The sequence below is a fragment of the Orrella marina genome (assembly GCF_003058465.1).
GTDB lineage: Bacteria > Pseudomonadota > Gammaproteobacteria > Burkholderiales > Burkholderiaceae_B > Algicoccus > Algicoccus marinus.
Genome location: NZ_CP028901.1, coordinates 1,786,352 through 1,844,022, shown reverse-complemented (window position 1 = coordinate 1,844,022; position 57,671 = coordinate 1,786,352). Strand labels below are relative to the sequence as shown.

45 protein-coding genes and 3 pseudogenes (2 of these 48 running past the window's edge) are annotated in these 57,671 nt (G+C 55.9%); 21 read left to right on the top strand and 27 right to left on the bottom strand.

The window, feature by feature from the left end; all coding sequences use genetic code 11:
- On the top strand, window positions 1-3,155 hold the 3' portion of the coding sequence (locus DBV39_RS08255; protein WP_108621123.1) for an indolepyruvate ferredoxin oxidoreductase family protein. Its footprint begins 490 nt before the window's first position; the window shows 3,155 of its 3,645 coding nt (coding positions 491-3,645); its start codon lies beyond the left edge, outside the window; it ends in the stop codon at window positions 3,153-3,155.
- A 118-nt stretch (window positions 3,156-3,273) separates the two neighbouring features.
- Here DBV39_RS08255 and DBV39_RS08250 read toward each other — a convergent pair whose 3' ends face one another.
- The 12 genes from DBV39_RS08250 to queA form a co-directional block, all read right to left on the bottom strand.
- On the bottom strand, window positions 3,274-3,930 hold the full coding sequence (locus tag DBV39_RS08250) for a hypothetical protein (RefSeq protein ID WP_108621122.1): 657 nt from the start codon (window positions 3,928-3,930) through the stop codon (window positions 3,274-3,276).
- Between the two features lie 223 nt (window positions 3,931-4,153).
- Window positions 4,154-5,356 (bottom strand): isovaleryl-CoA dehydrogenase, encoded by a 1,203-nt coding sequence (locus DBV39_RS08245; protein WP_108623179.1) that lies wholly within the window; start codon window positions 5,354-5,356, stop codon window positions 4,154-4,156.
- Between the two features lie 241 nt (window positions 5,357-5,597).
- Window positions 5,598-7,190, bottom strand: a complete 1,593-nt coding sequence (gene lnt / locus DBV39_RS08240; RefSeq protein ID WP_108621121.1) for an apolipoprotein N-acyltransferase — start codon at window positions 7,188-7,190, stop codon at window positions 5,598-5,600.
- 9 nt (window positions 7,191-7,199) lie between these two features.
- Complete coding sequence (locus tag DBV39_RS08235) at window positions 7,200-8,081, bottom strand: HlyC/CorC family transporter (RefSeq protein ID WP_108621120.1); 882 nt, start codon at window positions 8,079-8,081, stop codon at window positions 7,200-7,202.
- Between the two features lie 74 nt (window positions 8,082-8,155).
- On the bottom strand, window positions 8,156-8,641 hold the full coding sequence (gene ybeY / locus DBV39_RS08230; RefSeq protein WP_108621119.1) for an rRNA maturation RNase YbeY: 486 nt from the start codon (window positions 8,639-8,641) through the stop codon (window positions 8,156-8,158).
- The gene (locus DBV39_RS08225) at window positions 8,634-9,581 is read right to left on the bottom strand and encodes a PhoH family protein (protein ID WP_108621118.1); all 948 of its coding nucleotides are present in this window, start codon (window positions 9,579-9,581) and stop codon (window positions 8,634-8,636) included. The genes ybeY and DBV39_RS08225 overlap by 8 nt, the downstream gene beginning before the upstream one ends.
- A complete protein-coding gene (miaB, locus tag DBV39_RS08220) occupies window positions 9,578-10,936 on the bottom strand; it encodes a tRNA (N6-isopentenyl adenosine(37)-C2)-methylthiotransferase MiaB (RefSeq protein ID WP_108621117.1) in 1,359 nt (452 codons plus the stop codon). The genes DBV39_RS08225 and miaB overlap by 4 nt, the downstream gene beginning before the upstream one ends.
- 391 nt (window positions 10,937-11,327) lie before the next feature.
- Window positions 11,328-12,275 carry a protein translocase subunit SecF gene (gene secF, locus DBV39_RS08215; RefSeq protein ID WP_108621116.1) on the bottom strand — a complete coding sequence of 316 codons (948 nt, stop codon included), beginning with the start codon at window positions 12,273-12,275 and terminating at the stop codon, window positions 11,328-11,330.
- A 4-nt stretch (window positions 12,276-12,279) separates the two neighbouring features.
- Window positions 12,280-14,160 (bottom strand): protein translocase subunit SecD, encoded by a 1,881-nt coding sequence (gene secD / locus DBV39_RS08210; RefSeq protein ID WP_108621115.1) that lies wholly within the window; start codon window positions 14,158-14,160, stop codon window positions 12,280-12,282.
- A gap of 68 nt (window positions 14,161-14,228) precedes the next feature.
- Complete coding sequence (yajC, locus tag DBV39_RS08205) at window positions 14,229-14,567, bottom strand: preprotein translocase subunit YajC (RefSeq protein ID WP_108621114.1); 339 nt, start codon at window positions 14,565-14,567, stop codon at window positions 14,229-14,231.
- 91 nt (window positions 14,568-14,658) lie between these two features.
- Window positions 14,659-15,789: a tRNA guanosine(34) transglycosylase Tgt gene (gene tgt, locus DBV39_RS08200; RefSeq protein ID WP_108621113.1), complete on the bottom strand. Its 1,131-nt coding sequence runs from the start codon at window positions 15,787-15,789 to the stop codon at window positions 14,659-14,661.
- Entirely contained in the window at window positions 15,779-16,879 is a 1,101-nt protein-coding gene (gene queA / locus DBV39_RS08195; RefSeq protein ID WP_108621112.1) for a tRNA preQ1(34) S-adenosylmethionine ribosyltransferase-isomerase QueA, read from the bottom strand. The genes tgt and queA overlap by 11 nt, the downstream gene beginning before the upstream one ends.
- A 517-nt stretch (window positions 16,880-17,396) precedes the next feature.
- On the opposite strand from queA, the gene dacB reads away from it, so the two are divergent.
- From dacB to DBV39_RS08165, 5 genes are all read left to right on the top strand, one after another.
- Window positions 17,397-18,836, top strand: a complete 1,440-nt coding sequence (dacB, locus tag DBV39_RS08190) for a D-alanyl-D-alanine carboxypeptidase/D-alanyl-D-alanine endopeptidase (protein WP_108621111.1) — start codon at window positions 17,397-17,399, stop codon at window positions 18,834-18,836.
- 345 nt (window positions 18,837-19,181) lie between these two features.
- Window positions 19,182-19,832: a uracil phosphoribosyltransferase gene (gene upp / locus DBV39_RS08180; protein ID WP_108623178.1), complete on the top strand. Its 651-nt coding sequence runs from the start codon at window positions 19,182-19,184 to the stop codon at window positions 19,830-19,832.
- 250 nt (window positions 19,833-20,082) lie between these two features.
- Window positions 20,083-20,400 carry a DUF883 family protein gene (locus DBV39_RS08175; RefSeq protein WP_108621109.1) on the top strand — a complete coding sequence of 106 codons (318 nt, stop codon included), beginning with the start codon at window positions 20,083-20,085 and terminating at the stop codon, window positions 20,398-20,400.
- Between the two features lie 14 nt (window positions 20,401-20,414).
- A complete protein-coding gene (locus DBV39_RS08170) occupies window positions 20,415-20,876 on the top strand; it encodes a phage holin family protein (protein ID WP_108621108.1) in 462 nt (153 codons plus the stop codon).
- Window positions 20,873-21,202, top strand: coding sequence for a hypothetical protein (locus DBV39_RS08165; RefSeq protein ID WP_108621107.1), 330 nt, complete (start codon window positions 20,873-20,875; stop codon window positions 21,200-21,202). The genes DBV39_RS08170 and DBV39_RS08165 overlap by 4 nt, the downstream gene beginning before the upstream one ends.
- Window positions 21,203-21,599: 397 nt before the next feature.
- On the opposite strand, the gene ubiD is transcribed toward DBV39_RS08165, so the two are convergent.
- Window positions 21,600-23,144: a 4-hydroxy-3-polyprenylbenzoate decarboxylase gene (ubiD, locus tag DBV39_RS08155; protein ID WP_108623177.1), complete on the bottom strand. Its 1,545-nt coding sequence runs from the start codon at window positions 23,142-23,144 to the stop codon at window positions 21,600-21,602.
- Between the two features lie 36 nt (window positions 23,145-23,180).
- On the opposite strand from ubiD, the gene DBV39_RS08150 reads away from it, so the two are divergent.
- Together DBV39_RS08150 and DBV39_RS20715 are read left to right on the top strand one after the other, a co-directional pair.
- Window positions 23,181-23,525, top strand: coding sequence for a hypothetical protein (locus DBV39_RS08150; RefSeq protein ID WP_108621106.1), 345 nt, complete (start codon window positions 23,181-23,183; stop codon window positions 23,523-23,525).
- An 8-nt stretch (window positions 23,526-23,533) separates the two neighbouring features.
- Complete coding sequence (locus tag DBV39_RS20715; RefSeq protein WP_108621105.1) at window positions 23,534-24,055, top strand: lytic transglycosylase domain-containing protein; 522 nt, start codon at window positions 23,534-23,536, stop codon at window positions 24,053-24,055.
- A 45-nt stretch (window positions 24,056-24,100) separates the two neighbouring features.
- On the opposite strand, the gene DBV39_RS08140 is transcribed toward DBV39_RS20715, so the two are convergent.
- The gene (locus tag DBV39_RS08140; protein WP_108621104.1) at window positions 24,101-25,285 is read right to left on the bottom strand and encodes a pyridoxal phosphate-dependent aminotransferase; all 1,185 of its coding nucleotides are present in this window, start codon (window positions 25,283-25,285) and stop codon (window positions 24,101-24,103) included.
- Window positions 25,286-25,321: 36 nt separating this feature from the next.
- On the opposite strand from DBV39_RS08140, the gene DBV39_RS08135 reads away from it, so the two are divergent.
- The 3 genes from DBV39_RS08135 (at window position 25,322) to DBV39_RS08125 (ending at window position 29,302) form a co-directional block, all read left to right on the top strand.
- Window positions 25,322-26,272, top strand: a complete 951-nt coding sequence (locus tag DBV39_RS08135) for a hypothetical protein (RefSeq protein ID WP_108621103.1) — start codon at window positions 25,322-25,324, stop codon at window positions 26,270-26,272.
- Window positions 26,273-26,322: 50 nt separating this feature from the next.
- Window positions 26,323-28,614 carry an NADP-dependent malic enzyme gene (locus tag DBV39_RS08130; RefSeq protein ID WP_108621102.1) on the top strand — a complete coding sequence of 764 codons (2,292 nt, stop codon included), beginning with the start codon at window positions 26,323-26,325 and terminating at the stop codon, window positions 28,612-28,614.
- A gap of 223 nt (window positions 28,615-28,837) precedes the next feature.
- Complete coding sequence (locus tag DBV39_RS08125; protein ID WP_108621101.1) at window positions 28,838-29,302, top strand: barstar family protein; 465 nt, start codon at window positions 28,838-28,840, stop codon at window positions 29,300-29,302.
- A 114-nt stretch (window positions 29,303-29,416) separates the two neighbouring features.
- Here the strand turns inward: DBV39_RS08125 and DBV39_RS08120 are convergent, their stop codons facing one another.
- Window positions 29,417-30,178 carry a 16S rRNA (uracil(1498)-N(3))-methyltransferase gene (locus DBV39_RS08120; RefSeq protein WP_159078875.1) on the bottom strand — a complete coding sequence of 254 codons (762 nt, stop codon included), beginning with the start codon at window positions 30,176-30,178 and terminating at the stop codon, window positions 29,417-29,419.
- A 291-nt stretch (window positions 30,179-30,469) separates the two neighbouring features.
- Here DBV39_RS08120 and tkt point away from each other — a divergent pair, with 291 nt between their 5' ends.
- The 3 genes from tkt to DBV39_RS08105 are packed head-to-tail and all read left to right on the top strand — an operon-like array spanning window position 30,470 to window position 34,746.
- Window positions 30,470-32,515 carry a transketolase gene (gene tkt, locus DBV39_RS08115; protein ID WP_227870868.1) on the top strand — a complete coding sequence of 682 codons (2,046 nt, stop codon included), beginning with the start codon at window positions 30,470-30,472 and terminating at the stop codon, window positions 32,513-32,515.
- An 18-nt stretch (window positions 32,516-32,533) separates the two neighbouring features.
- Window positions 32,534-33,544: a type I glyceraldehyde-3-phosphate dehydrogenase gene (gene gap, locus DBV39_RS08110; RefSeq protein ID WP_108621098.1), complete on the top strand. Its 1,011-nt coding sequence runs from the start codon at window positions 32,534-32,536 to the stop codon at window positions 33,542-33,544.
- A 5-nt stretch (window positions 33,545-33,549) separates the two neighbouring features.
- Window positions 33,550-34,746 (top strand): phosphoglycerate kinase, encoded by a 1,197-nt coding sequence (locus DBV39_RS08105; RefSeq protein WP_108623176.1) that lies wholly within the window; start codon window positions 33,550-33,552, stop codon window positions 34,744-34,746.
- Between the two features lie 159 nt (window positions 34,747-34,905).
- On the opposite strand, the gene DBV39_RS08100 is transcribed toward DBV39_RS08105, so the two are convergent.
- Together DBV39_RS08100 and DBV39_RS08095 are read right to left on the bottom strand one after the other, a co-directional pair.
- Complete coding sequence (locus DBV39_RS08100) at window positions 34,906-35,871, bottom strand: phosphate acetyltransferase (protein ID WP_108621097.1); 966 nt, start codon at window positions 35,869-35,871, stop codon at window positions 34,906-34,908.
- 569 nt (window positions 35,872-36,440) lie between these two features.
- Window positions 36,441-38,570 (bottom strand): annotated as a pseudogene (locus tag DBV39_RS08095) (DUF3141 domain-containing protein); the annotation flags it as partial.
- 463 nt (window positions 38,571-39,033) lie between these two features.
- Here DBV39_RS08095 and mog point away from each other — a divergent pair.
- Window positions 39,034-39,672 (top strand): molybdopterin adenylyltransferase, encoded by a 639-nt coding sequence (mog, locus tag DBV39_RS08090; protein ID WP_108621095.1) that lies wholly within the window; start codon window positions 39,034-39,036, stop codon window positions 39,670-39,672.
- On the opposite strand, the gene DBV39_RS08085 is transcribed toward mog, so the two are convergent.
- Entirely contained in the window at window positions 39,641-40,864 is a 1,224-nt protein-coding gene (locus DBV39_RS08085) for a methyltransferase (protein ID WP_108621094.1), read from the bottom strand. The genes mog and DBV39_RS08085 overlap by 32 nt on opposite strands.
- Before the next feature lie 513 nt (window positions 40,865-41,377).
- Between DBV39_RS08085 and fba the strand changes: the two genes are divergently transcribed.
- From fba to DBV39_RS08055, 5 genes and pseudogenes are all read left to right on the top strand, one after another.
- The gene (gene fba, locus DBV39_RS08075; protein ID WP_108621092.1) at window positions 41,378-42,442 is read left to right on the top strand and encodes a class II fructose-bisphosphate aldolase; all 1,065 of its coding nucleotides are present in this window, start codon (window positions 41,378-41,380) and stop codon (window positions 42,440-42,442) included.
- 79 nt (window positions 42,443-42,521) lie between these two features.
- Window positions 42,522-43,334, top strand: a complete 813-nt coding sequence (locus DBV39_RS08070) for a phosphoribosylaminoimidazolesuccinocarboxamide synthase (protein ID WP_407669285.1) — start codon at window positions 42,522-42,524, stop codon at window positions 43,332-43,334.
- A 234-nt stretch (window positions 43,335-43,568) separates the two neighbouring features.
- Window positions 43,569-44,081 (top strand): 5-(carboxyamino)imidazole ribonucleotide mutase, encoded by a 513-nt coding sequence (gene purE, locus DBV39_RS08065; RefSeq protein ID WP_193853055.1) that lies wholly within the window; start codon window positions 43,569-43,571, stop codon window positions 44,079-44,081.
- Window positions 44,078-45,247 (top strand): 5-(carboxyamino)imidazole ribonucleotide synthase, encoded by a 1,170-nt coding sequence (locus tag DBV39_RS08060; RefSeq protein WP_108621091.1) that lies wholly within the window; start codon window positions 44,078-44,080, stop codon window positions 45,245-45,247. Before purE ends, DBV39_RS08060 begins: the two co-directional genes overlap by 4 nt.
- A gap of 152 nt (window positions 45,248-45,399) precedes the next feature.
- Window positions 45,400-46,487: pseudogene (locus DBV39_RS08055) on the top strand (L-threonylcarbamoyladenylate synthase).
- 103 nt (window positions 46,488-46,590) lie between these two features.
- Here DBV39_RS08055 and DBV39_RS08050 read toward each other — a convergent pair.
- Complete coding sequence (locus DBV39_RS08050; RefSeq protein ID WP_108621090.1) at window positions 46,591-47,784, bottom strand: acyl-CoA dehydrogenase; 1,194 nt, start codon at window positions 47,782-47,784, stop codon at window positions 46,591-46,593.
- A 68-nt stretch (window positions 47,785-47,852) separates the two neighbouring features.
- The gene (locus DBV39_RS08045; protein ID WP_108621089.1) at window positions 47,853-49,541 is read right to left on the bottom strand and encodes a thiamine pyrophosphate-binding protein; all 1,689 of its coding nucleotides are present in this window, start codon (window positions 49,539-49,541) and stop codon (window positions 47,853-47,855) included.
- Window positions 49,542-49,768: 227 nt separating this feature from the next.
- Here DBV39_RS08045 and DBV39_RS08040 point away from each other — a divergent pair, with 227 nt between their 5' ends.
- Entirely contained in the window at window positions 49,769-50,686 is a 918-nt protein-coding gene (locus DBV39_RS08040) for a LysR substrate-binding domain-containing protein (protein WP_108621088.1), read from the top strand.
- Here the strand turns inward: DBV39_RS08040 and DBV39_RS08035 are convergent.
- The 7 genes and pseudogenes from DBV39_RS08035 to pdxH all read right to left on the bottom strand — a co-directional run.
- Window positions 50,652-51,791, bottom strand: a complete 1,140-nt coding sequence (locus DBV39_RS08035) for a CaiB/BaiF CoA transferase family protein (RefSeq protein ID WP_108621087.1) — start codon at window positions 51,789-51,791, stop codon at window positions 50,652-50,654. The two genes, DBV39_RS08040 and DBV39_RS08035, sit on opposite strands and share 35 nt — an antisense overlap.
- Window positions 51,792-51,794: 3 nt before the next feature.
- A complete protein-coding gene (locus DBV39_RS08030; protein ID WP_108621086.1) occupies window positions 51,795-53,492 on the bottom strand; it encodes an acyl-CoA dehydrogenase family protein in 1,698 nt (565 codons plus the stop codon).
- Window positions 53,493-53,679: 187 nt separating this feature from the next.
- On the bottom strand, window positions 53,680-54,852 hold the full coding sequence (locus tag DBV39_RS08025; RefSeq protein WP_108621085.1) for a RodZ domain-containing protein: 1,173 nt from the start codon (window positions 54,850-54,852) through the stop codon (window positions 53,680-53,682).
- Window positions 54,853-54,903: 51 nt separating this feature from the next.
- Window positions 54,904-55,758: a formyltetrahydrofolate deformylase gene (gene purU / locus DBV39_RS08020; RefSeq protein ID WP_108621084.1), complete on the bottom strand. Its 855-nt coding sequence runs from the start codon at window positions 55,756-55,758 to the stop codon at window positions 54,904-54,906.
- Window positions 55,759-55,888: 130 nt separating this feature from the next.
- Window positions 55,889-57,009, bottom strand: a pseudogene (locus tag DBV39_RS08015) (NAD(P)/FAD-dependent oxidoreductase).
- A gap of 139 nt (window positions 57,010-57,148) precedes the next feature.
- On the bottom strand, window positions 57,149-57,652 hold the full coding sequence (locus DBV39_RS08010; RefSeq protein ID WP_108621083.1) for a flavin reductase family protein: 504 nt from the start codon (window positions 57,650-57,652) through the stop codon (window positions 57,149-57,151).
- Window positions 57,653-57,662: 10 nt separating this feature from the next.
- Window positions 57,663-57,671, bottom strand: partial view of a pyridoxamine 5'-phosphate oxidase gene (pdxH, locus tag DBV39_RS08005; protein WP_108621082.1) — the final stretch only. The gene runs 627 nt beyond the window's last position; the window shows 9 of its 636 coding nt (coding positions 628-636); the start codon falls outside the window, past its right edge; its stop codon occupies window positions 57,663-57,665.

The following is a 57,671-nucleotide window of genomic DNA, read 5'->3' as shown; positions in this document are numbered from 1 at the left end:
AGAGCTCGTCGACTGCCCACCAGAGTGATCACGTTTTCAAGGCATGCGGCATGCCGGTGTTCTACCCGGAAAGCGTACAGGCGATTCTGGATCTAGGACTTCATGCCTTGGCGATGAGCCGTTATGCAGGTGTATGGGCTGGTATGAAGACGATTCAGGAGGTTGTCGAGTCCAGTGCAACGGTCGATGCCGATCCTCATCGTGTCAAGATTCTGTTACCCGAAGATTTTGCCCTGCCCGAAGGGGGCGTTCACATACGCTGGCCAGATACGCCACTTGCTCAGGAATCGAGGCTCATGGAGCAGCGCATGTACGCCGCGCTTGCCTATGTTCGCGCAAACCGGCTTAACCATACTGTCATCCATGGGGCGCACGATCGGCTCGGCATCATGGCCAGTGGCAAAGCCTATAGTGATACCTGTCAGGCTTTGCAAGATCTGGGTCTAAGCACAGCCGTCTGTCGTGAAATCGGAATCCGTCTGCACAAAGTCAATGTGGTCTGGCCGCTTGAGGCGAGTATCACAAGGGAATTTGCCCAGGGCTTGCAGGAAATTCTGGTCGTGGAAGAAAAGCGCCAGATGATTGAGTATCAACTCAAGGAGGAGCTGTACAACTGGCGTGCTGATGTCCGTCCTGACGTAGTCGGAAAATTCAACATTGTGGATGGCGATCATTCGAGTGGAGAATGGTCCCGTCCCAACCCATCTGAGAACTGGTTGCTCAGAGGCACAGCTGATCTGAATCCAGCAATCATCGCCCGGGCCATCGCCAGACGACTTTCGAATTATCCCTTGCCAGACAATGTGCGGGCTTCCATCGAGGCGCGTCTGGCCGCGATTGATCAGACCGAGACAGTTCTCAAAGCACTGACTCAGTCCGCGTCGGATCGACTGCCCTGGTTCTGCAGTGGCTGTCCGCACAACACCAGCACCCGTGTGCCGGAGGGTAGTCGTGCGCTTGCAGGTATCGGCTGTCACTATATGGCGATGTGGATGGACCGTTCAACGGCGACTTTCACCCAGATGGGAGGGGAGGGCGTGACCTGGGTTGGCCAGGCACCGTTCATGGACGAGAAACATGTTTTTGCAAACATGGGTGACGGAACCTGGTTTCATAGCGGTATTCTGGCGATCCGCCAGTCGGTTGCAGCGGGCGTGAACATCACCTACAAGATTCTTTACAACGATGCTGTGGCCATGACGGGTGGTCAGCGTGTTGGAGAACGTCCCGAGGGATTGTCTGTTGCACAAATCGTAAAGAGTTGCGTGGCTGAAGGTGTCGCGAAAGTAGTGATTGTGACCGATGATGTGCACAAGTACGATGGCGTCGTTCTCGAACAAGGCGTCAAGGCACATCCCAGAGAAGCATTCGACCAGATACAACTCGAGTTACGCGAGGTGACCGGTACGACCATCCTGCTATATGATCAGACGTGCGCGACCGAGAAACGCAGACGCCGTAAAAGCGGTGAGTTACCCGCTGTGACCCGGTCAGTATTGATCAACGAGGCAGTCTGCGAGGGGTGTGGTGACTGTTCAGAAAAAAGCAACTGCCTGTCCGTTGAACCGGTTCAGACCCCGCTTGGCAAAAAGCGCAGAGTTAACCAGAGCAGCTGTAACAAGGACGAAACTTGCCTGAATGGCTTCTGCCCGAGTTTTGTGGTGCTTGAGAATGCGCGTCCCAAGCGAGGACTGAACAGGCAAACGAAAGGTACGGCGTCTGATATTGTTGACTTACAGGGTTTGACGCAAGAGGCGAGCGAACAAGCGAAGCGAATTCCCGAACCAGTCCTGGCTGACGCCTCAAATGGCTTCCGGCTGGTGGTTGCCGGTGTGGGAGGAACCGGCGTCATCACTGTCGGCCAGATTATCGGAATGGCAGCTCATCTCGAAGGCAAGGCTGTGATCACGCAGGATGCAGCCGGGCTGGCTCAGAAGGGTGGTTCCACCTGGAGCCATGTACAGATAGCGCAGACGGCTGACGTGCTGCACGCAACCAAAATTGATACGGCCAAGGCCGATCTCGTGCTGGCCTGCGATGGCATCGTGGCGGCAAGTCAGGTCACTCGCGCCTTGATGCATCCGGAGCGTACGAGAGTTGTACTCAATGTACACCAGACGCCGACGGCAGAATTCATCCATCATCCTCAGTGGGAGTTTCCACTTGAGGCCTGCCGTTCAGCGCTGCAGGAATCTGCAGCGGCCAGGCAGGTGGCCACGATCGACGCTCAGGAGGTTGCCGAGGCGCTGATGGGTGATGCGATTTACGCCAACGCAGTTCTGTTGGGATACGCCTGGCAGAAAGGCTGGCTACCGGTATCTCGCCGGGCGATTGCGAGAGCGTTCGAGCTCAATGCGGTACAAGTGCAGAACAATCTGCGAGCGTTTGAGGCTGGACGTTCGCAAGCGGTACATGCGACCCAGGCGACTCGACCGGCATCGGTTAGCGAGCACAAGGTCGAGATCCATCGCAGACCTGATCTGCAAAACTTCATTTCCGCTCGGTCGCAGGATCTGGCTCAGTACCAGAATACAAGTTACGCACGCCGATACAGTGAGACAGTTCAACATCTATGGGACATTGAGAAAGCGTGTTGCGATGGTTCGGATCGCCTGAGCAAGGTGGTGGCATTGCAGTTGTATCGGTTGATGGCCTACAAGGACGAGTACGAAGTGGCAAGACTACATGCCGACCCTGTCTGGCTGGCTGAGCTGGACAGACAGTATGAAACCGGTTACCGGATCACTTACCGCTTCGCAGTTCCCCTGCTGTCCCGTCTGGACGATAAGGGGTATCGCATCAAACGACGATACGGTTCGTGGGTCGGCTCATTTCTTGGCATGTTGCAGCATCTCAAGGTACTCAGGGGAACATGGTTCGATCCATTTGGCTGGCAGCATGAGCGTCAAGCCGAGAGGGCCCTTGCTCGCTTTTATCTTGCATTGACGCAAGTGCTGGCTAAAGACCTGACCTCCGATCATCTGGATCTGGCGGTCAGGATTGCCAGCGTGGCCGATCAGGTGCGAGGTTACGGGCACATCAAGGAGGGCCGTCTCAAGAAAGCATGTGAGCAATGGCACGAGTTACTAGGTCAGTGGCAGGCCAGGACCGGAACGACAATATCCCTGCAACCGCTTGAACTGGTCAAGGCGTGAGCCCATTAAACCGTTTGAGGGTGACCTTTGGTTGTTCTTAAGGGAAGTTCAAGGACGTTTTTCCAAGGTCTGGTGGCAGTGCCGGGGTTGGCAGGAGCTTGGCCTCCTGCCAGTTACATCAAATCTCGGACGCTGTTGGGCGGTCGAGCTCAAAGTCCGGGTTGGGCATGCTGCGTGGGGCAGGTGCGGTTCGACCATGCATCAGGTATTGATGACAGCTCAGCTTGGCAAGCCCGATTGCCAGTTTTGCGCCTTCCAGGTCGAACCAGTCGATGTCGTCGTCACCCACAAAGTTAATCCAGACCGTCTCCCCTTCGACCAACTCCTTCGTGAAGGCGTCATCAACCGTGAATGAGATCGAGTAGATCAGTGCGGTTCCATCGATGGAGGGGCCTGTTTCCACATACGCAGAACCTTGCTCGACGACCCACTCGTCTTCGTCGTTGATCTGGATTTCGATTACCCCGGGGTAGTTACCATCAACGAGCCGATCTGCAGGAGAGGGGGCTGGCATGGAATACTCGAATACAGCTTCGTTGCAGCCGAGTTCCGCGACATAACTGATTCCAATGATGATGTCCTCATGCTTCCCGGATTCCGTGCCGGTGGTCCAGACGTCTGAGCCAGGCACATGAATGAAAGACCAGGAACCAAACGTCTGTTCATTTGGCTCTGTAGAGGGCTGGGCGATGGCTTGAGTCGATCCAGCAAGTGCAGCCGCAAACGCCAGGATGCCACGACAGGCAAGCCGCTGACACCAGGACAGTCTGTTCATGATGTTTTTGTGCACTGCGGCACAGTGTGAGGTGTGGTCAGCCGACCGTTGCCTTGCTCTTGTCTGGAATGTGTCATGTTCGAAGAAAAGGTGCCGTTCATTTTTGAGGACCAGGTCTCGGCAATGGGGATGAGATGCAGGGTTGCAGACACATGATTCTAGTGTTCAGGCTGACTGTTCAGAAGACGCGCATGCTGTGTATACCGCGCACGTTATAGCGTCATTATGACGTCTGCGCGAACAACTCACGTCCGATCAGCATTCGTCTGATTTCGCTGGTTCCAGCGCCGATCTCGTACAACTTGGCGTCGCGCCACAGGCGTCCTGCCGGGTAGTCATTGATGTATCCGTTTCCGCCCAGGATCTGGATGGCATCGCTGGCCATTGCGGTTGCCTTCTCGGCGCAGTAAAGGATCAGTCCAGCGGCATCCTTACGCGCACGACGTGCACGCCCGATGTCTGCATCAGGTGTCCTGTCGAGCATTTTGCCAACAGTGTAGCAGTACGCCCGGCATGCGCTGTATGTCGAGTACATGTCTGCAAGCTTACCTTGAATCAGCTGGAATTCACCAATCGGCTGACCGAACTGCTTGCGCTCGTGAACGTAAGGCACGACAAGTTCAAGGCAGGCCCCCATGATGCCTAATGGCCCGGCAGCCAGTACTGCGCGCTCATAATCGAGCCCGCTCATGAGTACCTGTACACCCTGGTTGACGTTGCCGAGTACGTTCTCATCTGGAATAAAAACGTCTTCGAATACCAACTCACCTGTAGACGATCCTCTCATGCCCAGTTTGTCCAGACGCTGAGCGATGGAGAAGCCCGACATGGTTTTCTCAACGAGAAACGCAGTGATTCCCTTGGCTTGTGCTTGCGAATCGGTTTTTGCGTAAACGACCAGCACATCAGCATCTGGACCATTGGTGATCCACATCTTGGTACCAGTGAGTCGCCAGCCTCCGTCGCCTCGCGTTGCTTTGAGACGCATACTCACCACATCCGATCCAGCCTGGGGTTCGCTCATCGCCAGAGCGCCGATGTGTTCACCCGTGATCAATCGTGGGAGATACTTCGTGCGTTGCGCCTCAGTGCCGTTGCGCATGATCTGGTTGACGCACAGATTGGAATGTGCGCCGTAAGACAGACCGACCGATGCGCTGGCCCGGGAAATTTCCTCCATGACGATCATGTGAGCCAGATAACCGAGATCAACCCCACCGTATGCCTCACTGGCTGTGATTCCCAGGATACCGATTGATCCCATCTTGTCCCAGAGTTCGCGCGGGAATTGGTCAGTGCGGTCGATATCCTGAGCGAAAGGGGCAATTTCGCGTTGCGCAAAATGTCTGACCGCATCACGCAGGGCCAAAACGTCTTCAGGCAAATCGAAATCCAGACTTTCAAGTACTTCCAGTACATCGGACATAGTGAGCCTCGCTTTCAGCATTCAGAAAACCACCCATGACATCCGTCGGGCCATGAATATGGCCGCTGCGACGATCTCCAGGGCTGGGCAGATCGGGGGTGGAAGAGTCATCATCAATTTAATGCTAAATCGGGGACTTCTGTCCAACCTTGTATCTGTCAGACAGTATCGCGATTCGAGATAGAACTGGGCAGGATTGTCCTGCCCAGTGAAAAACGATCGGGGAAACGCTTTTGGCGGGCTATCGGATGTGTGACTTTCGTCGCCATGTTGCGAGCAACAGAATCAGCAGGCTCAGAACGAGCGTCGGCGTGTTACCCGTCCTGGTGTATAGAGTAAGACCGGATTGCCCTTGCACCTGAACGTCGACATATCCGGCTGTCATGGTCGGTAATACAGCAATTGGCACTCCCCACTGGTCAATCGCTCCGGTCATCCCCGTGTTGGTGCTGCGCACCATGGGCCGCTGTGTTTCCATGGCTCGAAGGCGTGACATCTGCCAGTGTTGACGCAGTGAGGATGAATTGCCAAACCATCCCAGATTGCTGAAGTTCGCAAGAACGGTTGCGCCATCCCGGATTGCTGGCAGCAACTCCTGAGCAATAACGTCCTCGTAGCAGATGTTCGGGGCAATCAGTTGTTGCCCCACTTCAATCGGAGACTGATCAGCTTGTCCCCGTGTGAAATCTCCCAGCGGAATGTTCATCATGTCGACAAACCAGCGAAATCCCCATGGTACAAACTCGCCAAATGGCACCAGATGCTGTTTGTCGTAACGTCCGTAGACTTGTGAGTTTGCGAGTGCGGCCGCCGTGTCCCTGGGCGTGACCGTAAAAACGCTGTTAGTGTAATCCTGGGCGCCGGCTTCCTGCATCGGCCCACCCATCATCAGGATCGCATCACTGTTGCGGGCGACTTCTATCCAGTCTTCCCATACTTGTTGTGGAACTCTGTGCGCAGGGTAGGTCATGACCGTTTCAGGCAGCATGATCAGATCGGGAGTGACCGACTGACCGTCTTGTCTATGTCCGGCAAGCGACTGGTATAGCTGAACTGCCTGCTCAAATCCCTCAGGCGAGAACTTGGCAGCCTGGTCGATGTCACCTTGAACGAGACGTATCACCAGCGGCTCTCCTGCGGGAGACGTGAAACGATACTGTCCAAGAAATGCACCTGATGCGCAAATCAGACCTGCGATCACCAGTGGCAAGGACTGCTTGCCACGAAACGCCCCCCCTCCTTGAGAGGCCGTGCTGGCCAGCGATGCGGCCAGCGATGCTGCGACCCAGGCAGTCAGGAATGTCACCCCGTAGGGACCAACCCAGGCTGACCATCCAGCCAGCCAGCCGTCGGCCTGACCAGCGGCTGTGTTAAGCCAGGCAAAGCCGGTGAAAAGCGAGGCACGCAGCCACTCGGTTACTGTCCACCCACTGGCCCATATGAAGGCCAGCCAGAGGATGGAGGGACCAGACAGGACTTTGGGGCGGTTGGGCCATAACCAGCGAACCAGCCATGCACAGATTGCAGGGAAAGTCCCCAGATAGCAGCCAAACAGCAAGAGAGCGATGACTGCCAGTACCAGAGGCATGCCACCGTAGACATTCATGCTGATGACAAGCCAGTACAGTCCTGAAACAAATGTGCTCAGGCCAAACAACATTCCTACCTGGGCCGCTTGTCGGGCGTTGTCTGCACGGACGACGAAGTGAACGAGGGCAGTCAGGACGAACACGTTCAGCCACGGCAGCATGAGTGCAGGGATGGGATCTGGCGCAAAGCTCTGGGCATAAAGGACACCGAGTCCCAAGCAGATCAGGACGGATTTGATGTGCATACGGTAACCTTAATGCGAGAGTTCAGGGGCTTGTGGGGTGGGGAGCCTTCTGGCACGGACCCACAGGGCTCGACGCGAGTCGGCTCTCAGGACTTCGAACTGCAAGTCGCGAAGCTGATGCCGGTCTCCGCGTTTCGGGATATGTCCGAGTTCATGTGCCAGCCAGCCACCAATGGTGTCGTAATCACCGTCAGGGAACTGGCATCCCAGCAGTGTCTCGATGTCTTCAAGTTCGGATGCGGCCATGATGCGCCAGGTGTTCAGCCCGTCGTGAAACACCATCTGCTCATTCTCGTCAAACTCGTCCTCGATCTCACCTACGATCTGCTCGAGTACATCCTCCATGGTCACCAGTCCGGTGATGCCACCGTGCTCGTCAACGACCAGCGCGATGTGATTGCGATTTGTACGAAACTCCTGAAGCAGGACGTTCAACCGTTTGGATTCGGGAATGAAGATTGCGGGTCTGACCAGATCTCGCAAGGTCAGGTCAGGCTCGAGCATGGTTCTCAGAATGTCCTTGGTCATGAACATACCAATGACATTCTCGGTCGAGTCTTCGTAGACCGGGAATCTTGAATGCGCCATCTCCACGATTCGTGGGACCAGCTCCTTCATTGGCATTTCCACATCAAGCATGTCCATCTTGCCCCGGGGCACCATGATGTCGGCTGCCGTCATGTCGGATACTTCGAGAGCGCCCTTCAGAATTGCGTAGCCATTCGCATCGATCAGTTCCCTGTCGTGCGCAGCGTCAAGGACCGCAAGAATGTCATCTTTGTCTTCAGGGTCTCTGCGAAGGATCGACATGATGCGATCCATCAGCGAGTGTCGGGGTTTTGTATGCGGGTCTGGCTCGGGGCCACTTGAGGTCGGATAAGGGTCGGACATTGTCACGGAGGGGATTGCTACCGAAGATTCGATGGCCCTAGGATAACCGAAACTACACTCGTCAGACCTGAGAGTCAGTTTCGAACTTGATAGGGATCCGCAATACCCATTCCGGCCAGTATCTCTGTTTCAAGTGATTCCATCTCTTGTGCCTGATCGTCAGTCTCGTGTTCAAAACCGAGCGCATGCAAGGTTGCGTGGATGCATAAATGGGCTGCGTGATCAAGAACCGGCTTGTGCTGCTGGGTGGCTTCCTGACGCAGGACGGCTTCGCAGATGGCAATGTCCGCCTGAAATATTGTTTCGGTTCCAGGTGCAGGATCGAAATTGAATGTCAGAACGTTGGTTGCGTAATCCCGGCCGCGAAACGTTCGGTTCAGTTCTCGTGCTTCGACCTCATCAATCAGGCGGATCGTCAGAACCACCTGTTCGATGTCCAGTTGATTCTCCAGATGTGTTCTGGCACCCGCAATCGCCCGTTTGACCCAGCCTCTCAAACGCCAGCGGGGCAGGTCGGGCGCATCAACTGCGTACTGGACGGACAGTGACAAGTCAGTCATGGTGCGACCCGGCTTTCTCGTACGCATCTACGATGCGAGCGACTAGCGGATGGCGCACAACGTCAGCACTAGTAAAGACTGTGCTGGCAATCCCCTTGACATCGGCCAGAACAGTCAGCGCATGCCCCAGACCACTGGTCTGGCCTTTGGGTAGATCCATCTGGGTCGGGTCACCAGTGATCACGGCCTTGCTGCCGAACCCGATACGGGTGAGAAACATTTTCATTTGCTGTGGCGTGGTGTTCTGTGCTTCGTCGAGAATCACGAATGCATTGTTAAGGGTTCTTCCACGCATATAGGCAAGCGGCGCAATCTCGATCGTTTGCTTCTCGAAAAGTCGCTGCACTTTGTCGAATCCCATCAGATCCCATAGCGCGTCGTACAGCGGTCTAAGATAGGGATCAACTTTCTGAGTCAAGTCTCCAGGCAGAAATCCGAGTCGCTCTCCCGCTTCGACGGCAGGGCGGGTCAGGATGAGCCGCTGGACATTGTCACGTTCCAGTGCATCGATTGCACAGGCGACTGCGAGCCAGGTTTTACCTGTTCCGGCAGGCCCAGTGCCAAACGTGATGTCGTGTTGCAGAATGTTTTCGATGTACTGCGCCTGACGGACTGACCGTGGTCTTACATCACTGCGACGGGTTTTAAGGTTGGGTAACGCGTTTTCAGACAGTCCGACATGCCCTGTTCTGACCTCGGCAATACCGAGTTGCACGGATTCCAGTGACAGTTCTCCCGCTTGCGCCTGCTCGTGGAGTTGCCGGATCAGGTTGCTGGCCTGCTCCGTGCGGGGACCTGTCACTTCAAAGTGATTGCTGCGGCGAGCAATCGTCACGCCAAGACCTTGTTCGATCTGGCGCAGATGTTCGTCGAGTGGTCCGCAGAGCCGCCAGAGCTGGTCATTGGTGCCGGTGAGGTCAAATCGCAGGGTTTTACTCATAATGACAAATCCTCTGGCTCACGTGTGACGACTTCGCCACGCAGACTGTTGGTGTAAGCCTGGGTGATTGTGACGGGGATCATCTGGCCAATGAGACGGGGTGAACCGGGAAAGTTCACAATCCTGTTGTTTTCGGTACGACCCATCAACTCGTTGGGGTCGCGGCGTGATGGACCTTCCACCAGGATGGCCTGCTCGGTGCCCACCATGGCCGCCGAGATACGGGCTGCCTGCTCTCCAATCGTGGCCTGCAGTCTCTGCAGGCGCTTGAGCTTGACCGTATCAGGCGTGTTGTCGCTCAGGTCAGCTGCCGGTGTGCCAGGGCGGCGCGAATAGATGAACGAGAACGAGGTGTCAAAGCCGATGTCCTCGATCAACTGCATCGTTTTCTCGAAATCCGAGTCGTCTTCGCCAGGAAATCCAACGATAAAGTCTGACGAGAGCGTGATGTCGGGGCGCGCCTGGCGCAGTTTTCGGATGATGGCCTTGAATTCGAGTGCTGTATAACCTCGCTTCATCGCAGCCAGAATCCGGTCACTTCCTGACTGGACAGGAAGATGCAGGAATGACACCAACTTAGGCAGACTGCCATGCGCCTCGATCAGCCTGGCAGTCATTTCGCGTGGATGGGAGGTTGTGTAACGGATGCGCTCGATACCCGGGATCTCGTGTACGTACTCCAGCAGGGTCGCAAAATCAGCGATCTCGCCATTTTCACCCATGGCGCCCCGATAGGCATTGACGTTCTGTCCGAGCAGGGTGACCTCTCGAACGCCTTGGTCGGCCAGGTCTGCGATCTCGATCAACACATCCTCGAAGGGACGGGAAACCTCCTCTCCTCGTGTGTATGGCACGACACAGAAACTGCAGTACTTGCTGCATCCTTCCATGATCGACACGAACGCTGTTGGCCCCTCGACGCGCGCCGGCGGCAGTGCATCGAACTTCTCGATCTCCGGGAAGCTGATATCTACCTGCGATCGACCAGACTCGCGTTTACGTTCAATCAGCGCGGGCAGTCGATGAAGGGTTTGCGGACCAAACACGACATCCACGTAGGGCGCGCGCTTGATAATGGCTTCGCCCTCTTGACTTGCCACGCACCCACCCACACCGATGATCAGGTTTGGGCGGTCACGTTTGAGTTCACGCACCCGGCCCAGATCAGAGAAGACCTTTTCCTGTGCTTTCTCGCGGATGGAACAGGTGTTGAAAAGAATGACATCGGCATCTTCGGCAGATTGGGCAGGCTCGACTACTGCGTCCTTGCCAAGGATGTCATACATTTTCTGGGAATCGTATTCGTTCATCTGGCACCCAAAGGTGCGGATAAATACTTTCGTTGTCTGAGTCATGGTCTTTAGTCGCTTCGGGTTTAGATCCCGGGGACAAATGGTTGAAGAAGGTTGAAGAAAGGAAAATGAAAAGTGGACGACTCGGTTACTGATTTATGAATGAGCAATTGTTAATCACAGAATTCAGGCTGGAGATTCTGATCGCATGCGGGGCCTGCATAGCGTTGGCTGGTCAAGGGATCCGTCCGCGATTGATAGGGAGCCGCTGGGGTGCAGTGTTGCACGGCAATCACCTTGCACAGGGCAAAGTGAAACTTGAACGGGCCTTGTGATTTGCTCTCAACCCGCATGGTCGAGCGTTCGCGGGCACGCACAATAAAACAGTAAACATTAAAACGATGAAGGTAGCGGTGCTGCCAGACGGTGTATACCTGGGGCAGCACCGCTACATTCAGCTCTGTTCGCTGTAGGTTTCCTCGACAGTGTCGTCCTTTTTGACGGGCTTGACCAGATCCTCACGCTTGACACCCAGCCACATGGCGATCGAGGCGGCAACAAATACAGAGGAATAGATGCCGAACCAGATGCCGATTGTCAGGGCAAGTGAGAAGTAATGCAGGGTAGGGCCACCAAAAATCAGCATCGATAACACCATCATCTGGGTCGATCCGTGAGTGATGATGGTCCGTGAAATGGTCTGAGTGATGGCACCGTCAATGACATCACGCACTTCCACATTGCGCTGCCTGCGGAAGTTCTCCCGGATCCGGTCCATGATCACCACGGATTCGTTGACCGAATATCCCAGAACAGCCAGAACCCCGGCCAGCACGGGTAACGAGAACTCCCACTGGAAAAAGGCAAAGAAGCCGAGGATGATGACTACGTCGTGCATGTTTGCAACGACACCTGCCACGGCAAACTTCCATTCGAACCGGACCGCGAGGTAGATCACAATACCGATGATCACAAAAAGCAAGGCAAGCAGACCGTTTTCAACCAGTTCGCGACCAATCTGTGGGCCGACATACTCAACGCGACGCAGTTCAACACCTTGGGTTGCTTCAGTTAGCGCCGCCATCAACACTTCACTCTGGGCCGCCGAGGTTTGCCCTTCAGCCAGGGGCAGCCTGATCAGCACGTCACGTGATGTACCGAAGTTTTGAACCTGGAAGTCTGTGTAGCCGAGCCCTGCAACTGTTTCCCTGACTTCGGAAAGTGGCGCGGAATCTGCGTAGCTGATCTCGATCACGGTTCCACCTGTGAACTCGATCGACAGATTGAAACCTCTGAAAATGATGAAGAGCACAGCGGCAAGAAAGGTGATCAGACTGATCATGTTCAGCGCCAGTGCATGGCGCATGAACGGGATTGTGCGGGATATGCGGAAAAATTCCATGATGTCAGTCCTTTGGCTTCCAGACCGTGCCGATTGAAAGGTCCTTGAGACGCTTGCGGCCACCATGAGTCAGGTTGACCATGGCGCGAACGCCAACGACTGCAGAGAACATAGATGTCAGAATGCCCAGGCAATGCACGACCGCAAAGCCGCGTACAGGGCCCGTGCCAAAGATCAGAAGTGCAATACCAACGATCAAGGTGGTCAGATTGGAGTCGAGAATGGTTCCCCATGCCCGCTCAAAACCAATGTTGATCGCCGCTTGCGGGGATTCTCCTCGTCGGAGCTCCTCTCGTATTCGCTCGTTGATCAGCACGTTGGCGTCAATCGCCATGCCGATGGTGAGTGCAATTGCGGCAATGCCCGGAAGAGTCAGGGTCGCTTGAAGCAGGGACAGCAGTCCAAGCAGCAGCAGGACGTTGAGTGTCAGACCAATCGATGAAAACACGCCAAACAGGCGGTAATAAACGATCATGAAAGCAACAACTGCCACAAATCCCCATAGCGTTGCCTGGAAGCCCTTTTCAATATTCTCGGCACCCAGGCTAGGTCCGATGGTGCGCTCCTCAATGATGGTCATGGGTGCTGCGAGTGATCCGGCGCGCAGCAACAGTGCAATGTCGGCTGCATCTTCTGCCGACATGCTGCCGGAAATCTGGACCTGTCCGCCTGGAATTTCGCTGCGAATCACTGGTGCTGTTACGACCTGACCGATCCCTTTCTCGAACAGCAGGATGGCCATGCGCCGCCCGATATTGTCGCGGGTGACGTCGCGGAAGATTCTGGCGCCTTTGTTGTCGAGTGTCAGATGCACCGCTGCTTGCTGGGTTTGCTGGTCTCGACCGGCTTGCGCATCTTGCAGGTTCTCACCTGTCAGAATGACCTGTCGTCGCAGAAGCAGAGGGCGACCATCGGTATCGTCGTAGCGCTCAAGTCCAAATGGAACAGTCCCTGCTGCCAGGGCGCTGGTGGCTGTCGGGGAATCGTCGACCAGCCGGATCTCCAGTGTTGCCGTGCGTCCGAGAATCTCCTTGGCACGCGCGACGTCCTGTACTCCAGGAAGCTGAACAATGATCCGGTCAGAGCCCTGTTGCTGGATGACAGGTTCGGCCACACCGAGTTCGTTGATCCGGTTGTGCAATGTGGTGATGTTCTGTCTGAGAGCGCTGCTCTGTACGCTCGCGATCGTGGCGTCAGTCATGCGTGCGGTCAGAATCGGGCGACCCTCGAGCGTTCCCTGGCCAGCGCCTTCCTGAAATGTCATGTCGTTGCTGCGTGAACGCAGCAGAGCAAGTGCACGGGAACGCGCACCGTCATCTGGAAACGCGAGCACGACGGACATGGCCTCACGTTCTATTCCGCTGGTCGGAATTCGCTGATCACGCAGAGTTGCCCGGAAGTCTGTGGCAATCGAGTCATAGCGGGCTGTCAGAGCGCCCTCCATGTCGACTTGCAGCAAAAAGTGCACACCTCCTCGCAGGTCGAGTCCGAGGTACATCGGATTGGCGCCAATGGCCGAGAGCCACTGCGGAGAAGCAGGAAGCAGGTTCAGCGCGACCGTGTAGTCGGGGTCCTGGGGGTTCGGATTCAGTGCCCTTTCGATCAGATCACGTGCCTTGATCTGGATATCGGTGTTGGCGAACCGGAACCGGATAGTGCCAACGGGTCCGTTGCGCTCGAAACTTGAACCAGTCGTTGTAATGTCTGCTTGCTGCAGCAGAGACTGCACCCGCTGAAGCATCTCCGGTTCGACCTTGATAGTCGACTTGGCACTGGATACCTGGACGGCTGGTGATTCACCAAAAAAATTTGGCAAGGTGTACAGAACACCGAGAACCAGGGCGACCAGGACGGTAAGGTACTTCCACAGGGGATAGCGATTCATGAGCGCAACGTATCAATGACTGCAACGGTGACAGAGGCTGTCACCGTTGCATCGGGGAAAAAACGGAATCAGATGGCCTTGATGGTGCCCTTGGGCAGAACCATCTGGACGGCACTGCGCTGCACCAGGATTTCGACGGGCTTGTCAGCGAGTTCAGCTACTTCCATGTGAATGTAGGCATCACTAACCTTCGTGACGCGACCGAGCAGACCGCCTGCTGTGATTACCTCATCGCCCTTGGCCAGACCTGCGACCAATGCCTTGTGTTCCTTCTGGCGTTTCATCTGGGGACGAATCATCAGAAAGTAAAGAATGGCAAACATCAGGACGATGGGCAGCAGGCCCATCAGGGATCCAGCATCTGCCGCCTGAGCCAGCACCACACCGGCAGTTTCTTGCAAAGACATTCAAAGCCTCCTAGTTTCTTGCAAATACGAATAAGAATAACGGGCAATACACAGCCAGCGAGTTTGTTCTCGGACAGTGCCTTCCGGGCGGTTATTGTACCGAGTTGGAGGCACGCTGCTCGAGGAAGCGGGATTTCCAGAGTGTAAACGTCCCATTCTGAAGGGCCTCGCGCATCTGGGACATGATGTCCAGATAGAAATGAAGGTTGTGCAGCGTATTCAGCCTTGCGCCTGAGATTTCGTTGGCGCGCTGCAGGTGGTGCAGGTAGGCGCGGGAGAAATTCTTGCAGGTGTGGCATCCGCACTCCGGATCAAGGGGCCGGGTGTCATCCCTGTAACGGGCGTTCCGGATTTTGATGTCACCATTGCGGGTGAAGAGCCAGCCATTGCGTGCGTTACGGGTTGGCATCACGCAATCGAACATGTCCACGCCTTTTGAAACGCCCTCGACCAGATCTTCCGGTGTGCCCACTCCCATCAGGTAGCGCGGCGCATTGGCTGGCAGTTTAGGTGTGATGTTCTCTAGCACCCGCATCATGTCCTGCTTGGGTTCACCGACCGACAAACCACCAATCGCGTAACCGTGGAATCCGATATCAACCAGTGCCTCCAGCGACTCCTCTCGAAGATCTTCGTACATGCCACCTTGGACGATTCCAAACAGCGCGTTCGAATTGCCAAGTTCGTCAAATGCATCGCGTGAGCGACGTGCCCAGCGCGCTGACATTCGCATGGACTTTGCGGCCTGTTCGTGGGTGGCGACGACGTCGTTGATCTTGTAAGGCGTGCACTCGTCAAACACCATCACGATGTCACTGTTGAGCGAGGTCTGTATCTCCATAGATACTTCAGGCGTGAGAAAGAGTCGGGAGCCATCTATGGGCGAGGCAAACTTGACTCCTTCCTCTGAAATCTTGCGCATGCCTTGAAGACTGAACACCTGAAACCCACCGGAGTCGGTCAGGATGGGGCGATCCCATCCCATGAATCCATGCAGGCCGTTGTGAGCGCGGATGATCTCTTGCCCTGGGCGTAGCCACAGATGAAAGGTGTTGCCAAGGACGATCTGCGCTCCAATATCCTCTAACTCGTGCGGCAACATGGCCTTGACGCTACCGTAAGTACCCACGGGCATGAATACGGGGGTCTGAATCACACCATGGTTCAGGGTTAGTTGCGCACGTCTGGCGCGTCCCTCAGTCTTGAGGACTTCAAACTGCATGACAGAATCCTTCCTGGATAGTGGGTTTTTCGATGAACATTGCGTCACCGTAACTAAAGAATCTGTACCGTTGGGCCACTGCATGCGCATAAGCGTCTCGCATGGATTGAAGACCGCAGAACGAGGCGACAAGCATCAATAGTGTGGATTTGGGTAAATGAAAATTCGTGATCATCGCGTCGACCACTTTCCATTCGAATCCCGGTGTGATGAACAGTCGTGTCTGGTCGCTGTGTGCGCTGACACGCCCCAGATTTGCGACAGCACTCGACTCAAGTGCGCGAACACTGGTGGTGCCCACGGCGATGACGCGCGATCCTTGCCTGCGTGTCTCCTGAATCAAATCGGCACATGCCTGATCAATGGTGTACCACTCCGAATGCATCTTGTGTCTGGAGAGGTCTGACTCCCGGACTGGCTGGAATGTGCCTGCTCCGATATGCAAGGTTACAAATGCTTGCTTGATGCCCCGCCGGGCAAGTTCATCAAGCAGCGTCTGGTCAAAATGCAGTCCTGCAGTCGGCGCAGCAACCGCACCAGGGTGTCGCGCGTAAACCGTTTGGTAGCGTGAGGCATCCTGGTCGTCGTCCTGATGGGTAATGTAGGGGGGCAGTGGCACGTGGCCGATCTCATCGAGAACTTCCAGCACAGGTTGCTCGAAACGCAACAGGAAGAGATCCTCCTCGCGTGCAGTGACCTCAGCCTTAGAGCCCGGCTCTCCTGCTTTCTGGACGGTTGAGTCGAATTCGAGCCAGGTGCCAGGCTTGGGTGACTTGCTTGCTCTGACGTGCGCTAGTGCTTCGTGTGGACTGATGATGCGCTCGATCAGTACCTCAACGCGGCCTCCCGTTCTCTTGCTTGCATGTAGTCTGGCCTTGATGACTCGCGTGTCATTGAAAACCAGCAGGTCACCGGGTCTGATCAGTTGCATGATGTCAGTGAATGCACGGTCGACAAGCGAGCCATCTGCTGCCAGATGCAGCAATCGGCTATCTGTCCGCGAGGCTGCAGGGAACTGTGCGATCAGATCCTGCGGCAGTTCGTAGTTGAAGTCGTCCAGCGTAAGCGTTGTCGAAGGGGCAGTAGTCATGTTGGGTGTCTGTGTCGCGATGGGTCCATCGCTGGCTTCTGGGTATCTCGGGGTCTTGTGGAAACTTCACTAAGGCGTCCCTGGCACGGTTCTCTAACCGTGCCAGATCTGGCGAGTGCTGGATCCACATCAGTAGAAGCGGCGGCGCTGGAGATTGCTCGCGCATTCGGGTTTGCAAGGCGGTATTGTAGTGGACAGCAGCGGGCGGGCCAGCGTACCAGCCAGCTAACTTGAGGTGACGCAGAGTCTTTCGCGTCATTGCATTGCTCGCAGTGCAACTGGCGTTCGAGATGGTCCGGAACGTGCTTCTTTTGCGCCAAGTCAACGCGCTTCACACAAAACTTGCTGATTTAGGGCATTCCTAGGTACTGTTACGCGTACAGCGACACACGACCTCTGGAGACAGTTGGCTCGCGGGTTGCTGTGAACAGTATGCGAGGCGGCAGATTGACCGGATGGCTTTCCGGATCTGCGTATCACTTTCGCGTTGCGATCAGGAAGCAGGGGAATCAACTTCATGGTACGTTCGGTTGGCGCAAGTATTGCAAGATGGGTTTCAGGTGCCGCTTTGTCGGTAATGGTAGCGGGAGCGCAAGCGCAAGGGTTGCCTGCAGAACTGTCGGATGCGTGGCGCAAGACAGGCTTGCCGGAGTCATCTGCATCATTTGTAATCGAGAAAGTTCAAGGGGCTCGCATTGCCGGACTGAACGTGGACGAACCTCGCAATCCGGCGTCGGTGATGAAGCTCATCACCACTTGGTCAGCCCTTTCAGATCTTGGGCCGGACTTTGTCTGGCAGACAGCGTTTTTGACCGATGCTAAGGCGACAGTCAGTGATCAAGGGGTGCTTTCGGGTAATCTGTACCTTCGCCCAAGCGGAGACCCAATGCTTTTGCTTGAGGATTTGTGGCGGCTGATGCGTGAGTTGCGACTGCGAGGTATCACCCAGATCGGGGATGTGATCGTGGACAGGTCACTTTTTTCGGATGTCGCAATTGATCCCGGCGAGTTTGATGGTCGACCTGATCGGCCCTATAACGCGAGTCCTGATGCTTTTATGGTGGGCTTCGGGGCAATCCGGCTGGTCTTTACTCCGGATGCTCAACGAAATGCATGGCGAGGCTTCATTGATCCAGGCATACCAGGAATCGACATTGATAGTGATATTCAATGGCTTTCAGGTCCCTGTCGCAGTGCGCCTCAGGTGTCGCTCGAAACAATCGTCACTGGCGATCAGGTTCGATTTCGGGCTGCGGGTCGTGCGCATGGATCCTGTGGCGAATTCGACATGTACCGACTGGCCTTCGATCAGCAGACCATGGCAGCGAAGGTTCTCAAGACGATGTGGGAAGAGATCGGTGGCAGCATGACGGGGCAGGTTCGCGCTGGACAGGTCCCCGCGGATGCTGTGCCGGTCGCCGCACATGAATCCCCCCCGCTTGCTGAGGTCATTCGTTTCATCAACAAGCGCAGCAATAATGTGATGACCAGGGTCTTGCTGTTGACGATCGGGGCGCAGTCTGGTCTGCGTCCATCGACAATTGATGGCAGCGTGAACCGGATCAAGGCCGTTCTGGGTAGGCAGGGTCTGGACTTTTCCACTGCGGTGATCGAAAACGGTTCGGGGTTGTCCAGAAATGCCAGTGTGTCTGCGAATCAGCTCGCTGCGATGTTGCAGACGGCTTGGCGTTCCCCCTCGATGCCTGAATTTCTCTCGTCCATGGCGATACTGGGTGTCGACGGGACGTTGCGGCGGCGTCTTAGAGGGCCAGAGACAAAAGGCTATGCCAATATGAAAACAGGTGCCTTGCGTGACGTCCGCGCGATTGCCGGTTACGTTCTGTCGGCAAGCGGGGATCGCTATGTGTTCGTCAGCATGGTCAACCACCCCGAATCCTACAAGGCTCGAGAGTTCGAGAACACGGTCATGCAGTGGCTGATCGAGCGACGTGACTAAGCACATTTTTCGCTCATTCTCTCTGTTTGTCGAATTGTTGCAAAGCGACACAGCAGTGGGCATGATGTCCGGAATGAGGCAGTCACTCATTTCGATTTTTGCGTCGACTTGGATTTCTTCCATGCTCTTCGACGTCGCGCGCTTCAGGCAGCAATGTCTCAAAGAAATACACGGTGTGTGACCAGTACCTCGTGACGTCATCAATGCATTTGAGCGACAATACCCTACTGTATTCAAGCAAAGAGAAAGCTTGGCAGGCAGGAAGTTACGGTGTGCAGTCCTGGATCAAGCAAGACCTGGGCGAAAAATCAAGGGATTGTCGATAAGGCTGGAGAAAAGAACAAGATGGCACTTTATGAAATCAGGCACCCATTGGTGCGTCACAAGCTCGGACTAATGCGCCGGGAAGCGTTGAGCACTAAAAGTTTCAGGGAGCTTGCTCTGGAGATCACAGAGCTCCTGATGTACGAGGCCAGCAAGGATTTCATCCTTGAGAAACACACCGAGCAAGGCTGGTGCGGTCCGGTCGAAGTCGAGAGGGTGGCCGGCAAGAAAGTGACAGTGGTGCCGATTTTGCGCGCCGGGATCGGCATGCTTGATGGCGTGCTGAATCTGGTTCCCGGGGCCCGGGTCAGTACGGTCGGAATTGCCCGCAACGAGGATACCTTGCAGGCGCAGACGTATTTTGAGAGACTGGTAGGCGAACTCAACCAGCGACTGGCGATCATTGTCGACCCTATGCTTGCGACGGGTGGTTCAATGGTTGCGACGATTGATCTGCTCAAGAAGGCTGGCTGCAAGGAGGTCAGAGCACTGGTTCTGGTGGCTGCACCACAGGGCATAGAGCGAGTACGATCTGTTCATCCGGATGTCGATATTTACACCGCATCTGTGGACCACGGTCTGAATGAAGACGGGTACATCATGCCTGGCCTGGGAGATGCAGGAGACCGGATATTTGGTACGAAACAGAAGGGACATGACACTTCGGTTTAAGTTTTTCTGATATCGTGAGTCATCGATTGATGTCAGTCTGGATTGCTTTGAATTTCAGTCTGAAACGGATCAGAAAACATTTCGATCAACAAATTTGATACGGGATGTGCTGGACGCTGTTGGGGCCAGGTTCGTGTGTCAGACAAGTGTCCGGAAGTCATCACGTACAAGTCGCAACAGCCGGTTTCGACTGTTGTTATCAAGGCTGACAGCGTGTGCTGCCAGTCGGAACACAGACAGGAGGTTTGAAATGGCCAGAAAGCATGAAGCGTCAGCTGCACAAGAAAAGCTGATCGACTCGGTCAAGACCGCACTCGACGATGCGGAGAGCCTGTTAAGGCAGGCAGCCGCCGAAACGGGTGACAAGGCCGACGTCTTGCGTGAGGAAGCGCTCGATTCACTCAAACGCACCCGCCTTGCCCTATACGACGTTCAGGATTCCGTCGTCGAGAAGGGCCGTCAGGCCGTTCGAGCGACTGACGAGTACGTTCACACGAATCCTTGGCAGGCAATCACGGTGTCGGCAGCTGCGGGCCTGCTGCTCGGATTGCTGGTCAGCCGTCGCTAGGCGTACTCATTCAGATGACCATACGCGGTTCAATCCGGTCCTTGTTCGGGCAGATCCTGGGTGCCATGCGTACCCGGCTAGATCTGTTCGGAGTTGAGTGGCAGCAGGCCCGTTCTCAGGTTGCCGTCCTGGTCGGGCTGTTACTGGCAGGCGTATCCTTCCTGTGGCTTGCTGCCATGATGTTCAGCCTGCTGGTGGTGACACTTGCCTGGCCAACTCCCTACCGTAACTGGGTGGTTATCGGGCTCTTGCTTATCTATCTGGTAGCGGGATTGGTCAGCCTGATTCTTCTCAAGCGACGTCTTGAAAACTCAGAGAATCATCCTTTTTCCGCGTCAGTCGAAGAGCTTGGTAAAGATGTCAGTCTACTGATGCAGGCGCTCGAGGGCGGTGCGGAACACGACGGCGCATCAGCCCGACAACAGCCCTCTCGTGGCAGCGGTGACGAGGCAGTCAGCAAGAGGACGAATCCATGAGCAGGCCACGTTCGGTTGCATTTGATCGCGCCTTGAAGATCGAGTTGCTTCGTACCCGCGCTGCGCTGGAACGAGAGTCCATCAGCGCTCATGCCTCGCAACTGCGGCATTCATTGGATCCACGTGAGCAGATGCTGAATCTGCTACCAGGTTCAGCATCAGGTGTTCTGGGACAGGTCGGGCAACTCGCATTCCAGTATCCCTATCTGTTGTCGAGCGCAGCCTCTCTCCTGACCAGTCAACTCCGGCGCCCCAAACGACTTTTGGTGGCTGGCGGCGTCGCATTAGTGGTGTGGGCAGCAACCCGGTATCGAAAGAGCGACTGATTCGGTCAAGGGTGGTGTGCTGATCAGACTGCCTGAATATTCCGCGAAACAATATGAACTCTCCCATTGCTAAACTCCTTGCGTCGTTGTAGCGGGGGCGCGCGCGGGTCACAGACTTTGACCTGGCGCGTGTTCGACCAATGCAGGCGCGTACCCGCCTCTACCGCTTTGTACGCGAGCTTTGTACACGAGCATTTGATGCGCCATGCCCAGCCCTGCCTAAAGAATCTCCCGGTTCAGGCCGGCTTTCTGCCTGACCCTTCCCCCGGTTGTTCCAGCGTGCCTTTGGCCGAACGGCTCATGTTCCTGGTTTGCAGTGCTTCGGTGGCGATCACTGCGCACGTCTGATCCAGCCCGGGTATTCTGACGCTGTCAGTTCAGAATACCCGGGTTCTCCTCACAGCCCTAACGTGTTCCAGATTTCATCCACCCTCTTGCGAGTGGCATCGTCCATGACAATCGGCGTTCCCCATTCTCGTTGTGTTTCGCCCGGCCACTTGTTGGTGGCGTCCATACCCATCTTGCCACCTAGTCCTGAAACCGGCGAGGCAAAATCCAGGTAGTCGATTGGTGTGTTCTCGACCAGCAACGCGTCACGTACAGGATCCATTCGTGTGGTCATAGCCCAGATGACCTCCTTCCAGTCACGAATGTTGATATCGTCATCGACAACCACGAGGAACTTCGTATACATGAACTGGCGAAGAATGCTCCAGATGCCGAACATGACCCGCTTTGCATGTCCCGGGTATTGTTTGCGTATGGAAATCACTGCCAGCCGATAACTGCAACCTTCTGGTGGCAGGTAGAAGTCGGTGATTTCCGGTAATTGTTTCTGAAGCAGTGGAACAAACACCTCGTTCAGGGCCACACCCAGAACGGCGGGTTCATCTGGTGGCTTGCCGGTATAGGTGGTGTGGTAGATCGGGTTGCGCCGCATGGTGATGCGCTCGACGGTGAAGACTGGAAACCAGTCCTGCTCGTTGTAGTAACCCGTGTGATCTCCATACGGACCTTCAAGTGCCATTTCGTACAGCCCTGGCGGTCGTGGGTGCGCACCCTCTGGGACTGTTCCGTGCTGAATGCGAGGGTCAGAGTCGGGAAGAATGTGGCCCTCGAGAATGATCTCGGCTGTTGCAGGAACGCTAAGATCACTGCCGAGCGCTTTGGTGACCTCGGTTCGACCTCCTCGCAACAGCCCGGCGAACTGATATTCGGATAGAGAGTCCGGAACGGGTGTGACCGCACCTAGCGTTGTCGCGGGGTCGGCCCCAAGCGCAACCGCGATCGGGAATGGCTTTCCGGGGTTGGCCAGTGAGTGATCCCTGAAGTCGAGTGCGCCGCCGCGGTGTGACAGCCATCGCATGATCAGCTTGTTTCGGCCGATCACTTGCTGGCGGTAGATGCCAAGGTTCTGGCGTTTCGCGTTCGGCCCGCGCGTGATCACGAGACCCCAGGTCAGCAAAGGTGCAATGTCCCCGGGCCAGCATGTCTGGATGGGAAGTTTTGCCAGGTCGACGTCTTGCCCCTCCCATACCACTTCCTGACATGGTGCGCCGCGCACTTGTTTAGGTGACATGTCCCAGAGGGCTGCTTTGAGCATTGCAACCTTGCCAAGTGCATCCTTGAAGCCACTGGGCGCCTGAGGTTCCTTCAAGTTGGCAAGCAGGTGGCCGATTTCACGCAAGGCGCCGACAGAGTCAGCACCCATTCCGAGTGCGACACGCTGTGGTGTTCCGAACAAGTTGGCCAGCACCGGCAGGCCCGAGGACTTGCCAAGATGGCGAGCGGACTCGAACAGCAGAGCGGGTCCCTCCTGATGTAGAACCCGGTTTGAAATCTCGGTCATCTCCAGATGAGTATCGACCGGGACCTTGATTCGCTTGAGTTCGCCTTGATCTTCAAGCTGGTCGAGAAAGTCTCGCAAATCTTTGTATCGCAAAGCAAGGTTCCCCAAAAAAGTGGTTAAATTGGGCGTATGCCGGATTCATTATCACTTACAGAACGCAAAGGCTGGCTCTATTGGCAGGCTCGCGTAATGGACATCATTCGTACAGTTGCTGCCTATCTGGGTGTGGCCGTGATCGTGATTGTCGTCATGGTGCTGACTGTGCCCAGCCTGCGCGGCCAGGCCAGCATCCTACACCAGGCTGTACTGATTGCGCTTGTGCCCGACCAGTATGAGGTCGACCCGGCTGCTGCGATTGATCCGGCAGCTGTTGCACCGCAAGTCAGTCCTGTTGATCTTGACGAGATACCGGCTCGCCGCCTTGCCCGTCTGGAGCCCCCCCGGAAGAGAAGGTTGAGGAGCCTGTCAAGCTAACGGAGCCGATGGGACTGCTTGGAAACAATCGCGTTGATCGCATCGAAGAGGCGATGAAACACTTCAAGATTACCCGGACCCAGCTCGATGCGCTCGAGAGTTATATCGCACGTAAATACTGGGTGGGTAAAGCAGTCGTGAACCGTCTGGTTGAAACAGTGCTGCTGGCGGGCAGGGAGCTTGATGTGAACCCTGTGCTGATTCTTGCCGTGATGTCGGTCGAGTCACGTTTTAATCCCTATGCTGAAAGTGGGGCGGGAGCGCAGGGTCTTATGCAGGTAATGACGCGTGTCCACACGGACAAGTTTGAGGCGCTCGGGCAGGAGGACGATGCAGCGTTCCATCCTCAACATAACGTCAAGGTCGGTGCGCAGATTCTCGCGGATTGTATTCGTCGTCGAGGGTCGGTCACCAACGGTCTGAAGTGTTATGTCGGGGCGACTGGTCCGAATGATGGGGGCTACAGTACAAAAGTACTGGCTGAGCAGCGCCGGATGGCGCTGGCTGCCAAGATCGCCCTGCCAAGGTAGGTAACCTCTGGCGGCATAGCTCAGTTCTTTGAGTTGGCTAATGCGCTAAGTGAGGCGGGTCTTCGGCGAATTTATTACCTTGTCCATTCGTTCGATCGCCTGTTCAAGCCGGTCGATCCCCATTGTGTAGGAGAGGCGGATCATGCGCTTGGCATGAGTGGGTCCAAAGTCCATGCCAGGCACGACCGCGACAGACCCGAGCTCAAGCAGTTGGCGGGCCAGTTCATCACTATCGTGAGAGAAGCGACTAATGTCGGCATATACGTAAAAAGCACCATCGGGTTGCGCAGGAACCGTCAGGCCGATTGATTCCAAAGCATGCACAAAATAATCCCGGCGTTTTTTGAAAGCTTCCCGACGATGTTCGAATACTGCCAGCGAATCGGGTGTGAAGCAGGCTAGCGCGGCATGCTGTGACAAGGTTGGCGGGCAGATCGCCAGACTCGATGCCAGATTCTCAATTGGGAGAACCATGTGTTCTGGGACGATCATCCATCCCAGCCGCCAGCCCGTCATGTGAAAGTATTTTGAAAAACTGTTCAGAATCACAAGGTCCTGGCTCAGGTTCAGAGCGGAGCGTCGAGTCTCGGTGTAGGACAGTCCGAGATAAATCTCGTCCATCATGACAAAGCCGTCCTTCGCGTGGACAGATTCGATGATGCCCGAGAGCCGTTCGTGGTCGATCGATGTGCCGGTCGGATTGCCGGGGGATGCCAGCAAAATGCCAGCCGTCTTGTCGGACCAGCTCGATTCGACTTGCTCCAGAGTCGGCTGAAATCCGTACTGTGCTTCGGTGGGTATAAGCCGTGTAGTACCACCTGCAGCGGTCACAAAGTTGATGTTGGGGGGATAGCATGGGTCAGGCATGAGCACCTCGTCGCCCTGATTGACGAGTGCCATGTTCCCAAGTAGCAACGCACCACTTGCACCAGATGTCACGATTACACGCGAAGGGTCTACTGCAGCGCTGAACTGATCAGAATAAAATTGCGCAATTGCCTCGCGCAGTGCGGGGATTCCGAGCGCGGGGCTGTAACGTCCGAGTCCTGCGTCTGATGCAGTGTGCAACGCCCGAACCACTTCAGGTGCCGCACCGAAGTCGGGCTCGCCGATGCCCAGGCTGATGATGTCGCGTCCTTCACGCGCCAGTTCGGAGCTGCGCTTGAAAATAGACATCGCGTGAAATGGCAGAATGTGATCGGTACGGCGGGCAAGTGTAGGGAGTGTCATGGGGATTGAGTCTGGTTGTTCCTGAGGAGAATTGTAGTGTCGGATCAGCCTACTTCCAGGCGTTCGTTTCTGTTTGGTCGCAGTTTTAAGGGGAATGATCCCTGGTTGCGGTTTCTTGCGCGGCTTAAACGCAGTTGTGAAGGCAAGGTGAGCCTTGTCAAGCGGGACAGTGCACCGCTGGCCAGACTCGAGCCTGCACGGCAGGAGGATGTGTTTCATGCGTTGAGCCTGTGCAGGGAATATCGGGTTTGCATGGCACTTGATGGCCTGCCCTTGGGCGGCCCGGATGCGCAGCGCCCTGTGCTCCAGGTGGGCGCGGGCAAAGCGTGGGGAACGCTCATGCCTGCGGGTGAGCAGGTGTGGCGAGTGCAGGCGGGTTGTCCAGTTCAAGTCATGCAGGCTGCAGGGCTGGCGGTTCACACATGGGACGGGTTGCCTGGACAAGCCAATCTGGCCCAGTGGATAGCTTTGTTGCCGGTGAACTCGCCGCCAGGAACTCTCGGGCAGTACCGCATTGAGGCGATCGAGTGGCTGTATCCCGACGGTTCGATCGAGGTGCTCGGCCAGTTTGGTGTCAAGGATAGTCAGCCATTGCGCTCGATGGCTGCCCAGCGATCGATACCGTCGCTGTTTCAGCTGACCGCTGATCCTTTGGTCGAGCAGTGGATGCAGGCAGGCGCTCACACTGGCACTGAGCCGCAGTGGCCGCTGCGCTACAGGCTCGATGCGCTCGTGGCCAGAGACGGTGTGGAGATCAATCTGGCACACCTTTTGCTGGGGCATCGTGGCAGTCTGGGATGGGTGGTTGCCGCACACATTCGTTCACCCGATAATGGCGAATCGTCTGATGCGTCTGGTTCCGCAGCGTGCGAACGTGGGGTCGATTCAGTCAATCCAGTTGATCGACTACCCGAAGCAAGGGAAATCGATATGAAAATCAAGCGCGCGATGGATCCTGATATGGTGTTCCTATCCTGCCAGGACTAAACCGGATAGAATCAAAATCGTTGTCATGCTTATGCGTAATAGAGGCACTAATGGATCAAAACTTTCGACAGTCAGCCCTGGATTATCACGAGAAGGGCCGCCCCGGCAAGATCTCGATTGCCCCCACCAAAAGCCTCTCAAACCAGCGTGATCTGGCGCTGGCCTACTCGCCTGGCGTGGCGGCTGCCTGCGAAGAGATTGTCTTGGATGCACAGAACGCAGTGCGTTTCACAGCCAGAGGCAACCTGGTTGGCGTGATCACCAACGGCACGGCTGTGCTGGGTCTGGGCAACATCGGTGCGCTCGCCTCGAAGCCCGTCATGGAAGGCAAGGCGGTGCTCTTCAAGAAGTTCGCCGGAATCGATGTCTTTGATATCGAGATCAACGAAAATGATCCCCACAAGCTGATCGAGATCATCGCTGGACTGGAGCCCACGTTCGGTGGCATCAATCTTGAAGACATCAAGGCTCCTGAGTGCTTTACGGTCGAGCGCGAACTCAGAAAGCGCATGAATATTCCTGTGTTTCACGACGACCAGCATGGTACAGCCATCTGTGTCAGCGCGGCGTTTGTGAATGGACTGGAGGTTGTGGGCAAGAAAATTGACCAAGCCAAGGTCGTTGTCTCGGGTGCAGGTGCTGCGGCACTGGCGTGTCTGGATCTGCTGGTTGACATGGGACTGGCGATCGAGAATATCTGGGTGACTGATATTGAAGGTGTGGTTTACAAAGGGCGAACTACGCTGATGGATCCAGACAAGGAGCGATTCGCCCAGGATACCCAGGCCCGAACGCTTGCCGAGGTGATTGACGGGGCAGACGTCTTTCTTGGACTGTCGGCCAGCAATGTGCTCAAGCCCGACATGGTCGGTCGCATGGCCAGCAAACCGTTGATCCTGGCGCTGGCGAACCCCAATCCGGAGATCCTGCCGCCTGATGCGCACGCAGTCCGTGATGATATTGTCATGGCAACCGGGCGTTCGGACTACCCCAATCAGGTCAACAACGTATTGTGTTTTCCGTATATCTTTCGCGGCGCGCTGGATGTTGGCGCGACCACGATCACTCGCGAGATGGAGAAGGCCGCGGTCATGGCAATTGCCAGGCTTGCCCGCGAAGAGCAGAGTGAGGTGGTTACTGCTGCCTATGGTATTGGTGATGTGTCGTTTGGGACTGACTACATTATTCCCAAGCCGTTTGACCCTCGGCTGATTACCAGGATTGCACCCGCCGTTGCCAAGGCTGCGATGGAGTGCGGTGTGGCGACAAGGCCGATTGCGGATCTCGACGCTTACATGGAGCAGCTCGAACAGTTCGTTTACCACTCCGGTGCTTTCATGAAGCCGGTGTTCTCGGCTGCCAAGCGATTTGTGCGCGAGCAGGGTAAATCTCGCATCGTGTTCACGGAAGGGGAGGATGAGCGCGTTCTCAGGGCCGTACAGGTAGTGGTCGATGAGAAACTCGCAAAGCCAATCCTGGTTGGACGGCCCTCGGTGCTGGCAGATCGCATAGAGAAGCATGGGTTGCGCCTGCGTCTGGGCGAGGATGTCGAAGTGGTCAATCCGGACTGGGATGAGCGCTTTCATCGCTACTGGACGAGCTATTGGGAATGTATGTGCCGACGTGGTGTAAGCAAGGAAATGGCCAGAGTGGAGATGCGCCGTCGTCTGACACTGATTGGGTCGACCATGGTCCATCTCGGAGACGCGGATGGCATGATATGCGGGACCGTGGGTGGGTACTCGGATCACCTGCGTTATGTCGATCATATGCTCGGACTCGCGCCAGGTGCGACCACTTATGCCGCCATGAACATTCTGCTGCTGCCAAACCACACACTGGCACTGGTGGATACCCACGTCAATGAGGACCCGACAGCAAGCCAGATAGCCGAGTTCACGCTCGAAGCTGCCGAAGAAATGCGCAGGCTTAATCTTGTACCCAAAGTGGCCCTGCTGTCTCGATCGAATTTTGGGACAGGCAGCACGGCCTCGGCACAAAAGATGCGTGAGGCGCTGGCAATCATTCAGGAAAAGGCCCCTGATCTGGAGATCGATGGGGAAATGCACGGTGATTGTGCGCTTGACGAAAAATTGCGTTTGCGGATCCTGCCTTCCTCTACGCTCAAAGGTTCCGCCAATTTGTTGGTATGCCCCAACGCGGAGGCTGGCAACATTGCTTACAACTTGCTCAAGACGGCTGCAGGCGGCGGAGTGGCAGTCGGGCCGTTGTTGCTGGGAACTGATGCACCAGCGCATATTCTGACTTCTAGTGCAACCGTACGGCGCATTGTCAACATGACTGCTCTGACGGTGGTCAAGGCCAACCACATGCAAAGCTGACGAGTCGAGGGCCACGCCACTAGAATATGGTGTGGCCTCTTGGGTCTTGTGAAAGGCACAGCTGGTCAGATGAAACTTATTGTCCGGTACTGTAACCGTATCAACCGAGAAGTGTTGTTCGGTTTCACGGTGTTGCAATTTTCCTGTGATTTCTGATTGATTCCTCGCGGTTTAGTCGATACGATTCGCCTCAAAGGCAAAATATAAAAGGCGGGCGGCGGCAATGGTCAATTCGATCGATAAACAGGTTCAGAAACTGATCTCCCAGGGGGGTGAGTTCGATGGTCAATCGGATCTCGATGCTGTCAAGGCATCTCTCGAAGGTGCAGAGATCGCCTGCTACAGAGCGGATTGCTCAAAAGCGCGAAATCGCTCCGCCGTGTTTCGTGCAGTCGTCAAGGCAGTAGACTACCCGGAATTTTTTGGTTCAAGTTTCGATGGTTTGTACGACTGTCTGAACGATACGGTTGCTGACCAGCGGGTAGGCGTCGGTATTTTGCTGGATGACCTGCACTCGGCAGATCCGGATCTGGAGAAGGATATGTCGCGACTGGTCGACGTGCTGAATGAAGTGGCTGATCACGCGCGCGATCAGGGCAAAGTATTTGTTTTCGGGATCAAACACGGTGGCAAGCATCCTGAAGCGGTGCCCGGTGTGGTTCACAACTGGAGCGAGACGCCGAGTTAGGAACCAGTCGGATTTAAATTCGTCGGTGCGCCACGAATGTCAGTAGCCAAACTTTCGCGACAGTCTCCGAGTGTCCGTCTTTGATGTGAGAAACTGCATTTCTCGTGCAGAGGATCATTGCACCGTTTCGGGGTGATCCCATCGCTGCAGGGCGGTCAGGGCACTGACTGCGGCCAGTCCTGCTGTTTCAGTGCGCAGTACGCGTCTTCCCAGACTGATGGCCACTGCACCTGCCTTGATCAGTTCGTTTTGTTCATCTGGTGCCCATCCCCCCTCTGGTCCAATAAAAACCGAGCAACCCTGATGGCGTCGCACAGTCTCAAGCAGGCTTTCACTGGTGAGCGGTAGCGCCGCCTCGCTCAGTACACAGGCAAGCATTGGCTGGTCTTTGCAGGCTTCGATGGCCTGCTTGAGCGAGTGAGGCATCAGTAGTTGCATGAGATGATTGCGACCGCATTGCTCGCTCGCAGACTCGATCAGACGCCTGCCATGGGCTGCGCGTTTACTGGCCCGGTCGCTGTTGAGCTTCACGACACTTCTGCTGGCCTGTACAGCAATCATCCGAGTTACACCAAGTTCGGTTGCTTTCTCGATAATCCAGTCCATTTTGTCCTGGCTTGCCATTGCCTGTACGAGCGTGATCTTCCCTGAAATCTCACGACTGACAAGGCTGGAACTTTCAATCTTGGCCTGACAGAGCGATTTGGAAATGACTGAAATCCTGGCCTCGGCCTGCCTGCCTTTGCCATCGAACAGGACGATCGGCTCTCCTTCGCGTAACCGTCGGACCCTGACGTGGTGGGCCACATCGTCAGGCAGCTCGATCGTGTCGCAGTGTTCGAGTCGGGTGTCGCAGAAAAAACGGGCAGTTGTCATAGATGAAATCATAACGTGTCTGAGTGTGCCCAGGAGCAAGGCTAGCCTGGTCCTGGATGCAACAGAAAATGCGAACCAGTCCTGATCAGCTGCGTTTCCCGGCGATCCGCCCAGGTGGGGTGTTAAAATCCGGGCTTTCCCATTTGAGTCGGTCTCAGCCTTGTCGCAAAAGACCCACCGTACGCGAACCGGATTGCAGCACGGGTTACACGTTCAGAGGGCGCACAATCTGGCTGGAACGCTCTCATGTTCCCATCCTTTATATCTCCAGTCTGAAGGCAAGCCTGTCAAATGAGTACATCCGAAGTCTCCCCCACCCAGATGGCCAATGCGATTCGTGCGCTTTCCATGGATGCTGTGCAGAAAGCCAAATCAGGCCACCCGGGTGCGCCCATGGGGATGGCAGAGATCGCGGTGTCACTGTTTACCCGGCATCTGAAGCACAACCCGTCTGATCCTGCCTGGTTTGATCGTGACCGCTTTGTCCTGTCCAATGGCCATGGCTCGATGTTGATCTATTCTGCGCTGCATCTGGCCGGCTACGACTTGCCGATCGAAGAGATCCGTCAGTTCCGGCAGCTGCACTCGCGTACGCCAGGACACCCTGAAGTGGGTGTTACTCCGGGTATCGAGACAACGACGGGGCCCCTCGGCCAGGGCTTGTCCAATGCGGTCGGAATGGCCCTGGCTGAGGCATTGCTGGCCGGTGAGTTCAACCGTCCTGGTCACAACATTGTCGATCACTTCACGTACGTATTCGTCGGCGATGGCTGTCTGATGGAGGGTGTTTCGCATGAGGTCTGTTCTCTGGCCGGCACGCTGCGACTGGGCAAGCTGGTTGCGATCTATGATGACAACGGGATCTCGATCGATGGCAAGGTGGAGTATTGGTTCAAGGACGATACTGCGCGCAGGTTTGAGGCATATGGCTGGAATGTAGTGCGCGATGTGGACGGACATGACGAGGCTGCAGTCAGTGCAGCCATCGAGCAGGCTCGTGCATTGGGGCAGACCCAGCAGCGTCCGACGCTGGTCGTTTGCCGCACCGTTATTGGCAAGGGTTCGCCGGCAATGGCGGGTACTGAGAAGGTCCATGGAAGCCCACTGGGTGACGCAGAAATTTCGGCGACACGTGAGGCGATCGACTGGCCATATGCTCCATTCGAAGTTCCGGATTCGATTTGTCAGGCGTGGGATTGTCGGCCCGAGGGGCAGGCTAGCCAGGACCAATGGCAGGCAGGCTTTGATGCTTATCGCGCTGCGCATCCCGAACTTGCAGCTGAGTTTGAGCGACGCATGCGGGGTGATTTGCCTGCGGGATTCGCTCAGCAGGCCGGGCAGTTGATCGAGGCGATCAACGCTCAGGCTCAGACTATTGCCACACGCAAGGCCTCACAGATTGTCATCGAGTCGCTGGCTAGCCTGCTCCCTGAAATGCTGGGTGGTTCGGCAGATTTGACCGGTTCGAACTTCACCGACTGGAAAGGTGTTACAGCTGTACGCGGTGGTGATGCCGGTGTGGAGTTCGGCCGTCACATCAATTACGGTGTGCGCGAGTTCGGTATGGCTGGCATCATGAACGGTATTGCTCTGCACGGCGGGTACCTGCCGTTTGGGGGCACATTCCTCACATTCTCGGATTACTCGCGCAATGCTTTACGCATGGCGGCGCTCATGAAGCAGCGAGTGGTTCATGTCTTTACGCATGATTCGATCGGGTTAGGCGAGGATGGGCCGACGCACCAGTCTATCGAGCACGCTGCGAGTCTGCGGCTGATCCCCAACCTGGCCGTATGGCGTCCGTGCGACACGGTGGAGACTGCCGTGGCGTGGACCGAGGCAGTCCAGCGCCCGTCAAGTATCGGCATGACGGTTCGCGATGGTGGGCCAAGCGCCTTGCTGCTTTCGCGTCAGAATTTACCGTTTGTTGAACGAGACGAGAAAACGATTGCTGCAATCGCCCGAGGCGGTTACGTTCTCTCGGATGTGCCATCTCCGGCTGCAATCATCATTGCGACGGGCTCGGAAGTAGAGATTGCACTGGCTGCCCGGAAGCTTCTTGAGGACCAGGGCGTGGCCGTGAGAGTCGTCTCAATGCCCTGCACCGAACGGTTTGATCAGCAGGATGCTGACTACCGTAACGCCGTGCTGATCCCAGGTGTGCCGAGAGTGGCAGTCGAAGCGGGTGTGCGTGACTTCTGGTTCAAATACGTGGGGCTCGATGGTGCGGTCGTCGGTATCGATCGTTATGGTGAGTCCGCCCCGGCAGGTGATCTGTTCAAGTTTTTTGGTTTGACCGCGCAGGCAGTTTCGGACGCTGTCAGAAACATTATTTAAAACAAGGAGTGTTTTGTCATGGCAATTCGTGTTGCGATTAACGGTTACGGTCGTATCGGCCGGAATATCCTGCGTGCCCACTACGAAGGTGGTAAAAAGCACGACATTGAGATCGTTGCGATCAACGATCTGGGCGATCCCAAAACCAATGCGCATTTGACGCAATATGACACCGCCCATGGTAAATTCCCCGGAACAGTCACGGTTGACGGTGATCACATGGTGGTCAATGGTGACAAGATCCGTGTGCTGGCCAACCGCAATCCGGCTGAGTTGCCCTGGGGCGAACTCAAGGTCGATGTGGTTCTGGAGTGCACGGGCTTTTTTGCAAGCAAGGAGAAAGCCAGCGCACACCTCAAGGGTGGCGCGCGCAAGGTGATCATCTCTGCTCCAGGCGGAAAAGATGTTGATGCAACGGTGGTGTTTGGGGTCAATCAGGACGTACTCAAGGCTGAGCATACCGTTATCTCCAACGCATCCTGCACCACCAACTGCCTGGCTCCGCTGGTCAAGCCGCTGCACGACGCACTGGGTGTTGAGACGGGGCTGATGACTACGATCCACGCCTACACGAATGACCAGGTTCTGACTGACGTTTATCATGAAGATCTGCGTCGTGCGCGTTCCGCGACCATGAGCATGATCCCCACCAAAACCGGTGCAGCGGCAGCAGTCGGACTGGTTCTGCCCGAACTTAACGGCAAGCTCGACGGATATGCGATGCGTGTGCCGACGATCAATGTCTCGATTGTTGACTTGTCTTTCATTGCATCGCGCTCGACAACCGTTGAAGAAGTAAATGACATCCTCAAGAATGCTTCCGAAGGTCCGATGAAGGGCATTCTCACCTACAACACGGAGCCTCTCGTGTCTGTGGACTTCAATCACAATCCGGCCTCGAGCAACTTTGACGCAACTCTGACCAAGGTGTCCGGTACGCTGGTCAAAGTGAACTCCTGGTACGACAACGAGTGGGGTTTCAGCAACCGGATGCTCGATACCACCGTTGCTTTGATGAACGCGAAGTGATCGGCATGGCGGTGATGACTCTGGCGCAACTGGCTCAGGCCGGTCAGTTGCGCGGCAAACGCGTTTTTATCAGGGCTGATCTCAATGTGCCACTCGATGATGCACGCCATATCACCGAGGACACGCGCATCCGTGCGTCCGTTCCCGGGATTCAGATGGCACTGGATGCGGGAGCGAGCGTCATGGTCACGTCGCATCTGGGGCGTCCGAAAGAGGGCGTTCTGACACCTGAGGACAGTCTGGCTCCGGTCGCTCAAAGGTTGTCTGAACTGATCGGCAAGCCAGTCAGGTTGCAGGCAGACTGGGTAGATGGCGTGATGATTGAACCAGGCGAAGTGGTTCTGCTGGAGAACTGTCGCGTCAATCCAGGTGAAAAGAAGGATGACCCTGATCTGGCCCAGAAGATGGCTGCACTGTGTGATGTTTACGTCAATGACGCTTTCGGTACCGCCCATCGGGCAGAGGCGACTACCCATGGTCTCGCGCTACACGCGCCAGTGGCGTGTGCAGGCCCGCTGCTGGCTGCAGAACTTGATGCGCTCGGCAAGGCTCTGCTCGAGCCACGACGTCCGCTGGTTGCCATTGTGGGAGGCTCAAAGGTTTCCAGCAAGCTCTCGATCCTGAACTCACTCGCAGACAAGGTGGATCAACTGATTGTCGGCGGCGGCATCGCCAACACCTTTATGCTCGCTGCCGGGTTGTCGATCGGCAAATCACTGGCAGAACCAGATCAGGTCGATCAGGCTCGTACTGTGATTGAGAAGATGAAGGCGCGTGGGGCCGATGTGCCGATTCCGTCGGACGTAGTGGTTGCAACCGAGTTCTCGGCGCAGGCCAAGGCAACGGTCAAGGCAGCTGACCAGATTCAGGATGATGACATGATCCTGGATATTGGGCCCGATACGACTGCGCGGTTAGCCGCCATACTGGCAAATGCGCAGACCATTGTCTGGAATGGGCCTGTTGGTGTATTCGAGTTCGAGGCTTTCAGCCGCGGCACGCAAGGCATTGCCCAGGCCATTGCGGACTCAGACGGGTTCTCGATTGCTGGCGGAGGTGACACGCTTGCGGCAATCGCCAAGTTTGGCATTTCTGAGCGTGTTGGTTATATTTCGACTGGCGGTGGAGCGTTCCTGGAGTTCCTGGAAGGCAAAACATTGCCGGCCGTCGCTGCGCTTCAAAAGCGTGGTGAACAGACCTGATTTTTATCTGACTGTAAACTCCAGAAGTTGAAACGAGAACGGGACCATCAAGGTCCCGTTCTCGTTTCAACTTCTACTTCGATCTCGGCTCTGGATCAATTTGCTCGATTTGAACAGCACGCGTGAGCCTGTGGGAGATAGATGAGTATGCGTTTTAGGTCACACCGGCGTGGCAGCAGCCTGTTCCAGTCGTTTATGGGCATAGACGGCCGCGACTGCACAAGACGCCAGACGAGCTTGACGTGTGTCTGCCCGGCTGGTCAGGATGATGGGTACTCGGGCACCCAGAACAATACCGGCGGCCAGTGCTCCAGCAAGAAACGACAGGTTCTTGGCTAGCATGTTGCCAGCCTCAAGATCCGGAACAATCAGAATCTGTGCATGCCCCGCCACCGGGGATTTTAGTCCCTTCATGGAGGCTGCCTCTGGACTGATCGCATTGTCCATCGCAAGAGGGCCATCCAGGATGCCTCCTGTGATCTGCCCGCGGTCCGCCATCTTGCAGAGTGCCGCTGCCTCCAGTGTGGTCGGAATCTTGGGGTTGATCTGTTCAACTGCGGACAGAATGGCTACCCTGGGCGTGCCCAGTCCAAGTGCCAGATGCAGGTCGATTGCATTCTGGACAATATCGGCCTTGCAGTTCAGGTCTGGCGCAATATTGATCGCTGCATCGGTGATAAAGAGCGGCTCCGGGTAGGTTGGAACGTCCATGATGAATACATGGCTCAGGCGTCGGTCTGTGCGTAGTCCGGTCTGCGTCTGGACCACCTCATGCATGAGTTCGTCTGTATGCAGGCTGCCTTTCATGAGCAGACTGGCCCGGCCCGCACGCACCAACGCGACTGCCTCGTGAGCGGACGCATGGCTGTGCGGTGTGTCGATCAAGTCGAGACCGCTTATGTCCAGGCAGGATTCTTGTGCAACGGCCTCAATGCGGGATCGAGGCCCCACCAGAATCGCCTTGATCAGACCGAGTTCGGTGGCTTCTACCGCAGCGGTCAGGGATGTCCCGTCACAAGGGTGCGCGACGGCACAAACTTGCGGCGGAATTGCCTGCGCAGCCTGGATCAGTTTTTCAAACTTCACTCGGCTATGCTCACTCTGGGCTTGCTCGACAGCGTTCACGCTCACTCCTTGCTTTCACCGGAACCGGGCTGCACGGTCGGCGTGGCTGGTGTGGCCTGGCCCGATTTATCCGCTGCTTTTGATACTTGTGATGAAGTATCGGGGGGAATTTCGGTATCCCTGACAGGCGTGTTGCCACCTGCCTGAGTAGCGCCCCCTGCGACAGCAGGCGATTCGACTTTCTGTTCCGCTCTTCCGGCATCCTTGCTGTCAGCTTTTTCCTGTGGCACACGTGCCTTTGCTGTCCGCATTGCAGCAGATTGGGGCGATGCCTTTCTGGCGCGCTTTGCTGCCATTTTTCGTGCGGGTCTGGCAATCGGACTCGTATCTGGCGCCGCAACAGATTCTGTGTCAGATCTCCCGGCCTTTCCCGTTGCAGTTGCGTCCGGTTGCGGTGTGGGTCCCAGATCGAGGCTGGTCTGTCCTGACTCGCGCAGTTCGTATTCAAGCGCCGTGTCAAACCCTGAGTGTCTGGCAACGATATCTTGTTTAATCGCATTACTTTCGGCTTTCGCACCTAGATGCCTGGCTTTTTCGACCAGTTGGTCGTGTGCCTTCTCAGGCTCTCTGGCATCGCGCACAGCCAGGTTGTACAGATCCAAAACCTCTTTCAGGCGACTCTCGCCCTCTTCGTTCAGGGTGCCACTCGCCATCGCAACCTGCTCGACAAACTTGGCAGCATCCAGAATCTCTTGTTCCGAGTGCTGGGCAAGCATGGTGGGAATCGCCTGGATGGAAGCCTTCGGATCGACAACCATAACCATGGCCTGCTGGCGCACCATGCGCTTGAACTTCGAGAGCGTCAGGACGTGTTCCTGGCCTGAGCGTAAGCGACGAATCAAATTGAAGCTGCGCTCGTCGATACCACCTTGCGCTTGGGCAAGATAGATCATGACGCGGATACTGGCTTGAGCAAGTCCGCCTTGCTGGCTCATCTCGCGAAGCTCTCCAACGCGTCGTTTGACAAACTGGATATGTTCGGGAGAAACGCCAGGATGTTTGCGTGGTGGGCCCTCTTTGGCCCCTAGGCCAGCCAGATCCTGCATGATGGGGGATCCGTAGACTGTCATGAATGTTTGTTCGACGACCGAGTCACGCCATTTGCCCCACAACTCGAGCCATGACTCGATTGACTTGGAGATTTGCTTCTCCGCCTGCAGGAATGGATTGTCAGGGCTTACCTGCTTTCTGTGATTACGGACTTCTACCGACAGCGGGCCCGTTGCGGCGACAACCGGATTCTTGTCGGAAATCATTTCATACGGCAGACGTAGTGGATGCAGTTTCTGAAGACGCTCGGTCATGCGCGGCGTCGCCATCATCTTGATCCAGGGCTGCATGAATGACTTGTAAAGTCCGAGGTTGACTTGAGACAGTCGCGATACTGTTGCAAAGCGTCGATCGTCATCTTCATTGTGCTGAACAATCTTCTCGATGTCAGCAAGGTGTCTTCTTTCAAACTTGAGTACGTAGTCGCCGTAAGCCAGATCGGCATTTGGCGTATCGGCAGTTTTGTCCGTAATTACTGCTTCGTAAATTCCTGCGGGCAGCATGTCGATCATGTCGATGTTGCAGGTGAATTCACGGTGTTCTTTTCTGGCGACGGCTCCCGACACAAAAATTCCGAGGTGTCCGATGCTTTCATGAACGGCATAAATGATGGTTTGGCCATGCGCCAGCACTTCGCGATCACTCTGGTAAAGATCTGTAATCCAGCCCAGTGCCTGCGGCGGCGGCGTGATGTCGTCGCCCTTGGAACAGAATACGATGATGGGTGAGCGCACGTTGCGCAGATCAACTCGCAGACCGTCCCGGGTAACCATGCGGGATGTTGACAGGCGGTTGCCAATGAAAAGGTTGTCAACGATGTACTGGATTTCCTTACCGTTCAGAAATACGTGTCCGCCCCACCAGCGTTCAAAACCGAGATAGCGCGACGCTTCGGTATCAACATTGGCATACAGATTGTATTGCTTGCTCCAGAGGGTGTTAGCCGGGTTCAGATTCTCAAAGTTCTGAACCAGATTGGCGCCGTCGAACACGCCGCCACCCAGATCACTGGCCATCATGGTCATCCATGAACCACCCGTCATCCCGCCGGTGTAGCGCATCGGATACATGTTGCGCCATCCGGCCCAGTAGGATAGTGGGGCGCCTGCGATGATGATGGGGCCAAACAGTTCAGGGCGTGTGGCTGCAGCCATCATGATCTGCCAGCCTGCCTGACAGTTACCGATGACCACGGGCTTGCCTTCCGATTCCGGATGCATCTCGATCACGAGTTCCATAAACCGGGCTTCAGCAGCGACCACGTCCTCGACACCTTGGTCAGGTTCGGGCCTGGGCAGGAATCCAATGAAATAGCAGGGGTGTCCTGCCTGAATCGCCACGCCAATTTCACTCTCTGGTTTGAAGCCTGCGATACCCGGTCCATGTCCTGCTCTGGGGTCGACCACAACAAACGGTCGCTTGATTGGATCAACTGGCATCGACTTGGGCGGCACGATGCGGGTCAGCATGTAGTTCACCGGGTGATCAAGCTCCCGTCCATCGAGCACCAGCTCAGCTTTCATACTCAGTACATTGGGTGCCTGCTTGGCCATGTGGCGCTGGTATTGGTTGCCGCGTTGGCGCATTACATCTGTGTACAGGACGCTACGTTGCAGTGCGTCGACTGTGTATTCAATGGCTGAATCCATGAGAGGTGGGATCAGCGGTACGCTCGGGTGTGCTTGACTTTTGGAATTGCTCACTTGGTTTAACCTCTTTTTGGAGTTGCTTCCATGATACTCGTCGTTATATTGCAGTGCAACATAAATAAGTTGTGATGTTTAGAAATGCTTGACAAAGAAATGAAGGGGGTTTCTGCGCAATATGTACCCAAGGACGTTTTGACACAGGCTGTAAACCTGTTGCCAGCACTCGTTGCCGAGTCGTTCGCGTTGCCCGGATGGTGCGTCAATACGGGCCAGTCGGGGAAGTATGAGAGGGACTGATCTGACGGTCTTGTCGTACATGGTTTCGCGTTTGGGTTACAGTCAGGACAGAATAATGGCTAAATGTTGGTTAACACACCATGGGTATACCCGAAAATCGTCTGTCGGGAAATATTCAACAAGCTTCCGTTCAGCACACTGTTATTTAAGGAATCGTTAAGAGCATATGGCAACACAGCACACAGCGCAGGCGCAAAGACCAGTCAGCGTGCAGCGGCCCCTGAGGGTTGGTCTCATATCCATCTCGGATCGTGCTTCACAGGGTGTATATGCCGATGAAGGTGTCCCTTCCCTCAGAACGTGGTTCGAGAAGGCGCTGACCAGTCCTTACGAGGTTCAGGAGCGCCTCGTGGCCGATGAGAGGGACGTGATTACCTCTACGATCATCGAGCTGGTTGATATCTTGCAGTGTGATCTTGTTATCACGACTGGAGGAACCGGGCCTGCGCGGCGTGATGTCACGCCGGAGGCGACGCTGGCGGCTGCAACCCGGGAAATGCCGGGTTTTGGCGAACAGATGCGTCAGATCAGTCTGAAGTTTGTCCCGACGGCCATTCTGTCAAGGCAGGTCGGAGTACTTCGGGAAACGGATGATCACGCGGCGCTGGTGCTGAACTTGCCGGGCCAGCCCAAGGCCATCGCGCAGACGCTCGAGGGACTTAAGGACGACCATGGAAATGTGGTCGTATCAGGTATCTTTGCGGCAGTGCCCTACTGTATTGATCTGATTGGCGGACCCTACATCGAAACTGATGAGTCTGTTGTCAAGCCTTTCAGGCCAAAGAAAGCCGCCAAAGTGAAGTGACTTCTCTGGCTCTCCAGGGGGCGAGCGGGTCTTTTTGATCTGCTGCTTTGGGGTGAGTCGCACGCGTGTCAACGCGGTCAATCACCCTTAGTCCAGCCTCACTTATCCATTGCAGGAGTGTCTCGCGGCTTCTGAGTCCTAGTAGCTCTGCCAGATCAGAGATGATCAGCCAGGCCTGGCCCGAAGGGGGCAGATGAGTCGGTGCCTGAGCGAGAAAGCCCCTTAACATGCGATGTTCCGGGTCGTGAATGGCGGCCTCGAGCGGATTGCGTGCCACACCGGGTAACCAGGGCGGATTGCAGACGATGAGGTCCACTACAGGTGCTCCCGTCAGTAAGTCGCCCTTGCGTACGGTGACCCGATCGCCAAGGCCCAGGCGGTCGATGTTGTCGCGGGCACACTGAAGTGCGGGTTGATGGCTCTCAATTGCCAGGACACTTGGAACACCTTTTTGAGCGAGGATGGCAGCGATGACACCCGTGCCTGTCCCTAGATCAATGGCACTTTCACAAGTGGCCGGAAGGGCTGTCCCGGCAACGAGTTCCAGATACTCCTGGCGAGTCGGGGCAAACACGCCGTGTCGTGGGTGGATGCGGGCGCCGAGCGCTGCAACCTCTACTCCTTTCAGATGCCACTGATATGCGCTCAGAATGCCTAGTAGATCCGAAAGTGGGAGGATCACCGGTGGTGTGTCAGTGGTATCGTGTTTTTCTCCACTCAGGGATCGAGTCTGGAGGCAGGCGTGTGTTGCTGCTGCATCGCCCAGGGTCGCCTCGCAGGCAGCACGGATGTCCGGTGCCCGCCGGTTCACGAGACTCCAGTCGGGATCGATCTGAATCAGGATCAGGCCCAGTGTCCGGGCCTGCTGGGACCGGGCGAGCCTGAGTTGATGAAACCCTTGCGGCATTGGAAGTTTGATCGCACGTCGCATGTAGTTGCTCAGCCGCCGTTTGACCGATTGAAGAATCTGTCGTCCCTCGTGAAAGTCTCCGCGCCAGAGAATGGCTGTTCCCTGTTGCAGGAGTCTCAGAATCTGGTCCGATGGTATGGCCGAGGAGATCTCGATCAGTCTTTTAGGATGCGGCCACTTGCTGCTGCTGTGCCACCGAATGGCACGCTCATGTGCGAACGCCTCCCAGGCGACCGGCGTGATGGGTAGGGGGGAGTGTGGGTTGCTGGAACGTCCGGTCATGGTCACCTGGGTTGCTTCTAATCTGCCTGCTCGGCAATATCGTGCCCCAAGGTCGAACAAGAGGCTAAAATGGAGTTTGATTTTAGATGTTGCGAACTGAGAAAGGCGTTCTGGACACCCGGTGAAGATTAATTTTCTGGGTATCTCCCTGGTGAGCGCAAATTTGGCAGGCACACTTTAGCGGACATACTTTAGCGGGCACAAGTTTTGGCCCCGCTATCGATGTCCGGTTATCGTGCCATTCAGGTTTCGCCCGGTTCAGAGATCGTTTCCTGCTGGCAGAACTATCCTGCCAAGACGGTGGGCGGGTCTGGGTGCGGGCGCGCTAGTGGCGAGTGTGATGCGCTGCTGTGGATCATGGGGCAGAAACGCCACCAGCGTCGGCCGCAAGTGATCATTGCAGGCAGCAGTGTTTGCCACCAGACCAGAATTGCACAGTTGTAGCGTTATTGACTACCTGTCCTGTTTTATACGAATTTCGATTATCAACCCATCTATACAAGGATACTGACCATGCCTCTCGTTTCCATGCGCCAGCTTCTCGATCATGCCGCCGAAAACAGCTACGGCATTCCGGCGTTCAACGTCAACAACCTCGAGCAGGTTCAGGCCATCATGGAGGCGGCTGACCAGACCAACAGTCCTGTGATCATGCAGGCATCGGCTGGTGCCCGCAAGTACGCAGGAGAAGGGTTTTTGAAATACCTGATCCAGGCCGCTGTTGAGTCTTACCCGCACATTCCTGTGGTGATGCACCAGGACCACGGCCAGTCTCCCAAAGTCTGTCAAGGTGCGATCGATCTGGGTTTCTCCAGCGTGATGATGGATGGTTCCCTGATGGAGGATGGAAAGACCATCGCTGACTATGACTACAACGTCGAAGTAACTCGTAAAGTGGTCGACATGGCACACAAGCTTGGCGTGACGGTCGAAGGTGAACTCGGATGTCTTGGCTCGCTTGAGACTATGCAAGGCGACAAGGAAGACGGTCACGGAGCTGATGGCAAGCTTACAATGGATCAGTTGCTGACAGACCCTGAGCAGGCGGCCGACTTTGTTCGCCGCACACAGCTTGACGCACTGGCTATCGCAATCGGAACCAGCCATGGCGCCTACAAATTCAGTCGCAAGCCGACCGGTGACATTCTGTCGATTTCCCGTATCAAGGAAATCAACGCTCGTCTGCCTAACACGCACCTGGTTATGCACGGTAGTTCCAGCGTACCGCAGGAGTTGCTTGCGGAGATCCGCGAGTTCGGTGGCGACATGAAGGAAACCTATGGCGTGCCAGTCGAAGAGATACAGGAGGCCATCAAGTTTGGCGTTCGCAAGATCAACATCGATACGGATATTCGTCTGGCCATGACCGCCGCAATCCGTCGTTTCTTTGTCGAGAATCCTGGCAAGTTTGATCCGCGTGAATATCTCAAGCCTGCGCGTGAGGCGGCCAAAGGCATTTGTGTGGCCCGCTACGAGCAGTTTGGAACTGCTGGCAACGCCAGCAAGATCAAGGCCCGTGCGCTTTCGGATATGGCAGCTGATTACACAGCAGGCAAGCTTGCTCAGGTGGTCAACTGAACTGGATGACATTGTGACCGTTCTACACCAATCCAGTTTGAAGTCTCTGCCCCTGATCGCTCGGGGCAAGGTTCGCGACATGTACGCAGTCGGTGAAGACAAGCTGCTGATTGTCGCGACCGACAGGATCTCCGCATTTGACGTGATCCTGGATGATCCGATCCCGGGCAAAGGTGAAGTCTTGACCAGTCTGACACTGTTCTGGCTTGACAAGCTTGCCGATGTCGTACCGAATCACAAGACCGGCATTCAGCCCGAAGATGTGGTCAGTGAGTCAGAGCGGGATCAGGTTCGAGGGCGCTCGATGGTAGTCAAACGACTGAAACCTGTCATGGTGGAAGCGGTCGCACGAGGCTACCTGATCGGTTCCGGTTGGGCAGACTACCAGGCAAGCGGGTCCGTTTGCGGCATCACCTTGCCGGCGGGGCTTGAACAGGCCAGTCAGCTACCAGAACCTATTTTTACTCCCGCGGCCAAGGCAGCGGTTGGTGAACACGACGAAAACGTAGATTTTAATTACGTCGTGCGAGAGGTAGGGGCTGATCTGGCCGATGAGATTCGCACCACCACCTTGCGTCTCTATGAGTATGCAGCCCAGTTTGCCAGCAGTCGCGGTATTCTGATCGCAGACACCAAGTTTGAGTTTGGGCTCGATGACCACGGAGTACTTCATCTCATGGACGAGGTTCTCACGCCGGATTCGTCTCGTTTCTGGCCTGCCGATAGCTGGCAGCCCGGAATCAGTCCACCTTCGTATGACAAGCAGTTTGTGCGTGACTGGCTGCTGACCCAGCCTTGGGACAAGACTGCACCTGCGCCGCGTTTGCCTGCTGAGGTGATCGAGCGTACCGCGTCGAAATACCGCGAAGCACTTGATAAGTTGACCGCATGAGAGGTATGTCAGACGCTGTTTGAAGCGGGTGAGCACCTACTACGTCATGCCACGATGCAGGATGGGTGCCTGATCGTGCTAATTGAATTGGCGTGACCGGGTGCTCGCATTCGCGCACAACCGGATAACACGGGGCAGGCATGTCGTCGGGCATCCTTCGGTGCGGCATTTTCAGTGCTGCGTATCATTTACTGACAGTATTCATGAGTCAATTACCATCAGGCAGGAATTACCATGTCTAGCGACAATATCCAGGGATCTGGCCCCGCTCCCGTTGTGGGGGTCATCATGGGTTCTTCAAGCGACTGGCCCATCATGCAGCTCGCTGTGGAAATTCTGAAGCAGTTCGATGTGCCGCATGAGGCAAAAGTCGTGTCGGCCCACCGTATGCCTCAGGATATGGCGGATTATGCGGGTAGCGCAGCTGATCGCGGCTTGCGTGCAATCATTGCTGGCGCAGGCGGGGCAGCGCATTTGCCCGGGATGGTTGCAGCTTTCACGCACGTTCCAGTTTACGGTGTGCCAGTGCCGTCCAGATACCTGCGTGGGGAGGACTCGTTGCTGTCGATTGTACAGATGCCCAAAGGGGTGCCGGTCGCAACCTTTGCGATCGGCGAGGCAGGTGCCGCCAACGCAGCACTTCATGTTGTTGCGACACTTGCAACTACTGATCCGGCGCTGGCAGAACGTCTGAAGCAATTCCGCAGTCAGCAGACAGACGCGGCCCGTTCGATGGAGTTGTCATGACAACGGTTGTGCCAGGACATTGGCTAGGTGTGATGGGGGGCGGCCAGCTGGGTCGCATGTTCTGTCAGGCGGCTCAGGCAATGGGGTATCGGGTACTGGTGCTTGATCCGGACGACCAGGCACCAGCGTGCCAGATTGCTGATGAGGTCATTCAGGCAAGCTACGATGACGATCACGCGCTGTCGATGATGGCACATCGCTGTTCGGCAGTCACCACTGAGTTCGAGAATGTCCCTGCGGCTAGCCTGGCTGCACTTGCTCGTCGTGTCAGGGTGACGCCTGGCGCGAGTGCAGTTGAGGTGGCTCAGGATCGCTGTGTAGAGAAATCATTCATCGAGTCGCTGGGTATCCCGGTTGCGCCACACGCCAAGATCCTGACGATCAACGATCTTGAAAACGCATCTGTCGAGTTGCTCAAGGATGGTATTCTGAAGTCCGCCCGCCTCGGCTACGATGGCAAGGGCCAGTGTCGAGTGAAGGATCTGGCCAGCGCTGTCGCTGGCTTCGATGAGATGGGAAAAGTGTCATGTGTACTGGAAGCACGTCTGGATCTGGCATATGAACTATCTGTAGTGCTTGCCCGTAGTGTGGCCGGAGAAGTGGTCACGTACGATGTGGCACGTAATATCCATCATGACGGCATTCTGTCGGTCACCCACGTTGACGGCCAGAGTGACGAGGTTCGTGCCAAGGCTACTCAGTGGGCGAGCCAGATTGCACACGGGCTGGGTTATCACGGCGTGTTGTGTGTTGAGTTCTTTGTGCTGGTTGATGGACGTTTGTTCGTCAACGAAATCGCCCCCAGACCGCACAACAGTGGCCATTACACCCAGAATGCCTGTGTAACCAGCCAGTTCGAGCAGCAAGTGCGTGTCATGACAGAGTTGCCTTTGGGAAATACCAGGTTGCTCGCACCGACGGTGATGCTCAACCTTCTTGGTGATGTCTGGTTACGCGGACCAGAGGGCAATTATCAGGATCCTGACTGGAACCGTGTCCTGTGTCACCCCGAAGTGAGTCTGCATCTTTATGGCAAGAACGAAGCACGTCCAGGGCGAAAGATGGGGCACATAAACATCACTGCATCTACGATGGAGCAGGCGGTGTCGGTGGCGAATCAGGTCGTTGCAGAGCTTGATTTGCCCGATCAGGCAACATTGGCTTGAAGCATGTCACGCACTCAGGCAATTATGCTAGGCTGGTTTCACCGGTGTTTGCGGTCTGGCATTGAAAAAATGGATAGCAATCAGAGTCTCACATGTCGCGCGACTGTGCTTTTCGCTTGCTGTTCTGGTCAGTAAATCTGGAGGCTTAAAAGATGAGTCGAATCAGTCAGGACGGTGTCTCATCGGTTTCTCCATTGGCAGATGTTTGCCAGATCAGCGATGCCGCGCAGCGTCTGGCAAAGGGTGAGCTGGTCGCATTTCCCACCGAAACTGTTTATGGCCTCGGTGCGGATGCCGGCAACCCAGATGCCGTTAGAAAAATATACACGGCAAAAGGCCGTCCCAGCGACCACCCTGTGATTGTGCATGTGGCAAGTCCTGAGCAGGCCCGATACTGGGCGCGGGAGTTCCCACCTGAGGCCAGGATACTGATGAGCACGTTCTGGCCGGGCTCGCTCACACTGATCTTGCGTCGTGCCGGATGGGTCGATCCGTGTGTCAGTGGCGGCCAGGACACGATCGGTCTGCGTTGTCCTTCGCACCCTGTTGCACAGGATCTGCTGCAAGCGTTTGCTCGTTTGAAGGGTGATCGTCCGGCTGGCGTCGCTGCTCCTTCTGCCAATCGTTTCGGGCATGTTTCGCCAACGACAGCTGCTCACGTGCGTGAGGAGTTTCACGAGCTGGTCGCGCAGGGCATGCCCGTGCTCGAGGGGGCGCGGCACAGGTGGGCATCGAATCAACGATTGTCGATCTCTCTCGCGTGGCTCAGGGAGGGGCCCCTGCCTTGTTGAGGCCGGGAAGCATTCTCCCCAGTGATATCGAGGACGTGCTGGGTGTGCAACTATCTGGCCATGAGCCGGAGGCACCCCGGGTGTCTGGGTCACTCAAGGCGCACTATTCCCCCGATACCCCCATGAGGCTGATTCAGGCGGGCGGTCTGGTGTCTGCCATTCAATCCTGGTGTCGCAAACATCCCGTCAGCAAACTTGCTGTGATCGGGATCGGGAATGAAACCAACCCGCTAGCCAGTCTGTCTGCAAAACTGTCGGATGAGATATGGAAGAGGGTCCAGTGGTATCCGATGCCATCTAGCCCAGCGCAGTATGCACAGATGCTATACGCGCGTCTGCGTGAGATGGATCATCTCGGAGTGGACGAGATCTTCTGGGAAGACGTGCCCGAGACCGAACCGTGGGCAGGCGTCAGAGACCGGTTGCAGCGTGCGGCTGCAGCGTTTTGAGAGGCAGGGTATGACTGTATTTCTGGTCGCAGGAAAATACATCTGCTCCAGAAACAATCCCCTCAGTGCGTGATCTGAGGGGATTGTTTAACAATAAGTTAAATCAGCTGAATGCCTGGATTCCAGTCTGTGCACGGCCCAGTATCAACGCGTGCACATCGTGCGTACCTTCGTAGGTATTGACCACTTCAAGGTTGACCAGGTGGCGTGCAACACCAAATTCGTCAGAGATCCCGTTGCCACCAAGCATGTCGCGTGCCATGCGTGCGACGTCAAGAGCCTTGCCGCAGGAATTGCGCTTCATGATCGAGGTGATCTCAACCGCAGCAGTGCCTTCATCCTTCATACGACCAAGGCGCAGGCAGCCCTGAAGGCCCAGGGTGATCTCCGTCTGCATGTCAGCAAGCTTTTTCTGGATCAACTGGTTAGCAGCAAGTGGGCGACCAAACTGCTTGCGGTCCATCGTGTACTGACGGGCGGCATGCCAGCAGAATTCAGCGGCACCGAGTGCGCCCCAGGCAATCCCGAAACGAGCCGAGTTCAGGCAGGTGAACGGACCTTTGAGACCTGTTACGTTAGGCAGCATTTGTTCTTCGCCAACTTCAACCTCATCCATGACGATCTCGCCAGTAACTGAGGCGCGCAGACCGACCTTGCCATGGATTGCTGGTGCTGACAGACCTGTCATGCCTTTTTCCAGGATGAAGCCACGAATCCGACCATCATAATCACCACCAATGCACTTGGCCCAGACAACAAAAACATCTGCAACAGGTGAGTTGGTGATCCACATCTTGTTGCCAGTCAGCTTGTAGCCAGAACCAGTCTTGACGGCGCGAGTCTCCATGCCGCCAGGATCAGATCCATGATTGGGTTCGGTCAGACCGAAACAACCAATCCACTCACCGCTTGCGAGCCTGGGCAGATACTTCTGCTTTTGCTCTTCGCTACCAAATTCGTTGATCGGAACCATGACCAGGGAGGACTGAACACTCATCATTGAGCGATAACCCGAGTCCACACGTTCGACCTCCCGTGCGATCAGACCATAGCTGACATAGTTCATGCCCGAGCCACCGTAGGCTTCCGGGATGGTGGGGCCAAGCAGTCCAAGCGCACCCATTTCCGGGAAAATTGACACATCCATCTTTTCGTGACGGAATGCTTCGAGCACACGGGGAGCCAGTTTTTCTTGACAATATGCGCGGGCTGCGTCCGCAACCATGCGTTCCTCGTCGGTCAGTTGGCTCTCGAGCAGGAGGGGATCATCCCAGTGAAATGAAGGTGAGGCAGACATAATTGATACTCCGTGAATGAAATCGCTTGTTACTAGAGGCTCTGGATATCGGAAAGTTCCTGCTCACGTCAGCCTTGCGAGGCTGCGCGAAGCTTGTCGATCGTGGTGGTTGGTGTGATCGCCTGTGGATCAGTCAGTAAATGAATGATGGCTGGCTTGCCACTGGCAATCGCGCGCTCGTAAGCCGCCGCAAAGTCTTCTGACCGTTCGACGCGTTCGCCATGGCCACCGAATGCCCGGGCGTACGCAGCAAAGTCCGGGTTACGCAGATCGGTTGCAGAAATCCGGCCAGGATAAAACTTCTCCTGGTGCATGCGGATCGTACCGTACATGCCGTTATCGACGATCAGTACGATAATTGGCAGATCATACTGAACCGCTGTGGCAAATTCCTGCCCATGCATCATGAAGCATCCGTCGCCGGCAAAACAGACGACTGTGCGTTCTGGCCACAGGCGTTTGGCTCCCACTGCGGCAGGCAGCCCGTAACCCATCGATCCCGATGTCGGGGCGAGCTGTGTCGCAAATTTGTTGAAACGATGAAAGCGATGAATCCAGGTCGCGTAGTTACCAGCACCGTTAGCCATGATGGCGTTGTCTGGCAGTACAGACTCCAGATGTTCCATGACTTTGCTCATTTGCAGCTGTCCTGGAGGGTTGACGCTTTCGGGGTTGCTCCACTGCAGATAGCTATTGTGCATGCGAGCGGTATCTTTCGCCCAAGGCATCTGTGAAGGGGCAGCCAGCGCACTTAGTTCGGCCGCAAACGCGGTAGCCGAAGCATTGATCGCGAGCGCTGGCGCATATACCCGTCCGAGCTCGCCGGCATCAGGATGGATGTGAACCAGCGACTGCCGGGGTACGGGAATGTCGAGTAGTGTGTAGGACTGACTGGGTATTTCAGACATACGGCCGCCCACGAGTAACAGCAGGTCTGCGTTCTGAATTCGCTTGAGCAGATCCGGATTCAGTCCGAGTCCGACGTCACCAATGTAGCAGGGGTGATCATGCGGAAAAAGCATCTGACGCCGGAACGAAGCGGCGACAGGAAGATTGAAACGCTGTGCAAAGTCCGCAAACTGGGCAACAGCCTGTTCGTTCCAGCGTGTACCACCCACGATTGCAACAGGGGATTTGGCGCTTGCAATCCGGCGCGCCAAGTCGGCCATCTGACCGACGGCAGGTGCAGATTCGACTGCTTCCACACGGGGGGCGTCAACGACCTGTGCGACTTCTGTCAGCATGTCTTCCGGCAAGGCAATCACCACGGGGCCGGGGCGACCGGACATGGCGACATGGAAGGCTCTTGACACAATCTCGGGGACACGGGCCGGGTCGTCTATTTCGGTGGCCCATTTGGCAACAGGGCCAAAGGTTGCGCGGTAGTCCATTTCCTGAAACGCCTCACGCTCACGCATACCCCGTTCAATCTGGCCTACAAACAAGATCATGGGTGTCGAGTCCTGCCTGGCAATGTGAATGCCAGCCATGGCGTTCGACGCACCGGGCCCGCGCGTAACCATGCAGATACCTGGGCGTCCAGTCAGCTTTCCATGGGCGTCGGCCATCATGGCGGCACCACCTTCCTGGCGGCATACGGTCACGTTGATGTTCACATCAACCAGCGCATCGAGTACAGCCAGAAAGCTCTCTCCCGGTACGCAGAAAACATGATCCACGCCTTGTTTCACAAGTTGGTCAACGATCAACTGTCCGCCCGTGCGGGCCTGGGTATCTGCATTCGTGGAATGTGTCATGAAATTGTCTCTCTCATTCTGGTTATGTCGGATGGCGTCGAGCGAACACGGATGACGACCTGATTAACCCGTAAGCTTATGTTCATGTACTGCACATTGCAATTGATAAAATTGCACATCATTGTCTTGTACAGTCACGAGTGGCTTGTTAGCGCGATCCCAGATTGCACGAAATGCACTGTGGGACGCAGGCATCTTTAACGGTTCAGTATCGGATATCACCCCTCATGAGAAAAGGCATTCCTAATCTGAGTGCGCTTCAGGCGTTCGAAGCCACGGCCAGGCTGGGAAGTTTTTCCAGGGCAGCCGAGGAGCTTGCTTTAACGCATAGTGCCGTGCACCGGCAGGTGACTGCTCTTGAGCAGCGCCTTGGCGTGTCGCTGTTTAACCGGGTCAGAAGAAGGGTGGTGGTGACCGAGCCTGGTGCTCAATATGCCGCACGGATCCGGCAGCATCTGGAACAGATCGAGAAAGATACGTTCAGCCTCATGAGCGAGGCCGGTATTGGGCGCAGATTGCACGTTGCTGTCTTACCGACCCTGGCATCGCTATGGCTTATTCCCCGGTTGCCAGATTTTAATCGTCACTACCCGGATATTTCGGTCAGTCTTTCGCTGCGCACCCTGCCATTTCAGTTCAGTGATCATCCCTTTGATGGTGCCATTTATCATAGCCGGGCGGCATGGCCCGGAACCGCAGGAATGAAACTGTTCGCGGAGCAGGAACTGGTCCCTGTATGCGCGGCGTTCGTGCTTAAGGAACAACCCCTCGACCCGATTCAACGCATGGCTCAGCTTACACATCTGCACTTGAGTTCGCGCCCAGACGCCTGGCGTGACTGGTATCAGGTGTCAGGCTTGCCGTACACGCCCAGTGTGGCTGGTGGACCTCGTTACGAGGTCTTCACGATGGTGCTGGCAGCGGCTCGAGCTGGACTGGGGGTTGGATTGGTGCCACGATTTATTGCGCAAGATGCGCTTGATCGTGGTGAACTGGTTAGTCCGGTCGTGCGTAACTTGCCCGTTCCCGAAGCTTATTTCTTTGGCTATCCGGCCCATAGCGAGCCATCGGCTTCGCTAAGGGCATTCGAGCAGTGGCTGCTTGCAACTGTCAGGACGACGAGTCGCGCTCAGACGCAGGGGTGAAACCTGGGGGTAACTTGCGCAGCCGGGCAGGTGTACGTGAGAGTTTGATTGGTGAAGCCACTCCTCTGTATCCATCGTGCTCTAGCACCATGTTGCGATGCAGTGTATGAGGATGTGTCAGGATTTCCGGAACAGTTAAAACAGGCGCGGCTGGGACCCCGGCTTTGAGTAAAATCGGGGACAGTTCGGCAGCCTTCTCATTCGCCAGTAGTCTTTCGAGTTGTTCGTGTAATTGCGGTCGATTGGCGAGTCGGTCCGCATTCGTGGCAAATCGGGGGTCTTGTGCCAGTCCCGGGTTACCCAGGAGCTCTGTCATGATCTTGAACTGGCGGTCGTTTCCAACCGCTAGAAAGAGTTCGCCTTCCAGCGTCTTGACCGTTTCATAGGGCGCTATATTCGGGTGAGCATTGCCGGTGCGCTGCGGAGTCTTGCCATTGCCAAAAAAATTGGCTGCATGCGGGTGCAGTAGCGAAATGGCGCAGTCAAACAGCGTAATGTCCAGAAACTGTCCCAGCCCACTGTTGTGGCGTTCCTGAATAGCCATCAGAATGGCGATGGTGGCGTTCAGCCCCGTCACCATGTCGACCACCGGCAGACCAACCCGGGTCGCAGGACCGTCTTTCTCTCCGTTCACGCTCATGAGGCCGCACATTGCCTGTGCGCAAGCATCGTATCCTGGCATTGCACCTAGTGGGCCATCACCGCCAAATCCGGATACCCGGCAGTGGATCAGACGTGGGAACTCCTCCTTAAGGGTCTCATAGCCCAGGCCCCATTTCTCAAGTGTTCCTGGTTTGAAGTTCTCAAGCACCACGTCCGCATCAGCCAGAAGCGTACGCAAAAACGTGCGTCCCTCTTCGCTGGACAGGTCCAGGGTCAGCCCCGTCTTGTTGCGGTTGACCCCGATGAAGTAAGAGGCTACACCACCTTCGAATGGAGGCCCCCAGTGACGTGTCTCATCGCCGCTTGGCGGTTCGAGTTTGATCACATCTGCGCCATGATCCCCAAGAATCTGACTGCAGAACGGACCGCCCAGGACCCGGCTCAAATCCACTACTCGCACTCCATGCAGGGCCGAACCCTTGCCATTTTCTGCATTCCACATTAATCAGACTCCCTGGGACAACCATTCGACAAGCGCAGCGTCGGATTTTTCACTGCTTGCAGTTAACGGGTCACGCGCACTGAGGCGGTGTGTGAGAACCATGTCAGCCAGCCTGGCTCGCATGGGCAGGTTGGCCTGGCGAGCTTCCCAGCGCATACCTGCCATGGTGACTACGTTGTAGAGCGCTGTGCCGACTTGACGAGCCTTGACTGCATCATCGTCCTCGCCAGCCTGTTCAGCCAGTTTGAAAGCGGCTTCGATGCGTTCATGCTGAAGCTCGGCGAGTTCACCACTGACCGGCTCGCCTTGTGCGAGTAGTTCATCGACTAGTCCGCGCAGTGCCGGCAAGGCATTCTCGCGACGGATAGCCCGGATCACGTCCAGCGCCACGATATTGCTGGTGCCTTCCCATATCGAACCCAGGTGAGCATCGCGCACTAGTCTGGGGTCAGTCCACTCCTCGATATAGCCACACCCGCCCCGTACTTCCATGGCGTCTCCTGTGACCTTGCGTGCGTCACGGCATGCCCGGAACTTGATAAGCGGGGTGAGAATCCGGGCCAGCGGACGTAGTGATTCATCCTGGTCAAATGCCTGCAATGCTTTGGCAGTCTGGAACACCATGGTTCTGGCCTGCTCGGTCCAGACTGCCATTTTGAGGAGCTGACGCTGCATGAGCGGCATGTCAATCAGGCGTTTACCAAAGGCACGCCTGTTTTTGGAGACAAACAACGCTTCAGTGAGTGCACGGCGCATCAGTCCCGCTGCCCGCACACCATTTGAGAGGCGCGAGTTGTTGATCATGTCCGCCATGTGCTTGAAGCCTTTGCCACGCTCGCCAACGAGCCATGCAAAAGCGCCTTCAAGTCGAATTTCACCGCTTGCCATCGAACGGGTTCCAAGTTTGTCTTTCAGACGCAGGATCCGGTAACTGTTGGGTGTTCCGTCCGGCAGGGTGCGTGGCAGCAGAAAGAGCGAAATGCCTTTGAGGCCAGGTGCATCTTCAGATCGGGCCAGAACCATTGCAAAGCCGGCATCAGGGTTAGAGCAGAACCACTTGTCACCGCTCAGGAGCCAGTGCCCATCAGGCTGATGGTGCGCCAGGGTCGCTGTGGCACTGACATCCGAGCCAGCCCCTTGCTCGGTCATGAACATTGCGCCTTGATGCAGCGTATCGAAGTCCTGGCTGGTAACCAGAGGCATCACTTTTTCGACAAGGGCCGGGTCTCCAAACTTCTTGAGGGTGCGCGCCAGAGAATCTGTCATGCTGACTGGACAGCACAGTCCGAATTCAGCCTGAACAAACAGGTACGTGAGTGCGTACTTGGCAGCCGGTGGCATTGGCTCTGGCCAGCGCAACACACCGGGACGATGCGACATGGCAGCCAGGCCAAACTCGCTGTACGCCCAACGTTCAAGTTCGATGTAGGCCGGATGCTTGATGACACGCGACTCGTCAATTCCGCTGCGAGTGCGAACTGAAAGCTCTGGCGGGTTTTTGTCAGCAGTATTGGCGAGTTCGTCCAGACGCGAACCGGCCAGCGAGCCGAGGCGTGTCAGGTGGGGAAGAAGATGCTGATGCAGCTTTTCAGGGAGGTACGCTGCGAGCACGTTCCTGGAAGCGTCAGCCTCGAACAGGTTGATTCCGTGTGCATCGGGTACAGGGTGCAGAGTATTGATTTCCTGCTGGCTGATATCCATGGCAAAAGCTCCTTGGGCAAGGCAATATGGTTTGATTGTGTGATTCTGGTTATGAACAGGGCCCAACTGAATGGGCCCACGCAAATGTCAGGACATGTGATCGGACGTTTGATCAAGCGATCGAACGGGTTTGTGATCAAACGTCCCGTTTCTCCTGTCAGGTCGCGGCTCGAATGCAAAGCCTCCTTCAGGGGGCTGTCTGGGACAAAGCCTGACCGCTGATGCGGGCAACCGTGCCGCCTCGTGTGAACTGCATCACGTCAAAAGGCTTGCCTGCGCGGATGGCCTGGACGGCAGTGGCATTACCCAGTACCAGCCTGTCAACCTCGTTTGCAGCGACCCGAATCTCGTCCCCAGGGTTAAAGATCCGCTGCTCGGAGGTGCCATCGGCTCGCCGTAGTTCCACCCAGCAGTCATCGTTGAACCGTAACACAATCTCATCAGCGACTGCACTGTCTTGGTTCAAGGGCTGTGTCGATGCACCATCAGAGGGACTGCTTGACTGTGTATCCGTTTCATTTGGCGAATCAATCGGTTGTGTAAGGCTTGCGCTCGCCTGATCCGGCATGGCACCTGTGATGGATGGTGTGACATTCTGTGTCAAGCGTGTGCCCTGGTCTGAGTGCTCAGCGCCAGGTTTCAAAGTCGTTCCGGCGTTATTGCCGATTTCCTGTTCAGGCGCACCTGATGATGCGTCGGCAGGGACTGCCACCGAACTTGTCCCGGATGGGGTGCCGATTTCTGCGGTACCGAGGTTGACAGTGACAACAGACGTTCCAGAAGCAGGCTGAGTGGCCGTAGCGGGTCCAGTGCCTGTACTTTCAGCCGCTGCCGCACTGGCACTGGACTGATCCTGGTCTCCAACTCCAGGTGACGAGTTGGAAGACTTGCCTGCCACCATGTCTTCGATCGGCTTTGACGGCCAGCCTTCACCGATCGCCATGTAGACACCTGCTCCAATGAGCAGGACTACAAGGATGACAAGCCAGCGTCCGAGTCTGGCTCCGTGTGAGCGTCCTGATGGGAGTTGCAGGGCGTCTGCCGGGCTGCTCTGACGTTGCACAATGCCTTGGGCACGCTGTGGAGCACGGTTTCTGAGTGAAGCTGCGTCGCTGGCCTGGAATGTTCCCGGGTCAGGATCGAGGGTGATTTGTAGACGTTCCGCGTAACGTTGCACTCCTCTCAAATAGTAGTTTTGTGCATGAAACGCACCGGTCTGTCCCGCCTCGATGCCGCGAATCTGAGCCATGGAAAGCATCAGTTCCCGTGCGAGTGTGCCGATATCGAGACCTTGCTCGACACGTGCCTGAGAGAGAGTCTGGGCCCATGTTTCCACGGGTAGTGCCTGGGTTGGTTGCATGAAAAGTTGACTCGTTGCTTAAATGCTCAAAGCGTCAGGATAATCGCTCCTTTACCGAAATACCACCGTTCGGGAACCGTTAATCAGAACTCGGTGCTCGATATGCGCACGTACGGCACGCGCGAGCACCAGGGATTCGATGTCGCTACCGACCTGCGTCAGGTCGTTCACAGTCATGGCATGGTCAACTCGTTCGATGTCCTGCTCGATGATGGGGCCTTCATCCAGATCGGCTGTCACGTAGTGAGCTGTTGCACCAATGAGTTTGACGCCACGTGCGTGGGCCTGATAATAGGGTCGAGCACCCTTGAAACTGGGCAGAAAACTGTGGTGAATGTTGATTGCGCGACCCGCCAGGGCTTCGCAAAGTGATCGGGACAGAATCTGCATGTAGCGGGCCAGAATGACCAGATCAACCTTTTCCTGCTCGATGATGTTCAGCAGAGCCTGCTCTTGCTGTGTCTTGTTGTCGGCGTTGACTGGCAGGTAGTAATACGGGATGTCGTATGCTTGTGCCATGCCTTCGTAGTCTTTGTGATTCGAGACGATGGCAACAGTTGTCGCCGAAATCTGGCCACTCCGAATGCGATACAGCAGGTCGTTCAGACAGTGTCCCTGGCGACTGACTAATATCAGCAGTCGGGCGGGTTTTCTTGCGTCATGCAGAAACCAGCGCATCTGAAAATGTTCAGCAACAGGCCGGAAGTCACTTCTCAGTGGTTCGATGACAGAGCCTTCGGGAAGAGAGAAATGGACCCGCAGAAAAAACTGCCCAGTCACTTCGTCGCCAAATTGCTGTGCGTCAATGATATTGCCGTCATGGGCCAGCAGTACACCGGATACCTTGTGGACGATCCCTTTTTGATCAGGGCAGGATAGAGTCAGGATGTAGTCGTTGTGATGCATGAATTGATAGTACCCGCCAAGTCAGGGGTTTGATGAGGGTGGGAACGCTGGATCGAAATCGCAATGGTGCTGCCGGTTCAGTTAAACGACTCGACCCAGACTGTCGATTCAGCGCTGTACTAAGCCTGTATCAGACTCCCAGTGTTTGTCTGATGTGAAGACCGATCGCCAGTGAGGATGTCAGCCCTGGCGATTCGATACCGTAAAGATTGATCAATCCTGGTATGCCGTGTTCGGTCTGCCCGCTGATCCTGAAATCCGCACTTGCCTCGTTCGGTCCGGATATTTTGGGGCGAATGCCCGCATAACCGGGTTGGAGCGCGCCGTCCTGAAGTCCTGGCCAGTAGGCACGAACGGCCTCGTAGAAGCTTTCACCTCGCGCTGGATCGACTTCATAATCCTCCGTTTCGATCCACTCGGTATCAGGTCCGAACTTTGCCTGCCCCCAAGGTCCAGCGTGATGTGCACGCCCAGACCAGCCGAGTTCGGAACGGGGTAGATTAGTCGGGTGAATGGTGACTTGCCCTGAAGGGTGAAGTAGTTACCTTTACAAAGATAGGCGTTGGCAATGGTGGATGTGTTCAGTCCCCGGATGCGGTGAGCAACGTCCACCGCTCCGAGACCGGCTGCGTTGATCAATATCTTGCTGGTGAGCGTGACCGGTTCCGCGCCACCGAAGGAGACTTCAAAGAGGGGTTCACCGGCATTTGTGTCGATAATTCTCGCTGACTCGAAAGGGCAGTGAAAAACAAACTGAGCGCCCGCATTCTCCGCATCGCCCTGAAACGACAGCATCAGATTGTGACTGTCTACGATGCCTGTAGAAGGTGAGAGCAGGGCGGCGGTGCAATGCAGGGCCGGTTCCATGGACTGGGCCTGCTGGCGCGTCAGGCGCTGCAAATCGTCGACACCATTGGCCTGAGCTCTTGCGACGATACTATCAAGCGTGCATGCTTGCTCTTCGTCGGTCGCGACCAGTAGTTTGCCTAGTCGCTTGTGGGCAACGCCCTTGTCTGCACAATACGCGTACAGCATGTGTTTGCCCTGTACACACAAGCGGGCTTTCAGGCTGCCGGCCGGGTAGTAAATGCCAGCGTGAATGACTTCCGAGTTGCGCGAGCTGGTGCCGACCCCTATGCCTTCGCCTTGCTCTGCTACAAGGACCTCAACGCCAGCCTGGGCAAGTTCACGGGCGATGGCGAGCCCCACCACGCCTGCTCCGATCACGATGCATTGAACGTCTGCGGTCATGTTGTATTTCCAAAATCCAGTTACTGTTTTCTAACTTCACTCCGGGAATGCACTTCCCACTGCGACATCGGCCTCGCGTATTGGATAGCGTCTGGCGCACTACTCTCCTGGTAGAACGAGGATCTGCCTGACTGCTGATTTATTGACGAGCCGGCGTGAGATCATAACCGCCGGCGTGGTAAATCAGAGGTAACGCAGGGGAGTGTTCGCAATGTTCCACTTCGCCCAGAAGCATCAGGTGGTCACCCTCGACAAACCGATGCCGGTTGTAGCACTCGAACCATGCCGCACACTCCAAATCCAGACGAAGCTGACCACCTGCGGTGCGCACCAGTGGAACGCCTTCAAAACGCTGCTCACGTGTACCCGAGGCAAATCGGCTTGCAATATCGAATTGCTCTGCCGAAAGCACATGAATAATGTAGCGTTCGCAACGCTCGAATACAGACTTGCTTGAGGAACCAAGGGAGAGGCTCCAGAAGACGAGTGGCGGATCAAGCGAGACCGAGTTAAACGAACTGACTGTCAGACCCACTGGGTCTTCGCCTGGCATGCATGCTGTGACGACGGTGACGCCAGTCGGAAACCGGCCTAACGCTTGTCGGAACGCTATGGATGTGAAATCGGGACTGCGTGCACTCATTCCAGCGGGCTCAAGGAGA

What these genes read in the sequence shown, in the direction of transcription:
- DBV39_RS08250 (WP_108621122.1), bottom strand. Translation starts at nt 3,930, where the DNA reads ATGAACAGACTGTCCTGGTGTCAGCGGCTTGCCTGTCGTGGCATCCTG.
- DBV39_RS08245 (WP_108623179.1), bottom strand. Translation starts at nt 5,356, where the DNA reads ATGTCCGATGTACTGGAAGTACTTGAAAGTCTGGATTTCGATTTGCCT.
- lnt (WP_108621121.1), bottom strand. Translation starts at nt 7,190, where the DNA reads ATGCACATCAAATCCGTCCTGATCTGCTTGGGACTCGGTGTCCTTTAT.
- DBV39_RS08235 (WP_108621120.1), bottom strand. Translation starts at nt 8,081, where the DNA reads ATGTCCGACCCTTATCCGACCTCAAGTGGCCCCGAGCCAGACCCGCAT.
- ybeY (WP_108621119.1), bottom strand. Translation starts at nt 8,641, where the DNA reads ATGACTGACTTGTCACTGTCCGTCCAGTACGCAGTTGATGCGCCCGAC.
- DBV39_RS08225 (WP_108621118.1), bottom strand. Translation starts at nt 9,581, where the DNA reads ATGAGTAAAACCCTGCGATTTGACCTCACCGGCACCAATGACCAGCTC.
- miaB (WP_108621117.1), bottom strand. Translation starts at nt 10,936, where the DNA reads ATGACTCAGACAACGAAAGTATTTATCCGCACCTTTGGGTGCCAGATG.
- secF (WP_108621116.1), bottom strand. Translation starts at nt 12,275, where the DNA reads ATGGAATTTTTCCGCATATCCCGCACAATCCCGTTCATGCGCCATGCA.
- secD (WP_108621115.1), bottom strand. Translation starts at nt 14,160, where the DNA reads ATGAATCGCTATCCCCTGTGGAAGTACCTTACCGTCCTGGTCGCCCTG.
- yajC (WP_108621114.1), bottom strand. Translation starts at nt 14,567, where the DNA reads ATGTCTTTGCAAGAAACTGCCGGTGTGGTGCTGGCTCAGGCGGCAGAT.
- tgt (WP_108621113.1), bottom strand. Translation starts at nt 15,789, where the DNA reads ATGCAGTTTGAAGTCCTCAAGACTGAGGGACGCGCCAGACGTGCGCAA.
- queA (WP_108621112.1), bottom strand. Translation starts at nt 16,879, where the DNA reads ATGACTACTGCCCCTTCGACAACGCTTACGCTGGACGACTTCAACTAC.
- dacB (WP_108621111.1), top strand. Translation starts at nt 17,397, where the DNA reads ATGGTACGTTCGGTTGGCGCAAGTATTGCAAGATGGGTTTCAGGTGCC.
- upp (WP_108623178.1), top strand. Translation starts at nt 19,182, where the DNA reads ATGGCACTTTATGAAATCAGGCACCCATTGGTGCGTCACAAGCTCGGA.
- DBV39_RS08175 (WP_108621109.1), top strand. Translation starts at nt 20,083, where the DNA reads ATGGCCAGAAAGCATGAAGCGTCAGCTGCACAAGAAAAGCTGATCGAC.
- DBV39_RS08170 (WP_108621108.1), top strand. Translation starts at nt 20,415, where the DNA reads ATGACCATACGCGGTTCAATCCGGTCCTTGTTCGGGCAGATCCTGGGT.
- DBV39_RS08165 (WP_108621107.1), top strand. Translation starts at nt 20,873, where the DNA reads ATGAGCAGGCCACGTTCGGTTGCATTTGATCGCGCCTTGAAGATCGAG.
- DBV39_RS08150 (WP_108621106.1), top strand. Translation starts at nt 23,181, where the DNA reads ATGCCGGATTCATTATCACTTACAGAACGCAAAGGCTGGCTCTATTGG.
- DBV39_RS20715 (WP_108621105.1), top strand. Translation starts at nt 23,534, where the DNA reads ATGGGACTGCTTGGAAACAATCGCGTTGATCGCATCGAAGAGGCGATG.
- DBV39_RS08140 (WP_108621104.1), bottom strand. Translation starts at nt 25,285, where the DNA reads ATGACACTCCCTACACTTGCCCGCCGTACCGATCACATTCTGCCATTT.
- DBV39_RS08130 (WP_108621102.1), top strand. Translation starts at nt 26,323, where the DNA reads ATGGATCAAAACTTTCGACAGTCAGCCCTGGATTATCACGAGAAGGGC.
- DBV39_RS08125 (WP_108621101.1), top strand. Translation starts at nt 28,838, where the DNA reads ATGGTCAATTCGATCGATAAACAGGTTCAGAAACTGATCTCCCAGGGG.
- DBV39_RS08120 (WP_159078875.1), bottom strand. Translation starts at nt 30,178, where the DNA reads ATGACAACTGCCCGTTTTTTCTGCGACACCCGACTCGAACACTGCGAC.
- tkt (WP_227870868.1), top strand. Translation starts at nt 30,470, where the DNA reads ATGAGTACATCCGAAGTCTCCCCCACCCAGATGGCCAATGCGATTCGT.
- gap (WP_108621098.1), top strand. Translation starts at nt 32,534, where the DNA reads ATGGCAATTCGTGTTGCGATTAACGGTTACGGTCGTATCGGCCGGAAT.
- DBV39_RS08105 (WP_108623176.1), top strand. Translation starts at nt 33,550, where the DNA reads ATGGCGGTGATGACTCTGGCGCAACTGGCTCAGGCCGGTCAGTTGCGC.
- mog (WP_108621095.1), top strand. Translation starts at nt 39,034, where the DNA reads ATGGCAACACAGCACACAGCGCAGGCGCAAAGACCAGTCAGCGTGCAG.
- DBV39_RS08085 (WP_108621094.1), bottom strand. Translation starts at nt 40,864, where the DNA reads ATGACCGGACGTTCCAGCAACCCACACTCCCCCCTACCCATCACGCCG.
- fba (WP_108621092.1), top strand. Translation starts at nt 41,378, where the DNA reads ATGCCTCTCGTTTCCATGCGCCAGCTTCTCGATCATGCCGCCGAAAAC.
- DBV39_RS08070 (WP_407669285.1), top strand. Translation starts at nt 42,522, where the DNA reads ATGTACGCAGTCGGTGAAGACAAGCTGCTGATTGTCGCGACCGACAGG.
- purE (WP_193853055.1), top strand. Translation starts at nt 43,569, where the DNA reads ATGTCTAGCGACAATATCCAGGGATCTGGCCCCGCTCCCGTTGTGGGG.
- DBV39_RS08060 (WP_108621091.1), top strand. Translation starts at nt 44,078, where the DNA reads ATGACAACGGTTGTGCCAGGACATTGGCTAGGTGTGATGGGGGGCGGC.
- DBV39_RS08050 (WP_108621090.1), bottom strand. Translation starts at nt 47,784, where the DNA reads ATGTCTGCCTCACCTTCATTTCACTGGGATGATCCCCTCCTGCTCGAG.
- DBV39_RS08045 (WP_108621089.1), bottom strand. Translation starts at nt 49,541, where the DNA reads ATGACACATTCCACGAATGCAGATACCCAGGCCCGCACGGGCGGACAG.
- DBV39_RS08040 (WP_108621088.1), top strand. Translation starts at nt 49,769, where the DNA reads ATGAGAAAAGGCATTCCTAATCTGAGTGCGCTTCAGGCGTTCGAAGCC.
- DBV39_RS08035 (WP_108621087.1), bottom strand. Translation starts at nt 51,791, where the DNA reads ATGTGGAATGCAGAAAATGGCAAGGGTTCGGCCCTGCATGGAGTGCGA.
- DBV39_RS08030 (WP_108621086.1), bottom strand. Translation starts at nt 53,492, where the DNA reads ATGGATATCAGCCAGCAGGAAATCAATACTCTGCACCCTGTACCCGAT.
- DBV39_RS08025 (WP_108621085.1), bottom strand. Translation starts at nt 54,852, where the DNA reads ATGCAACCAACCCAGGCACTACCCGTGGAAACATGGGCCCAGACTCTC.
- purU (WP_108621084.1), bottom strand. Translation starts at nt 55,758, where the DNA reads ATGCATCACAACGACTACATCCTGACTCTATCCTGCCCTGATCAAAAA.
- DBV39_RS08010 (WP_108621083.1), bottom strand. Translation starts at nt 57,652, where the DNA reads ATGAGTGCACGCAGTCCCGATTTCACATCCATAGCGTTCCGACAAGCG.